At 70.5% G+C, this 57,491-nt stretch carries 50 protein-coding genes and 2 pseudogenes (2 of these 52 cut by a window edge); 23 read left to right on the forward strand and 29 right to left on the reverse strand.

Annotated elements, in window-relative coordinates:
* Positions 1-512, forward strand: partial view of an ABC transporter substrate-binding protein gene (locus ACIBVP_RS16780; RefSeq protein WP_396107027.1) — the 3' portion only. The gene continues 403 nt to the left of window position 1, outside the view; only the last 512 of its 915 coding nucleotides appear in the window; the start codon falls outside the window, past its left edge; it ends in the stop codon at positions 510-512.
* Between the two features lie 81 nt (positions 513-593).
* Here ACIBVP_RS16780 and ACIBVP_RS16785 read toward each other — a convergent pair whose 3' ends face one another.
* The gene (locus tag ACIBVP_RS16785; protein ID WP_396107028.1) at positions 594-1,799 is read right to left on the reverse strand and encodes a hypothetical protein; all 1,206 of its coding nucleotides are present in this window, start codon (positions 1,797-1,799) and stop codon (positions 594-596) included.
* A 150-nt stretch (positions 1,800-1,949) separates the two neighbouring features.
* On the opposite strand from ACIBVP_RS16785, the gene ACIBVP_RS16790 reads away from it, so the two are divergent.
* A complete protein-coding gene (locus ACIBVP_RS16790; protein ID WP_396107029.1) occupies positions 1,950-4,943 on the forward strand; it encodes a BTAD domain-containing putative transcriptional regulator in 2,994 nt (997 codons plus the stop codon).
* On the opposite strand, the gene ACIBVP_RS16795 is transcribed toward ACIBVP_RS16790, so the two are convergent.
* Positions 4,930-5,676, reverse strand: coding sequence for a Calx-beta domain-containing protein (locus ACIBVP_RS16795; RefSeq protein ID WP_396107030.1), 747 nt, complete (start codon positions 5,674-5,676; stop codon positions 4,930-4,932). The two genes, ACIBVP_RS16790 and ACIBVP_RS16795, sit on opposite strands and share 14 nt — an antisense overlap.
* A gap of 32 nt (positions 5,677-5,708) precedes the next feature.
* Positions 5,709-6,530 (reverse strand): IclR family transcriptional regulator, encoded by an 822-nt coding sequence (locus tag ACIBVP_RS16800; protein WP_396107031.1) that lies wholly within the window; start codon positions 6,528-6,530, stop codon positions 5,709-5,711.
* Positions 6,531-6,603: 73 nt separating this feature from the next.
* On the opposite strand from ACIBVP_RS16800, the gene hutH reads away from it, so the two are divergent.
* From hutH to hutI, 5 genes are read left to right on the forward strand one after another with little or no spacing between them, the layout of a single operon-like run.
* Positions 6,604-8,100 carry a histidine ammonia-lyase gene (gene hutH, locus ACIBVP_RS16805; RefSeq protein WP_396107032.1) on the forward strand — a complete coding sequence of 499 codons (1,497 nt, stop codon included), beginning with the start codon at positions 6,604-6,606 and terminating at the stop codon, positions 8,098-8,100.
* Complete coding sequence (hutU, locus tag ACIBVP_RS16810; RefSeq protein WP_396107033.1) at positions 8,097-9,749, forward strand: urocanate hydratase; 1,653 nt, start codon at positions 8,097-8,099, stop codon at positions 9,747-9,749. Before hutH ends, hutU begins: the two co-directional genes overlap by 4 nt.
* Complete coding sequence (locus ACIBVP_RS16815) at positions 9,746-10,936, forward strand: allantoate amidohydrolase (protein WP_396107034.1); 1,191 nt, start codon at positions 9,746-9,748, stop codon at positions 10,934-10,936. The genes hutU and ACIBVP_RS16815 overlap by 4 nt, the downstream gene beginning before the upstream one ends.
* Complete coding sequence (locus ACIBVP_RS16820) at positions 10,933-12,237, forward strand: formimidoylglutamate deiminase (RefSeq protein ID WP_396107035.1); 1,305 nt, start codon at positions 10,933-10,935, stop codon at positions 12,235-12,237. Before ACIBVP_RS16815 ends, ACIBVP_RS16820 begins: the two co-directional genes overlap by 4 nt.
* Complete coding sequence (hutI, locus tag ACIBVP_RS16825; protein ID WP_396107036.1) at positions 12,234-13,373, forward strand: imidazolonepropionase; 1,140 nt, start codon at positions 12,234-12,236, stop codon at positions 13,371-13,373. The genes ACIBVP_RS16820 and hutI overlap by 4 nt, the downstream gene beginning before the upstream one ends.
* Here hutI and ACIBVP_RS16830 read toward each other — a convergent pair.
* The 3 genes from ACIBVP_RS16830 to ACIBVP_RS16840 form a co-directional block, all read right to left on the reverse strand.
* The gene (locus ACIBVP_RS16830) at positions 13,370-13,555 is read right to left on the reverse strand and encodes a hypothetical protein (protein WP_396107037.1); all 186 of its coding nucleotides are present in this window, start codon (positions 13,553-13,555) and stop codon (positions 13,370-13,372) included. The two genes, hutI and ACIBVP_RS16830, sit on opposite strands and share 4 nt — an antisense overlap.
* 98 nt (positions 13,556-13,653) lie before the next feature.
* Positions 13,654-13,830 carry a hypothetical protein gene (locus ACIBVP_RS16835; protein ID WP_396107038.1) on the reverse strand — a complete coding sequence of 59 codons (177 nt, stop codon included), beginning with the start codon at positions 13,828-13,830 and terminating at the stop codon, positions 13,654-13,656.
* Between the two features lie 17 nt (positions 13,831-13,847).
* Positions 13,848-15,827 carry a glycogen debranching N-terminal domain-containing protein gene (locus ACIBVP_RS16840; protein ID WP_396107039.1) on the reverse strand — a complete coding sequence of 660 codons (1,980 nt, stop codon included), beginning with the start codon at positions 15,825-15,827 and terminating at the stop codon, positions 13,848-13,850.
* 31 nt (positions 15,828-15,858) lie between these two features.
* Between ACIBVP_RS16840 and ACIBVP_RS16845 the strand changes: the two genes are divergently transcribed.
* Entirely contained in the window at positions 15,859-16,002 is a 144-nt protein-coding gene (locus tag ACIBVP_RS16845; protein WP_396107040.1) for a hypothetical protein, read from the forward strand.
* Between the two features lie 14 nt (positions 16,003-16,016).
* Entirely contained in the window at positions 16,017-16,883 is an 867-nt protein-coding gene (locus ACIBVP_RS16850; protein ID WP_396107362.1) for an aldo/keto reductase, read from the forward strand.
* A 44-nt stretch (positions 16,884-16,927) separates the two neighbouring features.
* On the opposite strand, the gene ACIBVP_RS16855 is transcribed toward ACIBVP_RS16850, so the two are convergent.
* The 18 genes from ACIBVP_RS16855 to ACIBVP_RS16940 all read right to left on the reverse strand — a co-directional run bounded on the left by ACIBVP_RS16855 (position 16,928) and on the right by ACIBVP_RS16940 (position 37,654).
* The gene (locus tag ACIBVP_RS16855) at positions 16,928-17,893 is read right to left on the reverse strand and encodes a hypothetical protein (protein WP_396107041.1); all 966 of its coding nucleotides are present in this window, start codon (positions 17,891-17,893) and stop codon (positions 16,928-16,930) included.
* A gap of 11 nt (positions 17,894-17,904) precedes the next feature.
* Complete coding sequence (locus tag ACIBVP_RS16860) at positions 17,905-18,558, reverse strand: hypothetical protein (protein WP_396107042.1); 654 nt, start codon at positions 18,556-18,558, stop codon at positions 17,905-17,907.
* A gap of 331 nt (positions 18,559-18,889) precedes the next feature.
* Positions 18,890-19,687, reverse strand: coding sequence for an inositol monophosphatase family protein (locus ACIBVP_RS16865; protein WP_396107043.1), 798 nt, complete (start codon positions 19,685-19,687; stop codon positions 18,890-18,892).
* An 81-nt stretch (positions 19,688-19,768) separates the two neighbouring features.
* Complete coding sequence (locus tag ACIBVP_RS16870) at positions 19,769-19,945, reverse strand: DUF6104 family protein (RefSeq protein ID WP_396107044.1); 177 nt, start codon at positions 19,943-19,945, stop codon at positions 19,769-19,771.
* A gap of 4 nt (positions 19,946-19,949) precedes the next feature.
* Complete coding sequence (locus ACIBVP_RS16875; protein WP_396107045.1) at positions 19,950-23,702, reverse strand: multifunctional oxoglutarate decarboxylase/oxoglutarate dehydrogenase thiamine pyrophosphate-binding subunit/dihydrolipoyllysine-residue succinyltransferase subunit; 3,753 nt, start codon at positions 23,700-23,702, stop codon at positions 19,950-19,952.
* A 556-nt stretch (positions 23,703-24,258) separates the two neighbouring features.
* The gene (locus ACIBVP_RS16880) at positions 24,259-24,837 is read right to left on the reverse strand and encodes a dihydrofolate reductase family protein (RefSeq protein ID WP_396107046.1); all 579 of its coding nucleotides are present in this window, start codon (positions 24,835-24,837) and stop codon (positions 24,259-24,261) included.
* Between the two features lie 32 nt (positions 24,838-24,869).
* Positions 24,870-25,367, reverse strand: coding sequence for a polyketide cyclase (locus tag ACIBVP_RS16885; RefSeq protein ID WP_396107047.1), 498 nt, complete (start codon positions 25,365-25,367; stop codon positions 24,870-24,872).
* Between the two features lie 173 nt (positions 25,368-25,540).
* Positions 25,541-29,326, reverse strand: a complete 3,786-nt coding sequence (locus ACIBVP_RS16890) for an ABC transporter ATP-binding protein (RefSeq protein ID WP_396107363.1) — start codon at positions 29,324-29,326, stop codon at positions 25,541-25,543.
* Between the two features lie 95 nt (positions 29,327-29,421).
* Positions 29,422-30,324: an ABC transporter permease subunit gene (locus ACIBVP_RS16895; protein WP_396107048.1), complete on the reverse strand. Its 903-nt coding sequence runs from the start codon at positions 30,322-30,324 to the stop codon at positions 29,422-29,424.
* Positions 30,324-31,655: an ABC transporter ATP-binding protein gene (locus ACIBVP_RS16900; protein ID WP_396107049.1), complete on the reverse strand. Its 1,332-nt coding sequence runs from the start codon at positions 31,653-31,655 to the stop codon at positions 30,324-30,326. Before ACIBVP_RS16900 ends, ACIBVP_RS16895 begins: the two co-directional genes overlap by 1 nt.
* Before the next feature lie 89 nt (positions 31,656-31,744).
* On the reverse strand, positions 31,745-32,062 hold the full coding sequence (locus tag ACIBVP_RS16905) for a hypothetical protein (protein ID WP_396107050.1): 318 nt from the start codon (positions 32,060-32,062) through the stop codon (positions 31,745-31,747).
* Between the two features lie 17 nt (positions 32,063-32,079).
* On the reverse strand, positions 32,080-32,202 hold the full coding sequence (locus tag ACIBVP_RS16910) for a hypothetical protein (RefSeq protein ID WP_396107051.1): 123 nt from the start codon (positions 32,200-32,202) through the stop codon (positions 32,080-32,082).
* 646 nt (positions 32,203-32,848) lie between these two features.
* Positions 32,849-33,964, reverse strand: a complete 1,116-nt coding sequence (gene ald / locus ACIBVP_RS16915) for an alanine dehydrogenase (RefSeq protein ID WP_396107052.1) — start codon at positions 33,962-33,964, stop codon at positions 32,849-32,851.
* A gap of 125 nt (positions 33,965-34,089) precedes the next feature.
* Positions 34,090-35,625: a PucR family transcriptional regulator gene (locus ACIBVP_RS16920; protein WP_396107053.1), complete on the reverse strand. Its 1,536-nt coding sequence runs from the start codon at positions 35,623-35,625 to the stop codon at positions 34,090-34,092.
* A 22-nt stretch (positions 35,626-35,647) separates the two neighbouring features.
* Positions 35,648-35,953, reverse strand: coding sequence for a transcriptional regulator (locus tag ACIBVP_RS16925; RefSeq protein WP_396107054.1), 306 nt, complete (start codon positions 35,951-35,953; stop codon positions 35,648-35,650).
* Positions 35,950-36,819 carry a hypothetical protein gene (locus tag ACIBVP_RS16930; protein ID WP_396107055.1) on the reverse strand — a complete coding sequence of 290 codons (870 nt, stop codon included), beginning with the start codon at positions 36,817-36,819 and terminating at the stop codon, positions 35,950-35,952. The genes ACIBVP_RS16925 and ACIBVP_RS16930 overlap by 4 nt, the downstream gene beginning before the upstream one ends.
* A gap of 53 nt (positions 36,820-36,872) precedes the next feature.
* Positions 36,873-37,310 (reverse strand): VOC family protein, encoded by a 438-nt coding sequence (locus tag ACIBVP_RS16935; RefSeq protein ID WP_396107056.1) that lies wholly within the window; start codon positions 37,308-37,310, stop codon positions 36,873-36,875.
* Complete coding sequence (locus ACIBVP_RS16940; RefSeq protein WP_396107057.1) at positions 37,307-37,654, reverse strand: PadR family transcriptional regulator; 348 nt, start codon at positions 37,652-37,654, stop codon at positions 37,307-37,309. The genes ACIBVP_RS16935 and ACIBVP_RS16940 overlap by 4 nt, the downstream gene beginning before the upstream one ends.
* A 56-nt stretch (positions 37,655-37,710) precedes the next feature.
* Between ACIBVP_RS16940 and ACIBVP_RS16945 the strand changes: the two genes are divergently transcribed.
* Complete coding sequence (locus ACIBVP_RS16945; protein WP_396107058.1) at positions 37,711-38,097, forward strand: glyoxalase superfamily protein; 387 nt, start codon at positions 37,711-37,713, stop codon at positions 38,095-38,097.
* Here the strand turns inward: ACIBVP_RS16945 and ACIBVP_RS16950 are convergent.
* The 4 genes from ACIBVP_RS16950 to ACIBVP_RS16965 form a co-directional block, all read right to left on the reverse strand.
* Entirely contained in the window at positions 38,094-38,486 is a 393-nt protein-coding gene (locus ACIBVP_RS16950) for a hypothetical protein (protein ID WP_396107364.1), read from the reverse strand. The genes ACIBVP_RS16945 and ACIBVP_RS16950 overlap by 4 nt on opposite strands.
* A 40-nt stretch (positions 38,487-38,526) precedes the next feature.
* Complete coding sequence (locus tag ACIBVP_RS16955; protein WP_396107059.1) at positions 38,527-40,563, reverse strand: diguanylate cyclase domain-containing protein; 2,037 nt, start codon at positions 40,561-40,563, stop codon at positions 38,527-38,529.
* Positions 40,564-40,649: 86 nt separating this feature from the next.
* Positions 40,650-41,447, reverse strand: coding sequence for an SAM-dependent methyltransferase (locus ACIBVP_RS16960; RefSeq protein ID WP_396107060.1), 798 nt, complete (start codon positions 41,445-41,447; stop codon positions 40,650-40,652).
* A 126-nt stretch (positions 41,448-41,573) separates the two neighbouring features.
* On the reverse strand, positions 41,574-42,143 hold the full coding sequence (locus ACIBVP_RS16965) for a TetR/AcrR family transcriptional regulator (protein ID WP_396107061.1): 570 nt from the start codon (positions 42,141-42,143) through the stop codon (positions 41,574-41,576).
* A gap of 569 nt (positions 42,144-42,712) precedes the next feature.
* On the opposite strand from ACIBVP_RS16965, the gene ACIBVP_RS16970 reads away from it, so the two are divergent.
* The 9 genes from ACIBVP_RS16970 (at position 42,713) to ACIBVP_RS17010 (ending at position 54,569) form a co-directional block, all read left to right on the forward strand.
* Positions 42,713-43,510 (forward strand): SGNH/GDSL hydrolase family protein, encoded by a 798-nt coding sequence (locus tag ACIBVP_RS16970; RefSeq protein WP_396107062.1) that lies wholly within the window; start codon positions 42,713-42,715, stop codon positions 43,508-43,510.
* A gap of 188 nt (positions 43,511-43,698) precedes the next feature.
* The gene (locus ACIBVP_RS16975; RefSeq protein ID WP_396107063.1) at positions 43,699-44,310 is read left to right on the forward strand and encodes a hypothetical protein; all 612 of its coding nucleotides are present in this window, start codon (positions 43,699-43,701) and stop codon (positions 44,308-44,310) included.
* Positions 44,311-44,360: 50 nt separating this feature from the next.
* Positions 44,361-45,965: a carboxyl transferase domain-containing protein gene (locus tag ACIBVP_RS16980; protein WP_396107064.1), complete on the forward strand. Its 1,605-nt coding sequence runs from the start codon at positions 44,361-44,363 to the stop codon at positions 45,963-45,965.
* Between the two features lie 2 nt (positions 45,966-45,967).
* Positions 45,968-47,932, forward strand: a complete 1,965-nt coding sequence (locus ACIBVP_RS16985) for a biotin carboxylase N-terminal domain-containing protein (RefSeq protein ID WP_396107065.1) — start codon at positions 45,968-45,970, stop codon at positions 47,930-47,932.
* Entirely contained in the window at positions 47,929-49,083 is a 1,155-nt protein-coding gene (locus ACIBVP_RS16990) for an acyl-CoA dehydrogenase family protein (RefSeq protein WP_396107066.1), read from the forward strand. The genes ACIBVP_RS16985 and ACIBVP_RS16990 overlap by 4 nt, the downstream gene beginning before the upstream one ends.
* Before the next feature lie 73 nt (positions 49,084-49,156).
* Positions 49,157-50,995, forward strand: a complete 1,839-nt coding sequence (locus ACIBVP_RS16995) for a Xaa-Pro dipeptidyl-peptidase (RefSeq protein WP_396107067.1) — start codon at positions 49,157-49,159, stop codon at positions 50,993-50,995.
* A complete protein-coding gene (locus tag ACIBVP_RS17000; protein ID WP_396107068.1) occupies positions 50,992-51,846 on the forward strand; it encodes a hypothetical protein in 855 nt (284 codons plus the stop codon). The genes ACIBVP_RS16995 and ACIBVP_RS17000 overlap by 4 nt, the downstream gene beginning before the upstream one ends.
* A gap of 108 nt (positions 51,847-51,954) precedes the next feature.
* Positions 51,955-53,322 (forward strand): FAD-binding oxidoreductase, encoded by a 1,368-nt coding sequence (locus ACIBVP_RS17005; RefSeq protein WP_396107069.1) that lies wholly within the window; start codon positions 51,955-51,957, stop codon positions 53,320-53,322.
* A gap of 17 nt (positions 53,323-53,339) precedes the next feature.
* Positions 53,340-54,569 carry a class I SAM-dependent methyltransferase gene (locus tag ACIBVP_RS17010; RefSeq protein WP_396107070.1) on the forward strand — a complete coding sequence of 410 codons (1,230 nt, stop codon included), beginning with the start codon at positions 53,340-53,342 and terminating at the stop codon, positions 54,567-54,569.
* A 41-nt stretch (positions 54,570-54,610) separates the two neighbouring features.
* Here the strand turns inward: ACIBVP_RS17010 and ACIBVP_RS17015 are convergent, their stop codons facing one another.
* Positions 54,611-55,411 (reverse strand): SAM-dependent methyltransferase, encoded by an 801-nt coding sequence (locus tag ACIBVP_RS17015; protein WP_396107071.1) that lies wholly within the window; start codon positions 55,409-55,411, stop codon positions 54,611-54,613.
* A gap of 49 nt (positions 55,412-55,460) precedes the next feature.
* On the opposite strand from ACIBVP_RS17015, the gene ACIBVP_RS17020 reads away from it, so the two are divergent.
* The 4 genes and pseudogenes from ACIBVP_RS17020 to ACIBVP_RS17035 form a co-directional block, all read left to right on the forward strand.
* Entirely contained in the window at positions 55,461-56,510 is a 1,050-nt protein-coding gene (locus ACIBVP_RS17020; RefSeq protein WP_396107365.1) for an alpha/beta hydrolase, read from the forward strand.
* Positions 56,511-56,577: 67 nt separating this feature from the next.
* A pseudogene (locus tag ACIBVP_RS17025) lies at positions 56,578-56,808 on the forward strand (hypothetical protein); the annotation flags it as partial.
* Positions 56,809-56,863: 55 nt separating this feature from the next.
* Positions 56,864-57,121, forward strand: a pseudogene (locus tag ACIBVP_RS17030) (cell division protein FtsK); the annotation flags it as partial.
* Between the two features lie 133 nt (positions 57,122-57,254).
* On the forward strand, positions 57,255-57,491 hold the start of the coding sequence (locus tag ACIBVP_RS17035; RefSeq protein WP_396107072.1) for a hypothetical protein. Its footprint extends 645 nt past the window's final position; 237 of the gene's 882 nt are visible here — the first part of the coding sequence; the start codon lies at positions 57,255-57,257; its stop codon lies beyond the right edge, outside the window.

Genomic DNA, 57,491 nt, shown 5'->3' on the forward strand with positions numbered 1-57,491 from the left:
CCGAGGCGGAGGACAAGGACGCGATCGTCGTCACCAGGGAGACGGCGGACAAGTGGAGCCTGAAGTCCATCGACGACCTGGTGCCGCACTGCGGTGAGGTCGTCTTCGGCGGGCCGCCGGAGATCCAGGAGCGCGCGGACGGCATCCCGGGCATCAAGGAGACCTACAACTGCACGTTCAAGAGCTTCACCGCGCTGGAGCCGGGCGCCATCACCACGAAGGCGCTGCTCGACGGCACGGTGCAGGCCGCCGACATCTTCACCACGGACGCCGCCATCGAGGCGAACGACCTGGTGGTGCTGGAGGACCCGAAGAACAACTTCGCCGCGCAGAACGTCGTCCCGCTGATCAACAAGGACAAGGCGAGTGACACGGTGAAGGAGACCCTGAACGCCGTCTCGGCCAAGCTCGACACGAAGACCCTGCTGGAGCTGAACGCCGCGCTGAACGCCCCGGACAAGCCGGAGTACGCGGACGTCGCGAAGGACTGGCTGTCCAAGGCAGGCCTGTAAGAACGACCTCGGAGGGCGCCTCCCCAGGGCGCCCTCCGAGTGATCACCGCACGTGCCAGACCGTGCGGCGGCGTCGTGTCATCACGGGTTGACCTGCCAGTGGTAGTTGAGCCGGTACTGGCCGCCGAAGCCGTCGTAGGTCAGCGAGCGGGTCGGCAGGCGGTAGTCGGTCCAGCCGTAGTGCGACGCGCTCGTGTACATGAACTCGTACGGGCTGGGCAGATCCACCCGGACGGTCTTCGGCGCGAACACGTCGTCGTTGAACAGGTTGGCCAGCCACTCGAAGAACCCGCCGATCAGCCAGGCGATCGCCTCGCCGATCGCTTCGGCGAACGACGTGCCGAGCCAACCCTCCAGCACGCCGACGATCCACTCGACGATGACCTCGACGACCTTGTCGCGGACGGTGAGCCAGACGTCGCGGATCGCCTGGGCGAACCCGCCGCCGTCGTCGATCTCGGCGAGCATGATCACGCCGTAGTAGGTGCGCGGCCACTCGCCGGACGTGGTGAGGTCGTGGTGGGAGTGCAGCAGGCCGGGGGCGGGGTAGGACTTGACCGTGCCGTCGTTGAAGTGGCCGACGGTCTGCGGGCTGACGGGCCGGGTCCTGCCGCGGTGGTCGAGCGACATGCCGCCGACGTCGATCCGGTCGGCGTTGACCCACTCCCAGAAGTCCGGACCGGTCTCGTCGACGCACACCACCCGGTCGATGCGCAGGTCCAGGCTGGACAGTTGCGGGAACGGCAGCTTGACACCGATCGTCCTGGCGTAGTCGATCGCCCGCTTCTCCTCCGCTTCGTGCTGCGCCTTCATCTCGTCCGCGCGCGCCTGCAGCCGGTCCGCCAGCGCCTTGGCGTCGAACTTGACGTACTCGGACGTGAACACGTTGCCGAACCCGAGGGACGCGTACTTCTCCGGGTCGATCTCGGCGTACTGGCCGAAGTTCTCCTGCCGCGCCTTCGGGTCTTCGAGCATCTGCTTGGCGGAGGTGACCACTCGCTTCTGGTACTCCTCCGACAGGCTCAGGACGCCCTGGCGCAGGTTCTCCTCGACGCTGCCCTGTTCGTACTGCCGCGCGGGGTCGGCGGCGACCACGGCCATGGAGTACCGCAGGGCATGACCGGCCTCGGTCATGATCGAGGCGAGCTCCGGGTAGGCGATCTTGCCCACGGGGTCAGCCGGCGGGTACTCCTCGGCGGCCGCGGTCGGGGGGAGCAGGGCCGCGGTGAGCGCGGTGACCGTGGCCGCCACGATCACCGGCACGCGTAACCGTGATCGTACTGTCATGTGTTGCGGGTATCTGGCCGTACGCATGATCTTCCTTCCTCGTGAGGTGCGGCCGGCAGCCGCGCCATGGACAGGAGTACCGATCCGAGGCTGCGCACCGGTTGTCCGCGGGCTGCGGCTAGGCTGCGGCGCCTGAATGGGGTGCGGGACATGACCGATCTGCAGATCCGGGTGCTGGGCGAGGTGGAAGCCGTCGGCCCAGGTGGCAGCGCCGTGCTCACGGGCACCAGGCGGGTGATCCTCGGCGCGCTCGCGTTGCGGGCCGGCCGGGTGGTTTCCTTCGACGGTCTGGTCGACGTGGTGTGGGGGCACGACCCGCCACGGACCGCCACCAAGACGTTGCACAGCCACGTCGCGCGGATCAGGCAGGCGCTCGCCGCGGTACGTGCCGCACCGGTGGTGTCCACACGGGACCTCGGCTACGTGCTCGAGGTGCCCCGCGACCACGTCGACGCCCACCGGTTCGAGTTCCTGGTCACCGCGGCCAGGGCGAAGCTCGCGCGCGGCGACCAGGGCGGCGTCGCGGACACGCTGCGGACGGCGCTGGGGCTGTGGCGGGGCGAACCGTTCGACGGGACCGAGCTCGGCGACTGGGGCCAGCACGAACTGCACCGGCTGCGGGAGCTGTGGCTGTCGGCCACCGAGGACCTCTGGGACGTGGAGATCGACTCGGGTGGGGCCGCGGCGGCCGCGGTCGAGCTGCCCCAGCTCGTCGCGCGGCATCCGGTGCGGGAACGGCTCACCGGGTTGCTGATGCTGGCCCTGTACCGCTGCGGCAGGCACGCCGAGGCGCTCACCGCCTTCGACGGGCTGCGCAGGCTGCTGGCAGCCGAGATCGGTGCCGACCCGAGCCCGGAGCTGGCCGAGCTGCACACCGCGATCCTGCGGCACAGCGCCGAGTTGCAGGCACCCGCCGCGTCACCGGCGCCGGAACCGCCGAGGGCGCCGGCACAGTTGCCCGCGAAGGCGGGGCACTTCATCGGCAGAGGCACGGAACTGGCCGTTCTGGACGCGGTCTGCGCCGGCGACGAGCTGCTGATCGTCGTGATCTCGGGACCGGCGGGCATGGGCAAGACCGCGACCGCCGTGCAGTGGGCGAGCGACAACGCCGCCCGGTACGGCGACGGTCAGCTGTTCCTCGACCTGCGCGGCCACGACCCGGACCACGCGATGACCGCCGAGCAGGCGCTCGCGCAGCTGCTGGGCGGCCTCGGCGTGCCGGAGGACCGCATCCCGGCCGGGGTGCCGGCGCGGTCGGCGCTGTACCGGACCATGTTGTACGGCAAGCAGTGCGTCGTCGTGCTGGACAACGCGGGCTCGGTCGACCAGATCCTGCCGTTGGTGCCGGCGGCGGCGACCGTGCCACTGGTGATCACGAGCCGGGTCTCGCTGGCCTCGCTCGGCGCGCACCACGCGGTGCGGCACGTGGTGCTCGACGCGCTCGACGACGACAACGCGGTGACGCTGCTGACGCGGGTGCTCGGCGCGGACCGGGTGGGCAGGGAGCCGGTGGCGACGGCGCGGCTGGCGACGTTGTGCGCCGGAATGCCGCTCGCGCTGCGGATCACGGCGGCCCGGCTGGCGTGCCACCCGGGCCGGTCGATCGCGGAGGCGGCCGACGACCTGGCCGTCAGCCGGCTGGACGGGTTCGAGGTCGACGGTGACACGAGGACCGTCCGCAGCGTGCTGACCAGCGCGTACCGGCCGCTGAGCGACACCGCGCGGCGACTGCTCCGCTGCTCGGCCACCGTCCCGGCGCCCACGGTGAGCGGCCACCTCGGCGCCACGCTGGCCGGTCTCGACGACGAGCAGGCGCGCCGCGCGTTCGACGAGCTCTCCAGCGCCCACCTGATGCTCGGCACCGGCGGGCACCGTTTTCGCTTCCACGACCTGATCAGGGAGTTCGCCAGTGACCGGGCGGTCGCCGAGGAGACCGCGCCGGACCGGGTCCGCGACCGGTTGATCGACTGGTACGTGTTCGTCGCCGCCGAGGCGAACCGGCTGATCAACCCGCACCGTGACGCGGTCGAACCGGAGCAGGCGCTGCCCGTCCCGTCGTTGCCGTTCGCCGGCAGGCAGGCCGCGATCCGGCTGCTGGAGGCGGAGCGGCACGGCTTCCTGCCCGTCGTGCGGTACGCCACCGAACAGGGCAGGCCGGTGGCCGCCTGGCAGCTCGTCTACCTGCTCACCAGCTTCTACGAGGTGAGCGGGCACTGGACCGAGCGGGTGGAACTGTGCCAGGCCGGGGTCGCCGCGGCGGCCGCCGCTGGCAGCCAGGGCGGCGAGGCGGAGATGTTGCGCGCCCTCGGGGTGTCCTACTACATGACGCGCAGGCTGAACGAGGCCGTGGCCACGGCACTGACCGCCCTGGAGGTCGTCCGCGGTACCGGTGATCTCGCCGGGGAGGGGCACGTTCTCAACAACCTCGCCAACGCCTACGCCGACCTGCGCCGCTTCGACGAGGCGATCACGGCGTTCGAGCGGGCCATCGAGACGTCCACGGCCGCGGGCAACCGCCTCGGCGTCGCGCTCTCCCAGCGCAACCTCGGGCACGTGCTCGTCCGGATGGGCCGCGCGGCGGACAGCCTGCCGCCGTTGCGTACCGCGTTGGCGGAGTTCGACGACATCGGCAACGCCCGGTTGCGGGCCGGCACGCTGAACACGCTGGGGGAGGCGCACCGCGACCTCGGGAACTACGAGCAGGCACTGGCCGACATGGCCGAGGCGCTGGCGATCAGCCGGGATGTCGGTGACCGGTGGCTGGAGTGGGAGTTGCTGCGGGACGTCGGTGTCACGCGGCTGGCGGCCGGGGACACCGGCGCGGCGCTGACCGACTTCGAGCAGTCGCTCGCCGTGACCCGGGTGGTGGGTGACCGCAACGGGGAGGCCGTCGCGTTGTGCCTGATCGGCCGCACCCACCTCGTGTCCGGTCACCTCGACGCCGCCGCCCGGCACCTGGAGCAGGCACGCGCGGTGCGCGCCCAGGTGCCGGACGCGTACGAGGAGGCGCACGTGTACCGGGCACTGGCCGAGCTGGCCGCGGCACGCGGTGACGGCGCGGCCGAGGTGGCACACCGCGACCGCGCCGTCAGTCTCTACCGTCAGGTGAACGCCACCGAGGAGGCGGAGATCAGCACTCCTTGATCGTGACGCGCGCGACGTCCTTGACCACCACACCGGCCGACACGTCCTTGATCACGACGTCGAAGTAGAGGTCGCCGCTGGGGTTGCCGAGGACTTCGACCGGCAGCTCGGTCTTGCTCACGCCTTCGGCGAACGTAACCGTGCCGGTGGCGAGCTTGTAGTCCTTGCCGCTCGTCGCCGTGCCGTCCTTGCCGTAAACGTGCACGGTGATCGTCGCCCGCGGGGTCACGTTGGTCTGGAGCGGAACCCACAGGTACTGGTCCTTCGGCCACCAGCAGATGCCGCCGGTCGGCGTGAACGACGTCTCGATCTCGGGGATGTCCTTCTCCGGGATCGCGTCGTCGTTCAGCACCGACACGGTCGCGGTCGAACTGGTGACGACGACGTTCTCCGGCGCGTACAGCTCGACGGAGAAGCCCTCGTCGTACTCGGACTCGCTGTCCCGGTTCACCGGTACCGTCACGTCCCACGAGCCGGGCACCTGCCAGCCGAGGGTGCCGGTGGTGGCGGTGAAGTCCGACCCGGCCTCCGCGCTCCGTCCGATGGTGCGGTACCGCACCGACCCCGCGCCACCGCAGCTGTCGTAGCCCGCCGTGACCCGCACGGTGAACCTGAACGTGTTCGTGCCCCCACCGCTGCCCTCGTACTGGTCGGCGGCGGAGATCGACACGGTCGGCACCGTGCAGGCAGGCGCGGCGGCCGCCACCGTGGCCGTGCCCACGGCGCCTGTCACGAGGACGGAAGCGGCGACGACGAGCGAAGTTCCTAGTTTTCTGGCAAACATGGGGACTGTGTAGACGGGCCCGGTTGTGGCCGGGTTGTGCGAGCGCCGCCGACGCGGGCGCTCAGCTCGGCGGCGGCCCGGATCGTCGCCGCGGCCAGGTCGGGCCAGGTCTCGCCGCACTCGTCCGCGCACTCGTGGCGGAACGTGGTCGAGATGGCCGCGATCGGGTGGCCGCTGTGGTCCAGCACCGGCGCCGCCACCGACGCGAACCCCGGCGTGACGTACCCGTCCTCCACCGTCCAGCCCCGCTGCCGGGCCGCCGTGAGGTTCCGCCGCAGCGACGGCAGGTCCGCGGGCCCGCGCCCCGTCCGGTCCACGAACGCCGACCGCGCCGGGAACAACGCCCTGACCTGCGCCGCGGGCAGCGCACCCAGCATCGCCCGCCCCGAGGCGGGCAGGTGCGCGGGCAGCCGCACCCCGACGTCCGTCACGACCGTCGCGTGCAGCACGGGCTGCTCACGCAACAGGTACAGCGTCTCCCGCCCGTGCAGCACCCCCAGCTGCGCCACGTGGCCGGTCCGCCCGATCAGCCCGCGCAGCACGGGCCTGGCCAGCCGTTCGAGGGGGTCGTGCCGCAGGTACGCCGACCCCAGCTCGAACGCGGCCAGCCCGAGCCCGTACCGGCGTTCCTCCGGCAGGTGCGTCACGAACCCGGCCGCCGCCAGCTCCGCCAGCAGGTGGTACGTCGTCGAGCGGGGCAACCCCAGCTCACGGGCCACGTGACCGGCCGTCACCGGGCCCGCGCGGCCCGCCAGCAGGCGCAGTACCGCCAGGCCGCGGCGCAGGGCAGGCACATCCGTCATGTGTCTGGAATACCAGACTGGAACCCTCGGGCTCGGGTCGTGCGAACCGGCGAAGGGCGCTGAGATGGTCCCCATGGTCGTGATCGATGGCGGGCCGCTCACCCGCGAACAGGTGGTCGCCGTGGTGCGCGACCACGCGCCGGTCGAGGTCGGCGACGCCGCGCTCGCCGAGGTGACCAAGACCCGCGAGCACGTCGAACGCCTCGCCGAGGCCACCACCCCCACCTACGGCGTCTCCACCGGTTTCGGTGCGCTCGCCACCCGGCACATCCCGCTCGACCGGCGTGCCGCGCTGCAGCGGTCGCTGATCCGCTCGCACGCGGCGGGCGCCGGTGACCCGGTCGAACCCGAGGTCGTGCGCGGCCTCATGCTGCTGCGGCTGCGCACCCTCGCCACCGGCCGCACCGGCGTCCGCCCCGCGATCGTCGACACGCTGACCGGCCTGCTCAACGCGGGCATCACACCGGTCGTCCACGAGTACGGCTCGCTCGGCTGCTCCGGCGACCTCGCCCCGCTGTCGGCGGTCGCGCTCGCGTTGATGGGCGAGGGCGACGTGACCGTCGACGGCGCGGTCCACTCGGCGAAGGACGCGCTGTACGAGGCCGGGATCGCCCCGCTCGAACTGGCCGAGAAGGAAGGCCTCGCGCTCATCAACGGCACCGACGGCATGCTCGGCATGCTGGTGCTCGCCCTGCACGACCTGCACAGACTGCTCGACGTCGCGGACCTGACGGCCGCCATGTCCGTCGAGGCGCTGCTCGGCACGGACCGCGTGTTCGCGCCCGAGCTGCAGGCGCTGCGCCCGCATCCCGGCCAGGCCGTGTCGGCCGCGCGCATGACCGCGCTGCTCTCCGGGTCGGCCATCGTGGCGAGCCACCGCGGGCCGCACTGCAACCGCGTACAGGACGCCTACTCGCTGCGCTGTGCGCCGCAGGTCCACGGCGCCGCCCGCGACACCGTGGCCTACGTGGAGACCGTCGCCGACCGTGAGCTTGCCGCCGCCATCGACAACCCGGTGGTCCTGCCCGACGGCCGCGTCGAGTCGAACGGCAACTTCCACGGCGCGCCCGTCGCGTACCCGCTGGACTTCCTCGCGATCCCGGTCGCGGACGTCGCCAGCATGGCCGAACGGCGCACCGACCGGATGCTCGACGCGAACCGCAGCCACGGCCTGCCGCCGTTCCTCGCCGACGACCCCGGCGTCGACTCCGGGCACATGATCGCCCAGTACACGCAGGCCGCGATCGTCTCGGAGATGAAGCGGCTGGCGGTGCCGGCGTCGGTCGACTCGATCCCGTCGTCGGCCATGCAGGAGGACCACGTCTCGATGGGCTGGTCCGCCGCCCGCAAGCTCCGCACGTCGATCGACGGGCTCACGACCGTGCTCGCGATCGAGCTGCTCACCGCGGCCCGCGCGCTCGACCTGCGGGCCCCGCTCACCCCGGCACCCGCCACCGGCGCGGCCGTCGCCGCGTTGCGCCGTGCCGTCCCCGGGCCTGGCCCGGACCGCCACCTCGCCCCGGAGATCGCCGCCGCCGAGGCACTCATCCGATCGGGAGAACTGCCATGACCGCTGGAGCACGCCCCGTCCGCGCCGCTCGTGGGAACACGCTCTCCGCACGCAGCTGGCAGACAGAAGCCGCGCTGCGGATGTTCCACAACAACCTCGACCCCGAGGTCGCCGAACGCCCCGACGACCTCGTCGTGTACGGCGGCACCGGCAGGGCCGCCCGCAACTGGGCGTCGTTCGACGCGATCACCCGTGAGCTGACCGCGCTGCGCGAGGACGAGACGCTGCTCGTCCAGTCCGGCAAGCCGGTCGGCGTGATGCGCACGCACGAGTGGGCGCCGCGCGTGCTGATCGCGAACTCGAACCTCGTCGGCGACTGGGCGACGTGGCCGGAGTTCCGCCGCCTCGAGTCGCTCGGGCTGACCATGTACGGCCAGATGACCGCCGGGTCGTGGATCTACATCGGCACGCAGGGCATCCTGCAGGGCACGTACGAGACGTTCGCGGCCGTGGCACGCAAGCGGTTCGGCGGAACGCTGCGCGGGACGCTCACGCTGACGGCCGGTCTCGGCGGCATGGGCGGCGCGCAGCCGCTCGCCATCACGATGAACGAGGGCGTCGCGCTGTGCGTCGAGGTCGACCCGGCCCGCGCGCACCGCCGCGTCGAGACCCGTTACCTCGACGAGGTCGCCGACTCCCTCGACGACGCGATCGGCCGCGTCGAGGCCGCGAAGAAGGACGGGAGAGCGCTCTCCGTGGCCGTCATCGGCAACGCTGCCGAGGTCGTGCCCGAGCTGCTGCGCCGCGGCGTGGAGATCGACATCGTCACCGACCAGACGTCGGCCCACGACCCGCTCGCGTACCTGCCGAAGGGCGTCGCGCTCGACGACTGGTCCGACTACGCCGCCAAGAAGCCCGACGAGTTCACCGACCGCGCCCGCGACTCGATGGCCGACCACGTCGACGCCATGGTCGGGTTCATGGACGCGGGCGCCGAGGTGTTCGACTACGGCAACTCGATCCGCGGTGAGGCGAAGCTCGGCGGCAGCGACCGCGCGTTCGACTTCCCCGGGTTCGTGCCCGCCTACATCCGGCCGATGTTCTGCGAGGGCATGGGGCCGTTCCGGTGGGCCGCGCTCTCCGGCGACCCGGCCGACATCGCGGCCACCGACCGCGCGATCCTGGAACTGTTCCCGGAGAAGGAGTCCCTCGCCCGCTGGATCCGCATGGCCGGGGAAAGGGTTGCGTTCCAAGGGCTTCCGGCGCGCATCTGCTGGCTCGGCTACGGCGAGCGGCACCTCGCGGGAGAGCGCTTCAACGAGATGGTCGCGAGCGGTGAGCTGTCCGCGCCGGTCGTGATCGGCCGCGACCACCTCGACTGCGGCTCGGTCGCCTCCCCGTACCGCGAGACCGAGGCGATGGCCGACGGCTCCGACGCGATCGCCGACTGGCCGCTGCTCAACGCCATGGTCAACACGGCGTCCGGTGCGAGCTGGGTGTCGATCCACCACGGTGGCGGCGTCGGCATCGGCCGGTCGATCCACGCCGGTCAGGTAACGGTGGCCGACGGCACCCCGCTCGCCGGTGAGAAGATCGCCCGCGTGCTGACCAACGACCCGGGCATGGGCGTCATCCGCCACGTCGACGCCGGCTACGACGAGGCCCGCCACGTCGCCGTCGAGCGTGGCGTCACGGTGCCGATGCCATGACTCTCCTCGCGGCCATCGACGACGTCGGGCGCGACCGCAAGCGCGGCGGCTACTCCCGGCACGTCTTCGAACCCGCCGAGCGTCAGCTACGCGAGTGGTTCGTCGAGGAGGCGCAGCGGCGGGACATGGCCGTGCGCTGCGACCGCAACGGCAACCTGTGGGCGTGGTGGGGTGAGCCCGGCCCGGACGCGATCGTGACCGGCAGCCACCTCGACTCGGTGCCCGGCGGTGGCGCGTTCGACGGGCCGCTCGGCGTTACGTCCGCACTGGAGGCCGTGGACACGTTGCGCGCCAACGGGTTCACACCTGTCAGGCCGTTGGCGATCGTGGTGTTCGCGGAGGAGGAGGGTGGCCGGTTCGGCGTGCCGTGCCTCGGGTCGCGGCTGCTGACCGGCGCCATCGACCCGGACGCTGCCCGGCGCCTGCACGACCTGACGGGTGTCAGCTTCGCGGAGGCGGCCGTCGAGGCCGGGCTCGACCCGGCCCGCATCGGCCGCGACGACGAGGCCATCGCGAACATCGGCACGTTCGTCGAGCTGCACGTCGAGCAGGGGCGTGGCCTGATCGACCTCGGTGCGCCGGTGGGTGTGGCGTCGTCGATCCTCGCGCACGGCCGCTGGCGGTTCACGTTCACCGGCGAGGGCAACCACGCCGGTGCCACGCTGCTGGGCGACCGCCGCGACCCCATGGTGCCCGCCGCCGAGATGGTGCTGGCCGCCCGGATCGCCGCGTCCGAAGTGGACGACGCACGCGCGACCGTCGGCAGGCTGGTCCCGAACCCGGGTGGCACCAACGTCATCGCGTCCACTGTGGACGTGTGGCTGGACGCCCGTGCCGACAACGACCCTGACACCCGTCAGGTTGTCACGCGGATCCAGGAGCTGGCGACCGACGCCGCGGCGCGGGAGAACTGCGAGCTGAACGTGGTCGAGGAGTCCTACGGCGGCACGGTGGTGTTCGACGCCGGGCTGCGGGACACGGTGTCCTCGGCGCTGGGTGGCGTGCCCGCGTTGCCGACCGGCGCCGGGCACGACGCGGGCATCCTCGCCGCGCACGTGCCGACCGCGATGCTGTTCGTGCGCAACCCGACCGGGGTGTCGCACGCACCGGAGGAGCACGCCGAACCTGACGACTGTCAGGCCGGGGTGGCCGCGCTCGCGACCGTGCTCGGGCGGCTCGCCGGATGACCACGTTCTGGTGCGAGCACGCGTGGGTCGGTGGTGCGGCGCCCGGCGTGGTGGTCGAGGTCGACGACGGGCTGATCACGGCCCTGTCGCGGGCCGCGACCCCGCCCGCCGGTGCGTACGTGTTGCGGGGCATGGTGTTCCCCGGCTTCGCGAACGTCCACTCGCACGCGTTCCACCGCGCGTTGCGCGGCCGCACCCACGCCGACGGCGGCACGTTCTGGACGTGGCGACGGAGCATGTACGAGCTGGCCGCCACGCTGACACCGGACAACTACCTGAGGCTCGCCACGGCAGCCTACGCCGAGATGGTCGTCGCGGGCGTGACGGTGGTCGGCGAGTTCCACTACGTGCACCACCCGCCCGGCGGTGGCCGGTACGCGGACCCGAACGCGATGGGCGATGCGCTGGCGGAGGCCGCGCTGGCGGCCGGCCTGCGGATGACGTTGCTCGACACGTGCTACCTGACCGGCGGTATCGGCACGGCGCTGTCGCCCGAGCAGCAACGGTTCTCCGACGGCAGCGTCGACGCGTGGGCGGAACGCGCGCTGTCGCGGTCCGACCACCCCCGCACCCGTGTGGGTGCCGCGATCCACTCGGTGCGCGCGGTGCCCCGTGCGGCGATCGCCGACATCGCGTCCACCGTGGCGGGGCGGCCGCTGCACGTCCACGTCTCCGAGCAGCCCGCCGAGAACGAGGCCTGCCTGGCGGCGTACGACCTGACGCCAGTCAGGTTGCTGGCGGAGTCCGGCGCGCTGGGGCCGTCGACGACCGCCGTGCACGCCACCCACCTGACCGGGGACGACATCGCGACGCTCGGCTCGTCGCACACCGCGGTGTGCTTCTGCCCGACCACCGAGGCCGACCTCGCGGACGGCATCGGCCCGGCGCGGGAGCTGGTCGACGCTGGTGCGCCGCTCTCGCTGGGCAGCGACCAGCACGCGGTCGTCGACCCGCTGGCCGAGGCACGGGCCCTGGAACACGGGGAACGGCTGCGCACCGGCCGGCGCGGCCGGTTCACGCCCGACGAGCTGATCACCGCGCTGACGTCCGCGGGCAACGCCGCGCTGGGCTGGCCGGACGCGGGAACGATCCGCGTCGGCGCGCCCGCGGACCTGACGGCTGTCAGGCTCGACAGCGTCCGCACCGCGGGCAGCCGCCCCGAGCAGGTGCTGTACGCGGCGACGGCGGCCGACGTGCACACGGTGGTGTCGCACGGCGCGGTCGTCGCGGAGAACGGGCGCCACACGCGGCTGGGCGACGTGGGCAGGCTGCTGACCGAGACGATCGAGGAGCTGTCGTGAGTGTTCTCATCACCGGCGTCGGCGAGCTGACCACCAACGACGGGCCCGCGCTCACCGACGCCGCGCTGGTGCTCGACGGCGACCGGATCGCGTGGCTCGGCGCGGCGGCGGACGCACCCGCCGCCGACGAGCGGGTGGACGTCGAGGGGCGCGCGGTACTGCCCGGCTGGGTGGACAGCCACACGCACCTCGTGTTCGCCGGTGACCGCACGGCCGAGTTCGCCGCACGCATGTCAGGTCAGCCGTACACGGCGGGCGGGATCGCGGTGACGGTCGCGGCGACCCGCGCCGCCTCCGACGACGACCTCCGGCGGGTGCTGCGCGGGCACGTCGCCGAGGCCGTGGCCCAGGGCACCACGTGCGTGGAGACGAAGACCGGGTACGGCCTGACCGTCGCGGACGAGCTGCGTTCGGCACGCATCGCCGCCGAGGAGGCCGACGAGGTCACGTTCCTCGGCGCGCACCTCGTCCCCGCCGACATGTCCACAGAGGACTACGTCGGCCTGGTGACCGGCGAGATGCTCGACGCGGTGGCACCGCACGTGCGGTGGGCGGACGTGTTCTGCGAGACGGGCGCGTTCGACGAGGACGAGTCGCGGGCGGTGCTGACGGCGGCCAAGGCGAAGGGCCTCGGCCTGCGCGTGCACGGCAACCAGCTGGGCTACGGCCCCGGCGTGCGCCTGGCCGTCGAGTCGGGCGCGGCGAGTGTCGACCACTGCACCTACCTCACCCGGTCCGACGTGGACGCGCTGGCGCAGTCCGAGACCGTGGCGACGCTGCTGCCCGCCTGCGACCTGTCGACCCGCCAGCCGCTACCTGACGCCCGTCAGCTGGTGGACACGGGCGCGACGGTCGCGCTGGCGACGAACTGCAACCCGGGCTCGTCGTACACGTCGTCGATGGCGTTCTGCGTGGCGACGGCGGTGCTGCAGATGCGCATGTCGGTGCAGGAGGCGGTTCGCGCGGCCACGTGGGGTGGCGCGCGGGCGTTGCGGCGTGACGACGTCGGGGTGCTGCGCGTGGGGGCCCGCGCGGACGTGCAGGTGCTCGACGCGCCGTCGGTCACCCACCTGGCCTACCGGCCCGGGGTGCCGCTGACGTGGGCGGTGTGGCGGGCGGGCACGCGGGCCCGTTAGAACACGAACAGCCCGACGGCGCCGACGAGCACGACCACGAGGATCACGATCGCGACGATCATCGGCCAGTGCGCGGGCGGCCGGTAGGTCGGCACGTCCTCGTCCTCGGCGGGTGGCCGGTCGTGGGCGAACGGGTCGTCGCCGAAGATCACCGGGTCGCGTTGCGGGTCGTCGTTGGGCATGGTGTCCCTCCCCACTGGGGCGGCCTCCGGCCCCCGGTTTCCATGCTACGTCGGGGGACCGACAACGGCACGGTCCGTGGGGCCGGGTCGTCCACAGGTCAGACCAGCCAGACGACCAGGGCCACCACCAGCACGCCGATGCCGAGGCCGATGTAGATGAGCCGCCTGAACGGCAGCTCCTCACCCGTCGGGTCCAGCACGTCGCGCTTGTCGTCGGCGTGGGGGTTCTGGTCCATGGGGACCCAGTCCCGGTCTTCCTGGTCTTCTCCGGCCATGGCCGCATTCTGCACGGTCAGGACACCGTCACCGAGCCCGCCGCGTCGACCGTGACCCGCACGCGGCGGCCACCCAGGACGACGCCGTCGACGGTCAGCGGAAACCACGACGCGAACGCCGGCGAGGGCCTTACCTCACGCGCGTCAGGTGTGAGGCCGAGCGCCGCCCACACCAGCGCGAACACCGACGCCGCCGACCACGCCTGCGGCCGGCACGTCGACGGGTAGGCCACCAGCGGGCCGTCGTCGGCAGCCCAGCCGCCGTACAGCTCCGGCAGCCGGTGGTCGAAGTGGGCGCCCGCCCGCACCACGCCGGCGGCCAGCGCCGCCGCCACCTCCGGGTGGCCTTCGCGGGCCAGGCCGTCGACCGCGATCGCCGTGTCGTGCGGCCACACCGAACCCGTGTGGTAGCCGACCGGGTTGAAGTACGGGTGCGTCCCGTCGAACGTCCGCAGCCCGTACCCGCTGTCCAGCCGCCCGCTGCCCAGCCGGGACGCGACCAGCGCGGCCTCGTCACCGGTCAGCAGACCGGAGCCCAGCAGGTGCCCCATGTTCGACGCCAGGGCGTCGACCGGGCGCCCCTGTGCGTCCAGCGCCAGCGCGGGAAACGGCCCTTCCTCGTCCCGCACCCAGAACGCCTCCCGGAACCGCCCGTTCATCCGCTCCGCCCACGCCCGCGCCTCGGCCGCGCCCGGCAACCCGAACGCGTCGAGCACGGTGGCGGCGTCGAGTGCCGCGCGGTGCGCGTACGCCTGCGCCTCCGACAGTGCGACCGGCGCCTCGGCGAGGTTCCCCGCGCCGTCCTGGATGGAGTCGATCGAGTCCTTCCAGCCCTGGTTGGCGAGGCCGCGGCCCAGCTCGTCCCGGTAGGACAGGAAACCGTCGTGGGACAGCACCCAACCCAGTGCGCGGCGCAGGGGATCGAGCAGGTCCGAGACGTCGGCGCCCCACCGCCACGCGTCGTGCAGCAGCGAGATCCACAGCGGGGTCGCGTCGATGGTGCCGTAGTAGACGGGTGGCAGCCCCATGGTTTGGTCCACATCGGACGGCACGCGGCGGATCTCGTGGGCGATCTTGCCCGGCTCCTCCGCGGTCTCCGGGTCGTGTTTCGTGCCCTGCCTGCGGGCGAGCGTGCGGAGCGTGCCCATGGCGAGGTCCGTGCCGAGCGGCAGCGCGAACCGCGCCGTCCACAGCGAGTCACGGCCGAACAGCGTCAGGTACCAGGGCGCACCCGCGGCGGCGAACACGTCGTCCGGCGCGGCGGCGTCGGCCAGCAGCAGGTGGTCCAGGTCGGCGAGGCCGGTGTGGAACAGCTTCTCCAGGTCCTGGTTGACGCTGGTCAGGTTGGCCGTGGCCCGGACGTCGGCGGGCGCGGTGAACACGGCGTCGTCGCTCGCGGAGGACGCGGTCAGCGTGAGCGTCCACGTCACGCGGCTGCGCGGGGCGAGCGTGAGGCGCCAGTCGAGGCGGGCGTGCTCGTCGAGCACCACATCGTCGGGCGCGCGGTCGCTGGTCAGGCGCGTGACCCGGCTACCTGACACCCATTCGGTGAGCCCGTTCGCCCTCGTCGGGGACACCAGCGCGGGCCGCTGCCCGACGCGGAACGCCAGCACCGGCGCCAGGTCGGCGGCGAGGCGCACGCTCACGGTCGTGGTGATCTCCCGGCGCGAGTCGTTGACCAGCGCGACCGTCTCCTCGAGGGTGTCGGGCCGGGTGCGCCTGCGCCGCTCGACGCGCACCGTCGGCTCGGTGATCTCGTCGCCGAGGTGCCGGACAGCGGCGACGAACCGAAGCCCGTCCGGGCCCTCCTGCCGGTGCCCGAGCGTGACCGGCTCACGGTCGTCGACCACGACGGTCAGCTCGGCGACATGACGGACGTCAGCCACCAGCCAGCCCTGCGCGCCGTCGCGGCGGAGCTGGCCGTCCGGTGCCGACAGGACGGTGGCCGGTGCGGCCACCGCGGTGACCAGTTCGTGCAGGAAAGGCTGGTTGTGCATCTGGAGTTACTCCGGGGATAGGTTGGCTTTCATGGAGTACACACAGCTCGGCCGCAGTGGCCTCTCCGTGTCCCGGCTCGTGCTCGGCACCATGAACTTCGGTCCCGAGACGTCCGAAGAGGACGGTCACGCGATCATGGATCGCGCGCACGAGCACGGCATCATCTTCGCGTAGCTTGCGGAGCGAAAATTCGGCACAGCTTCGACACCGCCAACGTATACGGCTGGCAGAAGGGGGAGGGGATCACCGAGCAGATCATCGGCCGGTGGTTCGCCAAGGGCGGCGGCCGGCGGGAGAAGACCGTGCTGGCCACGAAGCTGTACGGCTCGATGGGGGACTGGCCCAACGAGAGGTTCCTCTCCGCGCTGAACATCCGCCGCGCGGCGGACGAGTCGCTGCGCAGGCTGCGGACCGACCACATCGACCTCTACCAGATGCACCACGTCGACCGGAACACGCCGTGGGACGAGATCTGGGAAGCGTTCTCCGTGCTGCGGCAACAGGGGAAGGCGCTGTACTTCGGGTCGTCGAACTTCGCGGGCTGGCACCTCGCGCAGGCGCAGGAGGCGGCACGCGACAGGCACTTCCTCGGCCTGGTCAGCGAGCAGTCGATCTACAACCTGATGACCCGCTGGGTGGAGCTGGAGGTGCTGCCCGCCGCGCGGCACTACGGCATCGGCGTGCTCCCGTGGTCCCCGCTGCACGGCGGCCTGCTCGGCGGTGTGCTGCGCAAGCAGCGCGAGGGCGGTGCGTCGCGGTCCGCGAGCGGCCGGTCGGCGGACGCGCTGGAGAAGTACCGCGACCGGATCGAGGCGTACGAGAAGCTGTCGGCGGACCTCGGCGCGGACCCGGCGGACCTCGGTGTGGCGTGGCTGCTGCACCAGGAGGGCGTGACGGCGCCGATCATCGGCCCGAGGACGCGGGAGCAGCTGGACGGCTCCCTGCGTGCGGTGGAGCTGAAGCTGGAGCAGGAGACGCTGGACAAGCTGGACGAGCTGTTCCCGGCCCCGGGCCCGAACGGTGCGAAGCCCGCGCCGGAGGCGTACGCCTGGTGACCGGACGACGCCCCGGGCCCGACGGACCCGGGGCGTCGCTCATCTCACGGCCCGCCGAGGTAGTTCTTCAGCCAGATGCCGTCCAGGTATTGCAGTGCCTCCATGTACACGTTGTCGTCGTTGTTGTGGGGTCGGCAGATCGGCATGATGTAGACCGAGTCCGATCCCCTCGGCATCGAGCGCGCCACCGTGCCCGTGATGATGTGGCCGCCGACGAAGGACGTGCCGCAGTTGAACCCGTTGAAGCGGTAGGACGTGCAGATGTTCGGGTACACACCGAACTGGTCGGCCCACAGGTTGATCCACGTCTTGCCGGCGATGTGCGGATCGTTCGTACTGCCGATCACGTTCGCGAAGGCCTCACGGAGGCTGAAGTGCACCGTGCCGCCCCACACGGACTCGATCGTCACCACCTCGTCCTGCGGGCCCAGTTCGGTCCCCGGCTCGTACAGGCCGTGGAAGACCCCGTCCCGGTAGACGACCAGCAACTGCCGGTAGTCGTCCGGCGAGACCTCGGGCGGTGCCGTACGGACCTGGACGACCACGCCGGGCAGGTCCTTCAGCGCGGCGATGAGGGCCTCGTTCGCGGTCCTGGCCAGCCCGCTCAGCACCTCGTCGACCCCGGTGGTCACCGGGGTACGGCAGTTCCAGTGCGGGTTCGCCATGAGATCGTCCGCCACGAACCCCGCCGACCTGGCGGCCCGGTGGTGGCAGTACTCCTCGGTGCCCGCCGGGAACGTGACGAGACGGCAGCCGTCCGCCGAGGCGAAGTCCGTACCGCAGACCGTCACGGTGTGCCGCGCCTCGTCGTAGACGTAGTCGAAGACGAGCCGTCCCACGAGCCGCCGGTTCCCGAACGCGGTGAACGTGCCGATGTCGATGTCCTCGGACTGGAACGTGTGGGCACCGTCGTCGAACGAGATCTCGACCGCCGAAGAAGTCTCGACCAGCTCGACGAACCGCGTGCGGTGACCGATGTGCGAAGCGAGCGAAATCTTGACCGAAAGCATGGGGATTCCGATCAGGACGTCGGGTCGTAGTTGTAGTTGACGACCGTGAACTTGTAGTCGTACGAGTAGTGCTCGACGCTGCCGCACGTGACGTGGGTGAACCAGTCCGCGGTCTCCGACGAGGAGTACGCGTACTGGAAGGTCGTCACCACGACGTTGAGGACCGGCATGACCGAGATGAGGCCGATGATCGTGCCGAACTCGGAGGTCACCTTGCTCTTCTTGGTCTGCACCTGGATCTTGGCCATCTCGTCGTTGAGGTAACCGAGAATGGGCGCGACATCGCCGCTCAGGCCCGCCAGGATCACGCCGAAGAACTGGGCGTTGATGCTCGCGGCGGTCCCCTCGCCGGACTCCTCGTTCTGGGCCACGGAGGTCTCGCCCATCCCCTGGATGGAGTTCATGGCGGTCGTCATCGCGGTCTGGTCCAGCAGGTAGAGGCCGTTCTCGACCTCCTGGCCGGACGTGTCGAGAACGGCCTTCTTGATCACGTTCGACATCTGGAGCGCGCTCACGAACGCCTGCGACACGGAGTCCTTCAGCGTTTGCGACCAGGAATCCTCGATGTAGGCGAACAGGAAGTCGGTGCCCGGCGCGTGGAGCCACTGACCCGAATCGGTCGTCGTCACCATGTACGTCACCTGGCGCGTCGCGACAGCAGTCATTTCTCCTCCTGGAAAGTTGTGCTCGGAATGTTTGAAGAGCTGCATCCAGGAGCATCCTCAGGAAGGTGCCCGACGCACAGGTGCAAATAGTGGGTTCAATCTTCCGGGGTGGGTGTCTCACCTGGTCAGAGCATCGGGGCGGGTGTCGTGAGAGATCGAGATAGCGGACGGTCGTCGTCGATCTTGAATCGCTGGGCCAATCAGGTGAGCGGGGTATTCAAGGGCTCGGAATACCCCGATGGCAATCATTTCTCGCCCATTGGGCTCGACTTTCGAGGTGTCCGCGACCGTCATTGTCCACGATTGTGGGGCCGCGGCCGCACGATGGGGTTCACCCCGTGAGTTTTTTGTAGTCGCGGGCGTGCGGAATTCCGTCGAGCAACGCGAGGAACTCGTCGTGGAGGACGCTGTTCGTGACCAGGACGGTGCCGTTGCCGGTCAGCAGCGGGGCGCCGGTGAGGTCGGTGACGCGCCCACCCGCCTCCGTCACGATCACCGGCAGCGGCGCCAGGTCTTCGTAGCCCATCGGGAAACCGGCCACCACCATGGCGTCCAGTTCGCCGGTGACCAGGCCGGCCATGTCGCCGACTGAGCTGAGATAGACCGTCCGGTGCAGGGTTGCCAGCAGTTCCTCCGACCAGGTGCCCGGATTGCCCATCACGGTGCGGGCACCGGTGAGCCGGGACCGGTCACCGACTCGGGCCCGGGTGACCACGTCACCGAAGGCCACCCAGCACCCGAGCCCGCGACCCGCGAAGACCGTCTTTCGCGCGATGGGCTCGTGGATGACGCCGATGGCCGGGCCCTGCTCGTCCTCGTAGGCGAGCATCGTGGCGAACAGCGGGATGCGGTGGGTGAAGTAGTAAGTACCGTCAATCGGGTCTATTACCCAGCGGCGGCCCGTCGTGCCCTTGGTTGTGCCTGCCTCCTCGCCGTAGACCTCGTCGCCGGGTGCGTGGCGGGCCAGCGCGTCGCGGATCAGTTCCTCGACCGCCAGATCCGTGGCTGTGACCTCCGTTCCGTCGGATTTGCGGGTTGCCGTCACGTCACCGGCGAAGAACCGCTGTGCGGCGAAGGCGCCCGCGCGCCGGGCGAGGTCCACCGTGAAGTCGAGGAGGCTCTGGTCCATGAACGGGGGACGTTCCCGCGGCATGGTGGGTTGCCGGGGACGAAGAAGCGCCCCGGGCGGCGGGCCCGGGGCGCTTCTACGTCACTCGTCGTCTTCGTCGTCTCTCGCCAGGTAGGTGGCCAGGCGTTCTACCGCGTTCTCGAACTCCGGGTTGGCGTCCACGAAGTCGCGCATCTTGGCGGCGAGCCAAGCGAGCGTGACCTCCTCTTCGCCCCGGCGTTCCTCCAGTTCCTCAAGGCCTCGGTCGGTGAAGTACATCGCGTCAGCTGAACGCCTTCTCGATGATCTCCCGCTGCTCGACCTCGTGCACCTTGCCCGAACCGGCGGACGGGGCGGACATCACGCGGCGCGAGACCCGCACGAGCTTCGGCAGGTCCGGGTACAGCTCGCGCAGGTGCAGGCCGTAGAACGGCCACGAACCCTGGTTCGCGGGCTCCTCCTGGCACCAGCGGACCTCGTCGACGTTCGAGTACTTCTCGAAGATGGCGCCGAGACGCTTCACCGGGACCGGGTACAGCTGCTCGAGCCGCACGATCGCGACGTCCGTGGCACCGCGGGCCTCGCGCTCGTGGGCCAGCTCGTAGTACAGCTTGCCCGACACCAGCAGCAGCTTCTGGACGTCGGCGGGGTTCGGGTTCGCCGGGTCGTCGAGGACCGCGCTGAACCTGGCCTCCTCGGTGAAGTCCTCCACCGCGGACACCGCCGCCTTGTTGCGCAGCATCGACTTCGGTGTGAACACCACCAGCGGGCGCTGCACGCCGTCGAGCGCGTGGCGGCGCAGCAGGTGGAAGTAGTTCGCCGGCGTCGACGGCACGGCCACCGTCATCGAACCCTCGGCGCACAGCTGCAGCCAGCGCTCTATACGACCCGACGTGTGGTCCGGGCCCTGGCCCTCGTGGCCGTGCGGCAGCAGCACGACGACGTCGGACCGCTGGCCCCACTTGGCCTCGGACGAGGAGATGTACTCGTCGATGACCGACTGGGCACCGTTCACGAAGTCACCGAACTGCGCCTCCCACAGCACGAGCGCGTCCGGGTTCGCCACCGAGTAGCCGTACTCGAAGCCGAGTGCCGCGTACTCCGACAGCGCCGAGTCGTACGCCAGGAATCTGCCCTGCTCCTCGGAGAGGTTCTGCAGCGGCACGTACTCCTTGCCGGTCTTGCGGTCCACGATCACCGCGTGTCGCTGCACGAACGTGCCGCGTCGCGAGTCCTGGCCCGCCAGGCGGACCATGTGGCCCTCCAGGTTCAGCGACCCGAACGCCAGCAGCTCCGCGAACGCCCAGTCGACGCCGCCCTCGCGGGCCATCTTCGCGCGGCGCTCCAGCACCGGCTTGACGCGCGGGTGCGGGGTGAAACCGTCGGGCAGCTCGATGTGCGCGTCGGCGATCCGCTCCAGCACGTCGCGGGTGATCGCGGTCGACAGCTTCGCGGGCACCTGCTGCTCGGACTCGACCGACGGGCTCGGCGCGACCGGGTGCTTCTCCAGCTCCCGGACCTCGTTGAACACGTGCTCGAGCTGCGAAGAGAAGTCCCGCAGCGCCTTCTCCGCCTCGTCGACGGAGATGTCGCCACGGCCGATCAGCGCCTCGGTGTAGGTCTTCCGGACGCTGCGCTTCGTGTCGATGATGTCGTACATCGCGGGCTGCGTCATCGAGGGGTCGTCGCCCTCGTTGTGGCCGCGGCGCCGGTAGCAGACCATGTCGATCACGACGTCCTTGTTGAACGCCTGGCGGTAGTCCATCGCCAGCTGCGCGACCCAGTAGCACGCCTCCGGGTCGTCGCCGTTCACGTGGAACACCGGCGCCTGGATCATCTTGGCCACGTCGGTCGCGTACTGCGACGACCGCGAGTGCTCCGGGGCGGTGGTGAAGCCGACCTGGTTGTTGATGATCACGTGCACGGTGCCGCCGGTGCGGTAGCCGCGCAGGAGCGCCAGGTTCAGCGTTTCGGCGACCACGCCCTGGCCTGCGAACGCCGCGTCACCGTGCAGCGCGACCGGCAGCACGGTGAAGCCGCCCTCGGAACCCTTGTCGAGCAGGTCCTGCTTGGCGCGGACGATGCCCTCCAGGACCGGGTCGACGGTCTCCAGGTGTGACGGGTTGGCGGTCAGTGTCACCTTGGTCTCGCCGTCGCCGAACATGCGGAAGTACTTGCCCTCGGCGCCGAGGTGGTACTTCACGTCGCCGGAGCCGTGCGCCTGACCGGGGTCGAGGTTGCCCTCGAACTCCTGGAAGATCTGGCTGATCGGCTTGCCGACGATGTTGGCGAGCACGTTGAGGCGGCCGCGGTGCGGCATGCCGATGACGACCTCGTCCAGCTCGTACTCGGCGGCCTTGTCGAGGATCGTGTCGAGCAGCGCGATGACCGACTCGCCGCCCTCCAGCGAGAACCGCTTCTGGCCGACGTACTTGGTCTGCAGGAACGTCTCGAACGCCTCGGCCGCGTTCAGCTTCGACAGGATGTACTTCTGCACGGCCTGCGCGGGCTTGGCGTGCGGGACCTCGACGCGCTGCTGGATCCAGCGGCGCTCGGCCGGGTCGAGGATGTAGGTGTACTCGACGCCGACGGTCCGGCAGTAGCTGTCGCGCAGCACGCCGAGCACGTCCCGCAGCTTCAGGCGCTGCTTGCCGGCGAACCCGCCGACGGGGAACTCGCGGTCCAGGTCCCACAGCGTGAGGCCGTGGGACAGGATGTCGAGGTCCTCGTGCTTGCGCTGGCGGTAGTTCAGCGGGTCGACGTCGGCCATCAGGTGGCCGCGGGTGCGGTAGGTGTCGATCAGGCCGAGCAGGCGCGCGGTCTTGTCGATCTCGCCCTCGGGGATGTCCTCGACCCAGCGCACCGGCTCGTAGGGCAGCCGCAGCGACGTGAAGATGTCGTCGTAGAAGCCGTCCTCGCCCAGCAGCAGTTGGTGCACGCGGCGCAGGAACTCGCCGGACTCGGCGCCCTGGATGATGCGGTGGTCGTAGGTCGAGGTCAGCGTGATGATCTTGCTGACGCCGAGCTCGGTCAGCGTGCGCTCGCTCGTGCCCTGGTACTGCGCCGGGTACTCCATGGCGCCGACGCCGATGATCGCGCCCTGGTTCTTGGTCAGGCGCGGCATCGAGTGGTTGGTGCCGATGGTGCCCGGGTTGGTCAGGGAGATCGTGGTGCCCGCGAAGTCCTCGGTGGTCAGCGCGCCGTTGCGGGCCTTGCGGATGATCTCCTCGTAGGCCTGCCAGAACCGCTGGAAGGTCATGCCCTCGCAGTTCTTGATGGACGCGACGACGAGCGTGCGGCCACCGTCCTTGGTGGGCAGGTCGATGGCGAGGCCGAGGTTGACGTGCTCGGGGGTGACCACGTTCGGCTTGCCGTTGACCTCGGCGTAGTGCCGGTTCATGTTCGGGTAGTCCCGCAGCGCGCGGATCAGCGCGTACCCGATGAGGTGCGTGAACGACACCTTCCCGCCGCGCGTGCGCTTCAGGTGGTTGTTGATCACGATGCGGTTGTCGAACAACAGCTTCGCGGGCACGGCGCGCACGCTGGTCGCGGTCGGGATCGTCAGCGAGACGTCCATGTTCTTCGCGATCATGGCCGCGGCGCCACGCAGCGGCTTGACCTCTTCGCCCTCGGCCTTCGCGGCGGCGGGCTTGGCCGCCGGCTTGGGCTCGGGCTTGGTCTCGGTCTTGGCGGCGGCCGGCTTCGGAGCGGGCTTGGGCTCCGGCTTCGGCTCCTGCCTCGGGGTCGCCTTCTGCTGGGCCTGCGGTTGTCCGTTCGAGGACTCGGCCTTCGTGGGGGCCGTGGGGGCAGCCTTGGGAGGTGTCGGCTTGGTGGTCTTGGCGACCGTGGCCGTCCCGGTGTTGCTCTTCGTCTCGCCCGCGGCCTTGTTCGCCACGCGCTGTGTCGGCTTGTAGTCGGCGAAGAAGTCATGCCACGCTGAGTCCACTGACGACGGGTCAGCGAGGAACTGCTCGTACATCTCTTCTACGAGCCACTCATTGGGGCCGAACTGCGACGCAGGGCTGCTGCTGGACACGGCAGGCACTCGCCTCTATCTATCTCGATCTGTTAGTGGTACGGACTGCACCCCAAGGCTAGTCCCCCGAGCGAGCCAAGTGGTGCCGACTCGGTAGAAGGACCGCAGGTCACGTCGGTGATCGAAGACCGCCCCCAGGTGCCGCCGCCGCTGATACTCGCATTGTCTCCCAGCGGGTCCGCAGCCGGTCCGCCCGCGAGAACGGCGCCGCGTTCGTCCGGTTCGGGCCGTTCGACTGTGGTGAACACCTCATGAATGACTCCTAGGAGGTGGGACAGCAGCGGCGGCGGTCACAAATGGATCGGCCGACGGTCGGTACGCAGCGCCCAGTGGTAGAGAATTTCGGTAGGTGCCAGGGCTGTATCGATCATGTGAATCGGTTGTGAGAACTGGGTTTCCGAGGTTCATGCCCCGACCGGCGGGCAGCGGGCCGCGCAGCGAGACGGGACGCTCGCCATGCAGGGCGTCGGCGCGGCCGTGGCGGGTGCCGTCGCCCAGCACACGGCCCGGTCACCGTCGCGCTGGCCCCAGGACCGCGCACGCCCGGCCGCGTGACTCAGCCGTGCCTGGTGGGCCGGTAGACGAGCTCCTGGGTGTGGCCGTCGAGCGTCCGGCTCTCGAGCAGTTCGAGGTCGAAGTCGTCGCCACCACCGAACACCGGGTCCACCCCGGTCCGCGGGCAGAGCACCGGGAACAGCGTCACGTGCACGCGGTCGACCAGCCCCGCGGCCATCAGCGCCCGGTTCAGCGACAGGCTGCCGTGCGAGCGCAGCGGCACGTCGGACTCCTCCTTGAGCCGGGTGACGATCTCGACGGGGTCGCCGCCGACGACCGTCGCGTCCGGCCAGTCGAGCGGCTCCCGCAGCGTTGACGACACGACGGTCGCCGGGAGGTCCCGCATGCGGGTGACCCACGGGTCACGGACGTCGTCCCCGTCGCTGCTCGCCGCCAGCATCGCCGCGAACGCCCGGTACGTGGTGGCCCCGAAGACCATCCGCTGCTCCTCGTCGAACAGGGCCGAGCGGCGTGCGAGCAGCTCGGGGCCCTGCTTGCCCCAGTAGCCGCCCCAGTCGCCGTCATGGGCGCCGAGGCCGTCGAGGCTGGTGAAGACGTCGAAGGTGTAGGTGGTGGCCATGCTTGCTCCTCGGGAGTGGTCGCCGGTGGCGGTCAGGCGGCGAGTTCGGCCAGGTGGTGCAGCGAGTTGACGAGGTGGTCGGGCCCGAAGGGCGGGAACTGGAGGTACTCGCGGACGGACGGCGGCACCGCGGACCAGTCGTAGGAGAGGGTGACCTCGGCCTCGGACGGGCCGAGCGGGGTCAGGTCGTACCGCCAGACCCAGCCGCCGAACTCCAGGTCGCCGTCGTCCTTCCGGTAGCCGGTCAGCCAGCCGATGGCACGCGGCCGGTCGAACACGACGACCTTGTTGACCACCTGGTAGTCACCGTTCGGGTGGTCGGCGTGGTGCATGTCCATGCGGAAGAGCTGACCCGCCCCGGTCAGCGGCGCCCGGTCGGCGGGTTCCTGCACCCAGCCGGTGCCGTCGATCGCGGCGTGGGTGGTGGGGTCCGCCAGCACGGCGAACACGGCCGAGGCGGACGCGGCGATGGTCAGGGTGGCGCTCACGGCCTCCAGGGTGGCGGCGGGCTGGGCGGTGGTGACGGACATCGTCGGCCTCCGGTGAGTGGCGACCGGCCCGTTGCCGGTCTCTCACCCTGGCTACGAACGGTCCCGACGCCGTTCGACATCACCCGCGGCAGGTTTTTTCGTTGGCGGCCACCGCCCTGCGTTGGTGGGGTCGAAGCAGGTCGTGCCGCCGAGACGGCAGGCGACCGGCGCCGCTAGCTCGCCTGTTGTGCCGGGTCCGGGGCCAGACCGTCCTCCGCGGTGCCGTGGTGCCACAGCCGTGCGTAGTGGCCGTCCAGAGCCAGCAGTTCCTCGTGTGGACCCTCCTCCACGATCCGGCCGTCGGACAGCACCAGGATCCGGTCGGCTCTGGCCGCGGTGGCCAGGCGGTGTGCGACCACGAACGTCGTGCGGGGGTGCGCCAGGCGTTCGCTCGCTGCCAGGACCACCGACTCCGTCGCCGGGTCCAGTGCCGCGGTCGCCTCGTCGAGCAGCAGGATGTCCGGGGCCACCAGTTCGGCGCGGGCCAGGGCGATCAGCTGGCGCTGCCCCGCGGACAGGCCCTGCCCGCGCTCGCCCACCTGCTGGCGGAATCCGTCCGGGAGGGTCGCCACCATCGGCAGCGCGCCGACCGACCGCACGGCCGTCTCGATGGCGGCCCGGTCACCGTTCACGCCGTCCGCCGCGCCGCCGTAGCCGACGTTGGCCGCCACGTCGCCGCTGAACAGGTGCGCCTCCTGCGGGACGACGCCCAGGTGCTGCCGGTACTCCGACGGGTCGTAGTCGCGCAGGTCCACGCCGTCCACCACGACCTGGCCCGCCGTCGGGTCGTAGAACCGGGCGATCAGCTTCACCACCGTCGACTTCCCCGCGCCCGTCGCGCCCACCAGCGCCACCGTCTCACCCGGCGCGACCGTCAGGTTCAGGTCGCTTACCGCCGGGCGGTCGGTGCCCGGGTAGCTGAACGAGACGTTCCGCAGCTCCACCGCGCCCGTCAGCTTCGGCGGGACCGGGGCCGGGCGCGCCGGGGGCTCCACCGAACTCGGGGTGCGCAGCAGGTCCGCGATCCGGCGCAGACCCACCCGTGCCTGCTGGTAGCCGTCGAACACGCTCGACAGCTGCTGCACCGGGGAGAAGAACAGGTTCAGGTACAGCATGAACGCCAGCAGCACACCCACCGACAGGTCGCCAGACGCCACCCGCCGCGCGCCCACCACCAGCACCGCCGCCTGCGCGAGGCCCGCCAGCAGCGCCACGAACGGGAAGTACGTGGCCACGTAGCGCTGGGCACGCAGCCGGGTGCGCCGGTACGTGTCGCTGCGCTGCGCGAACTCCTTCGCCGAGTGCTCCTCCCGCGTGAACGCCTGCGCCACCCGCAGCCCGGACACGTTCTCCTGCATGTCCGCGTTCACCGCGCTCACCTGCTCGCGCGCCTGCGAGTACGCGGCCGACGACAGGCGCTGGAAGATCACCGTCGCCACCACCAGGATCGGCAGCGCCGACAACGCGACCAGCGACAGCCCCGGGTCGGTGATCACCAGCGCCGCCGTGATCGTGACGATCGTCAGCAGACTCGCCAGCGCGCTCGTCAGCCCGGTCTGCAGGAACGTCGACAGCGCGTCCACGTCCGTCGTCATCCTGGTCATGATCCGGCCGGCCATCTCGCGCTCGAAGTAGTCCAGCCCGAGCCGCTGCAGGTGGGCGTAGCTGCGCACCCGCAGCAGGTACAGCAGCCGCTCACCGACCCGCGCGGTCAGCACGGTGTTGACCGCGTTGTCCGCGAAGCTCAGCACCACCAACACGGCCGCGATCGCCGTGACCACCCACAACGCGGTCGTGTTGCCGGTGACCACGCCGTTGTCGACGCCCTGCTGGATCAGCATCGGCAGCGCCATCGTCAGCACCGCGTCCGCGATCACCAGACCCGCGACCACGGCCAGCATGGTGCGCACCGGTTTCAGCAGGCGGCGTAAACGAAAGCCGGGGTCGGGGGCTCGCGGATCCTCGCCGCGCAGCACCGGCGCCTCGGTCGCGGGTGGCAGCGCGGCCACCCGCTCCAGCAGCTCCGGCGTCGGCGGGGCGCCGCTCAACGCACCCGCGATCCGGCCGCCACCGATGCCGCCCCGGCCGATCGGCGCCGTCGCCACCTCTCCCGAGCGACGGGTGCCTGCCGTCTCCTCGACCTGGTCCGGCCACAGCTGCGGCGTCCAGCCCTCCGGTCCTGGCGTCAGCGTCGCGGTGTCCCTGTTGGTCCCGTCCTCGATCTCCTCGCCGGGCCCGGCCAGCAGCGACCGGTACAGCTCGCACCGTGCGGTCAGCTCCTCGTGGGTGCCGACGTCGACGACCTTGCCCTTGTCGAGCACCGCGATCCGGTCGGCCAGCGACAGCGTCGACCTGCGGTGGGCGATCAGCAGCGTCGTGCGGTCGCGGGTGACCGAACGCAGCGTGTCGTGGATCGCGGCCTCGGTCGCCGTGTCCACCGCCGACGTCGCGTCGTCCAGCACCAGCACCCTCGGGTCGGACAGCAGCGCTCGCGCGAGCGCCACCCGCTGCCGCTGCCCGCCGGACAGCGTGAGCCCGCGTTCGCCGACCACGGTGTCGTATCCCTCCGGCAGGGCGGTGATGAACCCGTCCGCCTGCGCGGCACGCGCGGCCGCCCGCACCTCCTCGTCGGTCGCGTCCGGCCGGCCGTACCGGATGTTGGCGCGCACGGTGTCGGAGAACAGGAATGCCTCCTCGAACACCACGCCGACCGTGGACCGCAGCGACGCGAGCGTCAGCTGCCGGACGTCCACGCCCGCCACGGAGATCGAGCCCTCGTGCACGTCGTAGAAGCGGGGTAGGAGCAGCGACACCGTCGACTTCCCGGACCCGGCCGTGCCCACCAGCGCCAGCGTCTCGCCTGGCCGGACCTCCAGCGACACCCCGTCCAGCACCGGCTCGCTGCGCGTGTACCCGAAGGTGACGTCCGACAGCCGCACGTCGGCGGGACCGTCGGGTACGGCGACCGCGTCCGGCGCGTCGGTCACCGTGGGGTGCGAGTCGATCAGCTCGTACACCCGCTCGACGCCCGCCCGCGCCAGCTGCACGTTGACCAGCAGGCTCGACAGCAGCCGGGTCGGGCCGACCAGGTTCGCCACGTAGCTCGCGAACGCCAGGAACGTGCCCAGCGTGACGTCCCCGTTCAACGCCATGTACCCGCCGAGCGCCAGCACCGCGACCTGCCCCGCGGCGGGCATGGCGACGAGCGTGGCCGCGGGCCTGGACGTGAGCTTCGCCGTGCGCATCCGCTCGCCGAACAGCTGCCGCGCCGCCCTGTCGAGCCGCGCGATCTCCCTGGCCTCCTGACCGAAGCCCTTCACCACCCGCACGCCGGTGACGGTCTCCTCGACGTGCTGTGCCAGGTCGGCCGCCCTCTGCTGCGCCGACCACGACGCCGGGAACAGCACCTTCCGGCTGCGGACCGCGACCACCGCCACCACCGGCGTGACCACCAGCGCGATCAGCGTCAGGAACGGGGACAGCCACAGCATCGCGCCCAGCGCGAGCAGGGCGAACACCACCGTGCCGATCGACAGCGGCACCATCATCAGCATGCCCTGCACGACCTGCAGGTCCGTGATCGACCGGGACACCACCTGACCGGTGCGCAACGCGTCCTGCTTCGCGCCGTCGAGCCGCTGCACCGCCGCGAACACCTGCTGGCGCAGGTCGTGCTGCACGTCGAGCGCGAGCCGCCCGCCCAGGTAGCGGCGGACGAACGCGGTGCCGAACGTCGACAGTTCCATCAGCACCAGCGCGCCCACCAGCCACGCGATGCGCTCGGTGGTGCCCGCGACCGCGTCGTCGACGACGAGCTTCACCAGCACCGGCCCGGCGGCCTGGAAACCGACACCGACCACCGACGCGACGACGGAGAGCACGACGAGCCGCCGGTGCCGCCAGCAGGCGGCACTCAACCGGCGGACCCAGCCAGGGGAGGACTTCGACACGAAACCCACATTAGGCGTGACCACCGACAGTCCCGGCCGCCGAGCGACGACCGGAACGACAACGGGGCCCGCCAATGGCGGACCCCGTCGTCGGATTCACGCGATCAGGTGATGTCGCGGGTCCGGTTCCGCAGGATGCCCAGCATGAAGAAGATCGCCGTCCACACCAGGAACACCAGGCCGGACAGCCACAGCGTCAGCGCGCCAGGCGCACCGGCGATACCGCGCACGACCTGCTCGAACTCCTCGCGGCCCTCCGTGTCCACGGTGCCGCCCGCGTTCTGCACCAGGTCGATGACCTGTGCGGAGAGCACCTGGCTCGCGGTCGCGCCGGTCAGCCCGTTCGCCGAGCCGTTCGGCAGGAAGCCGGCGAGGTAGGAACCCTCCGTGAGCCCCGTCATGACGAGGTCACCGATCGGGCCGACGATCAGCGAGTAGATCAGCAGGATCACGAGCGCGCCGACCGGCGAGCCCATCAGCGCGCCGACGCCGAGACCCAGGAGCGTCCACAGCAGGCAGCCGAGGATGCCGGACAGCGCGATCATCAGCCACTGGCCCGTGTCGGGCAGGTACGAGCTCTCCGAGCCGAGCGCGGTGCCGATGCTCGCGCCCAGCGCGATCACCACGCCGTACAGCAGGCCCCAGATCACGTACGTGACGGCCTTCGCCGACAGCAGCGTGCCGCGGTTGGGCGCGGTCAGGAAGCTCGTGGTGATCGTCCGCCGTGACAGCTCGCTCGCCAGCGCCAGCGTGCCGAAGATCATCGGGAAGATCGTCGCGATGTTCATGCTGCGCGTCAGCGCGATCACCGACCAGGACAGGTCGTCGAAGGAGATGTTGAACTCCTCGATGATGTCCACGTCGGAGATGTCGCTGACGATCGACGTGATCAGCGCCGACACGCCCCACGCCCAGCCCAGCGCCAGCAGCACGGCCGGGACCATCATCGCCCACCACATCTTGGTGGTGAGGATCTTGCGGAACTCCGCCTTGATCAGGTTGCCCATCAGTTGTTGCCTCCGTCCGGGCCGCCGGAGTTCGGGTTCTGGTCATGGGTCGGTGGTGGTGGGGCGACCGGCGCCTGCACCGGCTGCGGGCCACTCGGCGGCTGCCCCCAGTCCTGCGGCGGCTGGGGCGCCTGCGGTGGTGCCGGCGGCTGGGGCGGCGCGACGGGCTGCGGCTGCTGCTGCCACCCACCCGGCGGGGTCTGCTGCGGTGGCGCGTAGCCCGGTGGCGGCTGCTGCTGGTACTGCTGCGGTGGCTGCGGCTGCTGCCAGCCACCGGGCGGCGTGCCCTGCGGCTGCTGCTGCCACCCGCCGGGCGGCGTCTGCTGCGGCGGCGCGTAGCCCTGCTGCTGGTAGCCCGGCGGCGGGCCCTGCTGGTAGCCGGGCGGGACCGGCGGCAGCTGGCCGTGGGGGACCTGGCCGGGCGCGGCGTACTGACCGCTCGTGAGCGCGAAGAAGAGCTGCTCGAGGTCGGCCCGCTCCTCCTGCATGCCGTACACGGCCACACCGGCCTGCGACGCGATGTCACCGACCTGCTGCACGGTCGCGCCGACCACGGCGAGCTTGCCGTCCGGCGTCGGCGACACCTCGGTGATCTTCATCTCCTGCAGCGCGACCGCGAGCTTCTGCGGGTCGGCCGACTGCACGAGCACCCGCGACTTCTGCGACTTCCGCAGGTCGTCGAGCATGCCGTAGTACATCGTCTGACCACGGCTGATGATCACGACCTGGTCGATCGTCTGCTCGACCTCCGCCAGCAGGTGGCTGGAGATCAGCACGGTCCTGCCGCTCTGCGCGAACGCCTTCAGGAACGTCCGCAGCCACGCGATGCCCTCGGGGTCGAGGCCGTTGGCCGGCTCGTCCAGCACCAGCACCTGCGGGTCGCCGAGCAGCGCCGTGGCCAGCGCCAGGCGCTGCTTCATGCCCAGCGAGAAGCCACCCGCCGCCCGGTTGCCCGCCTGGCCGAGACCGACCAGGTTCAGCACCTCGTCGGCGCGCTGGTCGTGCACGCCCATCGCGGCCGCGTACACGCGCAGGTGGTCCCGCGCGGTGCGGCCCGGGTGGAAGCCCTGCGCCTCGAGCACGCCGCCCACGATCCGGCCCGGGTTGCCGAGCCGGTGGAACGGCTGGCCGTTGATCGTCGCGTAGCCGGCCGTCGGCGTCACCAGGCCGAGCAGCATGCGCAGCGTGGTGGTCTTGCCTGACCCGTTCGGTCCGAGGAAGCCGGTCACCGAGCCTGGCTCCACCTGGAAACTGAGATTCTGTACCGCGGCGACCTGTCCGAAGTTCTTGCTCAGGTTCTGTACCACGATGCGGCCGCTGCCGTCCGACACGCGTCCTCCTGCCTCGCCTGCGGGTTTCGTGCGGGGGCCATCTTGCCCCATGGCGTCGGCGAGGTTGTGGCGAACGGGGGAGTTGTGGGTTAACGGCTGCTCGTGCGCGTGAACGGGTTGCGCAGGGGGTAGGCGCGCCTGCGGTGCGGCAGTCCTTCGCCGATGAGCTGCTCGTGGGCGGCCCGCCACACCGGACACGGCCATCGACGTGCGCGGACACGGGTCCGGCAGGCCGCGCAGCGACCGTCGGCGTCCATGCGGTGGGCGGTCAGCAGGCGGCGCCAGCCGTCGGCGAGCCTGCGCAGCTCCGTGCGGGCCAGCGGCAGCAGCGTCGACGGGTCGGCCTTGCCCGCCACCTCGTCGAGCGCCGCCAGCCGCGCCAGCACGGCGCGGCGGGTGTCGTCCATGCCAGGCCACACGGGGATCAGCCTGCCTGACGGTCTTGTCGGTCGTCGGTGCGGACGGCGGCCTGGTCGAGAGCCACTCCCAGCCCCCTGGCCTGCTGCGCGGACAACACCGCGGCGGCACCCGGAGGGGGGACGAGCACGACTCTCTCGTTTTCGACCAGCACCATCAACGCCCGGTCCCGACCGAACGGATCGATGCAACGTACGGACCAGCGGGGTTCAGTCACTCCTGCGACATCGGCGGCGGAAACGGCCGACCGAAGTGGTAATCGCCGAACTTCACTCCATTGCCGCCATTCTCACTCGATCGAGCGTTCCTGTCGGGTGACTAGTCGCCGTATGGGTAGTCACCAACGCTGTGCGCACCGTGAACGGCGTTCGGGGTACGCAAGGTGTCGAGTTGAGAACTAATGAAACTCACCCACCCCCAGTTGCACCGTTCTCGACCCCATGCCTTTAAGCTTGCACGTGGCGGCCCGCTCCCAGTGACCCCCAGGCTGGTTGAGCGGGCCGCCCTCGATCCGCCTGTTCGGTGGTGCCACCTTCCCCGTGACCTTGGTTGATCTGGGGGGCGACCCCCCAGACCCCCACGGTGCGGACGCTCCCGACCCAGCCCGGTCGCCTTCGCTTTGGTCGGCTCGCGTTGCTTGGTTGCTTGGATGTCTTTCGTGGCTTGTTCGTTACCGTGGGCACCCTGTCGCTTTTTGCGACAGGGTGTTCGGTTTGTGTTCGGTGGTCTGCACCTTTTTGACAGTTGTGACGTTTCTGCTTTTCGTCGTGTGTTGATTAGTTGACGATTTCGGTCAACGGGGTGTGGGGCAGGTTGTGCGCCTCCGCCACCGGGCCGTTCGTCAGTGCGCCGCCATGGGTGTTCAGGCCCAGCGCCAGCGCCTTGTCGTCCCTCAGTGCCGCCTCCCAGCCCTTGTTCGCCAGCGCCGTCGCGTACGGCAGCGTCACGTTCGTCAGCGCGTACGTCGAGGTCCTCGGCACCGCACCCGGCATGTTCGCCACGCAGTAGAAGACCGACTGGTGGACCTCGTACGTCGGGTCCGCGTGGGTCGTCGGGCGCGAGTCCGCGAAGCAACCGCCCTGGTCGATCGCGATGTCCACCAGCACGGAGCCCGGCTTCATGTCCGCCACCAGCTCGTTGCCGATCAGCTTCGGGGCGCGCGCGCCCGGCACCAGCACCGCGCCGATCACCAGGTCGGCGTCCTTCGCCGCCTGCTCCACCGCGAACCGGTTCGACGTGATCGTGCGCAGCCGGCCCTGGAACTGGGCGTCGACCTGCCGCAGCCGGTCCACGTTCGTGTCCAGGACCTGCACGTCAGCACCCATACCCACCGCGATCGTCGCGGCGTTCAGACCCGCGACACCGCCACCGATCACGACGACCTTCGCGGGGGTCACGCCCGGCACGCCACCCGGCAACACCCCCCGGCCACCCGACGGCCTCATCAACGCGTACGCGCCCACCTGCGGTGCCAGCCTGCCCGCCACCTCCGACATCGGCGCCAGCAGCGGCAGCGCGCCGTTCGCCGTCTGCACCGTCTCGTACGCGACCGCGGTCGTGCCCGCGTCCATCAGCGCCTTCGTCAGCGGCTCGTCCGCGGCCAGGTGCAGGTACGTGAACAGCACCTGGCCACGACGCAGCAGCGGGTACTCCGAGGCGATCGGCTCCTTGACCTTCATGACCATGTCGCCCTCGGCCCACACGTCCTCGGCCTTCACCAGGACCTTCGCGCCCGCGGCGAGGTACTCCTCGTCGGTGATCGCGGACCCGAGCCCGGCGCCCGCCTCGACGAACACGTCGTGCCCGTGCGCGGCCAGCTCGTGCACGCCTGCCGGGGTCAACGCGACCCGGTACTCGTGGTTCTTGATCTCCCGGGGGACGGCGATCTTCACGGCTATGGGGTCCTTCCCGACGCTGGGCCAACTGGGTGTCGTACACCACGATGAGATAACGATAAGTAAGTGTCATCGTGTCGCTGGAACCAGAATTGAGGCCTTCTGTAGTGCTGTGGGCACAGTCAGGCCCAGCGGATGGCCGCCAGTTGGACGAGGAGCGCCAGACGCGTGTCCGGGTCGTCGAGGTCGACCGTCGCCACCTCGACCAGCTTGGCCATCCGATACCGCAGCGTGTTCGGGTGGATCCGCAGCGCCTTGCTGGCCGCACGCGGGTCGCCGGGGTGGCGCAGCCACTCGTACAGCGTGTCCACGTAGGACGTCCCGGCGTGCTCGTCCTGCGCCCGCAGCACCGCGAGGGGCCCGAACTCGGTCGCGCCCGCACTCAGCGCGCCGGTCGCGGACCGGTGCAGCACGAGCACCTGCCACGCGTCCTCGTGGCTGACCACGCGACCCGTGATCAGGCCGGTCCGCAGCAGGTTCAGCATCTCCTCGGCCAGCGCCCGCGAGCCGGCCAGCTCTCCCAGCGGCACCGGCGGACCGGCCGCGACCAGTGGTTCTTCCTCGCCGCTCAGCGCCTGGCGCAGCGCGGGCCAGCCGCTGCGGTCCGGCACCACCGCGTACAGCACGTCGCGCAGCTCCGCCACGGCAGGCCGCTTGCCGACACCCGCGGTGATCCGCTCCCACAGCGCGAGCCGCATGCCCTCGGCCCCCAGCGGGTCCGGACTGCGGATGGCCATCGCGACCACCCGGTGCGGCTCGTCCGGCAGGTCCAGCTCGGCCGCCGCGAGCCGCACGCTGCCCGTGCCCTCCAGGACGGTGCGGACCAGCTCGGCGGACCGGCGGCGCTCCGCGTCCTCGCGGGCGCGGCGGCGCAGCAGGTGCAGCGCGACGACCGGGGCGGTGTCGGCGAACGCGGCCGCCCGCTCGTCGGACACCGGTCCCGCCACCACCGCCCACATGGAACCGAGCAGTTCGCCGCCCATGCGGATCGGCACGATCAGCCGGGGCAGCGTGCCGTCGGCCTGACGGGGCACGAAGATCGTCGTCCGGCCGCGTGACAGCTCCCGGAACACGCCGCGCGAGCGGAAACGGGCCAGCACGTCGTCCGGCACCCGCCGGCCCATGATCGTCGACACGCGGGCGGGGTCGGTGCGGTCCTGCCGTGCCGAGTACGCGAGCACGCGGGAGTTGGCGTCCTCGATGGTGACCGGCGCGTCGACCACCGCGGCGGCCGCGTCGGCCAGCCGGAACAGGTCGCCGAGGGCGGGCTCGCCGCCGTGCGCGCCATCGGACTCGTCCGCCGCCGCGTCCAGCACCGACCGCAAGAGCCACACGATCTGCGCCCAGGAGGCGGCCGCATGAACCTCCACCAAGGCCGTCCCGTGTGCCTGCGCGGCCGACCGGACGGCGGCGCGCACCGGCAGCGGCGGCTTGAGGAGCACCGCGGCCGCGCCCTGGCTGCCGCAGTACCGGACCAGTTCGGCCGCGTCCTTGGTGGTGTGCACGGCGACGCCGAGGACCAGGTCACCGTCCCCGACCTGGTCACGCCGCCCGGCCTCGGCGATCACGACGTCGGTGACGTGCCCGCCGCCGCCCGCGAGCCGGGTGTGCAGCAGCGTCGGCCCGACCCGGTCCACGACGCCCTGCACGGTGATCACGGCAGCAAGTATGCGCGGACCGTCACTCGGCATGCCGGTCGACGAGCGCGCGCAACGCGGCGATCTCGGCCGACAGCGCCTTCCTGCCCGCCTGCGTGATGGTCACCCAGGTCCTGGGCCGCTTGCCGTCGTAGCCCTTCTCCATCTCGAGCAGCCCGGCGTCGACCAGCACGGTCAGGTGGCGCGAGAGGTTGCCGCCGGTCAGTTCGAGCGTGTCCTTGAGGTAGCCGAACTCGACCCGCTTCGACTCCGCCGCGATGGTCAGGATGCCGAGCCGGTGCCGCTGGTGGACGACGTCGTTCAGGCCGTTCGTCGGGTGGTCGGTCATCGGCGGTACCGGACCGCCGCGACCGTGCCGCCCACCAGCAGCACGGTGGCCGGCAGGAGCAGTTGCTGCAGTGCGTAGGCCCGCGTGTCCGCCCAGTCGGCCTCCCAGCCCAGCAGTTGGAAGAGGTACCCCGGGTCGAGGACGACCGTCGGGTTGACGATCATGGCCGTCGACGGTACCGCGGCGAGCGTGAACAGCACGCTGACCACACCGAGCAGCACACTCCGCTCCAGCCAGGCCAGCGCGAGCAACCCGCCCGCGATCACGAGCAGCGCGGAGAAGCCCTTGTTGGTGTAGACGGCGATGGCCGAGAACGTCACCGCGCCGAACACCGACGCGACGAACACGCCGAGCGCCTGCCGGTTCCACCACAGCGTCAGCGCCGCGATCGCCAGCGACCCGAACATCAGCGACAGGTTCACCTGCCACGCGCCGTAGAGCGACACGGCGTAGCGCGAGAAGGCGTACGTGCCCAGGAAGAAGCCCGCGAACCCGGCCGCCGCCGCGATGAGGAACGCGCGCGTGTCGGTCTCGACGCCGACCCGGGCGGCCCGGCGCCGGTACCACCACGTGGTCGCGCCGAAGCCCGCCACCAGCACGAACAGCCAGTAGCAGGCGACGAGGGTCGGCTGGGCGGGGTCCGGGCCCGCCGTGGTGCGGAAGATCCGGACGAGCAGGTTGTCCCCAACGACCCTCGGGTCGAACGAGTCGTAGGGGTCCACCTGCGGCGCGGGTGCGTAGACCAGCGGTGCGGCCAGTATCAGCGCCCCGAACAGCACCAGCGAGAAAGCGTAGCCGTGCCGGTCCGCCCTGGCGCGGTGCCGGAGCGTCCGCAGTTCGGCGAGCAGGTCGTCGGTGCCGGTCATGATGCATCCCCCAATCAGATTGCGATGCACATAGGTTTGCATTGCAAACTCGATCAGGTCAAGCCCTGGTCCCTGGCGTTGATCTCCTCGGGGGTGAGCTGCTCGCGCCGCGTGGACAGCGCCCACCGGTGTCCGAACGGGTCGGCGACCACCCCGTACCGCTCCCCGAAGAACATCTCCTGAACCGGGATCTCCACGGAGCCGCCGGCGAAGACGGCCCTGCGGGCCAGGTCGTCGACGTCGTCGGTCTCGGCCAGCAGCAGGACCGGGCTGCCGCCGATCGTGGTCGGGGCCAGCGCGTTCAGGGTCGCGACCTCCTGGCTGACGAGCAGCCGCGCGTCGCCGACGGCCAGTTCGACGAACAGGACCGTGCCGTCGGGGAGCACGTTCCGGAACAGCTCCACCGCGCCGAACACCGTGCGGTAGAAGGAGATCGCGGCGTCGACGTCCGCGACGAACAGGTGCGGGGTGAGCGCGTGGACGCGGCTCACGCCGTACGCCGTTCCGTGTCCGGCAGGAGTCCGGCCTCCGCCGCGACGGTCACCAGCCGTGCGAGCAGCGCCGACTCCCGGCGCGCGGTGGCGTGGCCGAGCCTGGTCAGCCGGTAGTTGCGCCTGCGTGCGTCGGCCTCCTCGGCGCCCGTCTCCTCCAGCAGGCCGTCCGCCGCCAGCCGTGCGATGGTTCGGTACAGGGTGCCGGGGCCGAGCCGTACCTCGCCGCCGGTGGCCTCGTCGACGAAGCGCATGATCGCGTAGCCGTGCGTCGTCCCGCTGGCGAGTGCGAGCAGTACCTGGTAGCCGGCCGGGGTGAGCGGCGGGAGGTTGCCGTCTGCCATGTCGGCACAATACAGTCCACCCTGGTTATATCCACTCTGGTTATAGGGAGGTGGTCGTGATCCGAGGCGTCAACCAGGTCGTGCTCTACGTCGAGGACCAGGAGGTCGCGAAGCGGTTCTGGGTGGACACGCTCGGCTTCACCCTCGACCAGGACGAGCCGTACGGGGAGGAGCGCTGGCTGTCCGTCGTCTCGCCGGACGGGGCGACGAAACTCGTGCTCAGCAAGCGGGCGCCGGGCTGGACGATGCCCGACGTCCGCGACGGCATCCCCCACTCGAACGTCTTCTTCTACACCGACGACGTCGAGAAGACCTACCAGGAGCTGACCGCGAAGGGTGTCGACTTCCCGGAGCCGCCGTCGAAGCAGTTCTTCGGCTGGTGGTCGATGTTCTCCGACCCGGACGGCACGCGCTACGCGCTCGGCCAACGCTGGGGCGTCTAGGACAGCGCGGCGGTGATCCAGGCCGCCACCGGGAGGCCGCGGCTGTGGCACTCGTCCGACAGCCGCATGGTCCACCGCAGGGCCTGGACCATCAGCGTGTCCATCTCCTCCGGCGCCGCGTTGGCGAGCGCGATCTCGATGTGCGTGCGCGCCGCCTCGCTGTCGCCGTGCACCTCCGCGAGCAGCACCCGCACGGCCGTGCGGACCGGCGGGTCGGCCTCGTCGATCGGCACCTCGTTGCCCGCGTTGTCGAAGACCTGCATCTTCACCGGGGCCGTGCCGCCGCTGCCGAGCGCCGAGACCATCGCGCTGCACTCGTGGAACAGCAACGACATCACGTCCCTGGCGTGCTGCTCGGGCACGGTGGGCTCCGCCACCCCGTCCTGCATCGCGGTGAGCGCGGCACTCGCCGCCGCGACCACCCGTGACTCAGCCTCCACTGAACACACCACCCTGGGCGGTGGCTACCCCGATCGACGACCACCAATCCGCCGCCTCGAGCGTACGCACGTCGAGCACCGAACAGGTCGCGCCGAGCGAACCGAACATGCGCACCGTCCTCGCGGTCTCCTCGGCCAGCACCTCGCTGCCCGCGCCGAGCGCACCGGACAGCGTCACCGACCGCACTCCGGTGGCGCTGACCAGGTCGAAGTCCAGCGGTCCGCCGGTGACCCCGCACAACCCGACGTGCACGCCGATGTCGCCGAGCACCTCCAGGTTGTCCCGTGCGTCCCCGACGTCGTCGAGCAGCGCGCCGACGTCGAGCGACAGCTCCAGCCGGTCGGCGGTCAGGCCGCTCTCCTCGATCGCCCTGCGCACCGCACGCACGAGGTCCGCGTCGGCGGACTGGTTGCGGGTCAGCTGGACCCGCAGCACCCCGGGTGAGCCCGCGAACCGCTTGCACGCCTCCAGCAACAGCATCGGTCCCAGGTGGACAGACCAGCCCGTGCGTTCGGCGAGCCGCACGCACGTCGCGTGGTCGGCCGCCACCCACGACAGAACCGCCCGCGCACCAACGGGTTCCCGGTCCGCGAGCCGTACGACCGGGGTGAAGTCCACGGCCAGTTCACCGACCTCCCACGCCGCGGGCAGCGACGCGGCGAGCCGGTCGAGCTCGCCGGCCGCGCGGTCGTCGTCGGCGTGGAACTCGGCCCACTGCCGCCGCCCGGTCGCCCTCGCCTTGCGCAGCGCGGTGTCCGCGGCACGGAACAGCTCGGTCGCGTCGCCGTCACCGGCACGCCTGCGCACGGCGCCGACGCTCGCGCCGACCGCGACCCCGGTGTCGTCGATGTACTCCGGGTCCGCGAGCTCCGCGGCGAGCACGCCGATCAGGTCGCCGAGATCCGGTGTCGTCGCCGAGTCCTCGATGAGCACGGCGAACTCGTCACCGGCGATGCGGGCCACGAGCGCGTTCTCGTCCGACACCGCCTGCTCGAGCCGACGGCCGACCGCCTGCAGCAGCCGGTCGCCGACCGCGTGGCCGAAGCTGTTGTTCACCAGCGAGAACGCATCCAGGTTGAGACAGCACAACGTGATCGTGGCACGTGGCTCGGCGCGTTCGAGCGTGCTCTCCAGCTTGGTGTGGAAGCACTGCCGGTTCGGCAGCCCGGTCAGCGCGTCGTACAGCAGCTGGTGGCCGAGCCGGTCCTGCAACAGGTGCAGCTCGGTCACGTCCTGCACCATCGTGACGAAGTAGGCGGGATCGCCCGCGCCGTCTCTCAGAAGCGAGATCGCGAGCAGGACCCAGGCGATCTCACCGTCCTCCTTGCGGAGTCTGCGGTGCTCGTGCACCCGGGCCTGCTCGCCGTCCAGGATGCGGCGGTACGCGGCCATGACGTCGCCCGCGCCGTCGTCGCGGAAGATGTCGGTGAGCATCCGGCCGGGCAGCCGTTCCGCCTCGGTGGACAGGATGGCCGCGAGCGCCGGGTTGACCTCGATGCACATGCCGCCGAGGTCGGTGATCACGATGCCGGTCGCGGAGGTGGCGAACACCTCGCGGAAGCGGTTCTCGGTGCCGCGCAGGTTGTGCTCGGCACGCAGGACCGCGTTGAACAGCGCCTGTTTGACCTGTTCCTGCTGGGTGAGCGTGTACTCCCGCAGGCCGTCGGCGAAACCGGCGGACATCGCGCCGAGCAACGTGACCGTGCGCCGCGCCAGCTCGTTGTCCGGCGTCGAGTCGAGGTCGCCGAGCAGCTCGCGGGACAGCACGCTGATCGACGCCGCCAGCGCGGAGGGGTCGATGAAGCCCTCGGCGACGAGGCGTTCGCCGATGCGCGTGCCCGCGGCCGAGGTGAACTCGTCGGCGGCGAGGCTCGTCATGACCTCGTCGACCAGTTCGAGCAGGACGCGCTCGAGGTCGTCGACCGAGCGCGGGACGTACGACGCCGAGGTCGCCGAGCGTGTCCAGGCACGCGCCAGCTGCTCCCGGCGGTGCACCGGCGGAGCGGTCACGCGTGGGTCGGGCATCGCTGGTTGTCCATGGTCGTGTCGTCGGTGCTCATGCGATGGTGCAGGCGGCGGGTCGCTGCCGCCACCCGGCCATCCCGACAGTGTTACTTCTTCCGGGCGATCCCGGCATACAGACCGTCGTTATCGTCGTCCGTGTCCCGTTCCGGCCGCCACTGCGACGTGCCGACCAGACCCGGCTCCACCAGCTCGAAGTCGCCGAAGAACGAGAGGATCTCCGCCTTGGTGCGCGACAGGACCGTGTTCTGCGACTTCTTCAGCTTCTCGATGATCTCGTCGCTGGTGTCCTCGGCGAAGTCGTCGGTCAGGTGCGTGAGTGCGAGGTAGCTGCCGGGGACGAGCGCGTCGCGGTACGCGGCGAAGACCCCGTCCGGGTCATGCTCGGGGAGGATGTAGTGACCGATCGTGATCCCCAGCAGGCCGATCGGCTGGTCGAAGTCGAGGAGCCGTCGCGTCGTCGCGTCGTTGAGGACGAGGTTCGGCTTGGCGATGTCGGCGTGCACCATCGCCGCGTTCGGGTTGTTCTCCAGCAGGAGCTGGCTGTGCGCGACGGCGACGTGCTCGTTGTCGACGTACACGACTCTGGCCGTGGGGTCGACCGCCTGGGCGATCTCGTGCACGTTGCCGACGGTGGGGATGCCCGAGCCGAGGTCGAGGAACTGGCGGATGCCCTGCTCGGCCAGGAACAGCACCGCGCGCCGCATGAACGCCCTGTTCTGGATCACGAACCGCTTGACCTCGGGCTGTGCCTTGAGCAACTCCTCGGCCAGCGCCCGGTCGACGGCGAAGTTGTGGTTGCCGCCGAGCACGTAGTCGTACATCCTTGCGGCGCTGGCCTTTTCGAGGTCAACCGAGGTCGGAACCCAGTTGGTCTGCTGTGACAACGTCCACCTCTTGGTCTGAATTGATCGGTAAGCGAAACACTACCGAGACGTGGACATGCTGTGACGGGCGGTCACCCGGATGGACCACGGCGAGAAAACGTTTGCCGAGGTAGGCGCTCCGACCACTCAGCGCCGGCCGTCGCCGGCCGCGCCGGTCAGTGCGGCGGCCGCCATCTCCCGCAGCATCGTGGCCATCCCGTCGCGGCCGAGGTGGCGGCTGTGCGGGGTCGAGTTGATCAGGCCGAACACGGCGTGGGCGGCGGCGCGGGCGGTCGGCTCGTCGAGGCCCGGCGCGGTCTCCAGGAGGGCCTGCACCCACACCTCCACGTACCGGCGCTGCAACGCCCGCACCCGGCGGCGGTCGGGGTCGGTGAGGTTGCCGAGGTTCCGTTCCTGCACGGTGATCAACGCGGGGTTGTCGAGCGCGAAGTCGACCTGGAAGGCGATCAGCTCACCGAGCAGTTTCGCCGGGTCCGCCGTGCGCTCCCGCCGTTCGAGCCCACCGCCGAGCAGCACCTCGCTGATCGAGGTCAACATCTCGCCCAGCATCGCGTCCTTGCTGCGGAAGTGCCGGTAGAGCGCGGGCCCGGAGACCCCGACCGCCGCCCCGATCTCGTCGATGCCCACCCCGTGGAACCCGTGCCGCGCGAACAACTCGGCTGCGGCGGCGAGTATCTGCTCACGACGGCTCGACATCACGCCATGCTACCGACCCAACGTAAACGCCCACTAACAACCACCGCGAGTCACGCCCCAGAACACCGCGAGTCGCGCCGTAGGACATACCGAGTTGTGCGTTTCGTGCACATGCTGCCCGCCGGGCGCATCGGCACGAACCGCACAACTCGCCCTGCGTGAGAGCGCGACTCGCGGTGACCGGAACCGCGAGTCGCGTTCCAGGGCACCGCGAGTCGCGTTGTCGAACATGCCGAGTTGTGTGTTTCGTGCAGATGTCCGCCGGGCGCATCGGCACGAACCGCACAACTCGTCATGCGTGAGAGCGTGACTCGCGGTGTTCGGGGGCGTGACTCGCGTTGCAGGTCGTCGCGAGTCGCGTTGTCGGACATGTCGAGTTGTGTGGTTTGTGCATGTGTCCTGTGGGGTGCTTCGGCACGAGACGTACAACTCGCCATGTCTGGGGGCGCGACTCGCGGGGTTTGCTGGTGCATCTATTGGTAACCGTTACCTACTAACGGCCTGGTTTGGTGTCTTGTTAGTTACTGGTGGGATGGGGGTGTCGGGAATCCCTCCACCGGAGGTTAAAGATGCGTCTCCGTTCCATTGCCATCTCTCTCTTCGCGGCCGTGGTCGCGACCGGTGTGGCGCTGGCTCCAGCGTCCGCCGATCCCGTTGCGGCGGCGGGGAAATACGTCGCGCTCGGTGACTCGTACGCGTCCGGCACCGGTGCCGGCGACTACGGCGACAGCGGCGGCTGCAAACGCAGCGCCAACGCCTACGCACAGCTGTGGGCGAACGCCAACGCCCCGTCCGCGTTCGCGTTCGTCGCCTGTTCCGGCGCGGTCACCTCGGACGTGCTCGCCGAGCAGGTCGGCGCGCTCACCGCGGACACCGAACTGGTCACGATCTCCATCGGCGGCAACGACGCCGGTTTCGCGGACGTCATGACCGACTGCAACCTCGGCTCGGACGACAGCTGTGTGGCACGGAACCAGGAGGCGCAGGTCTTCGCCCGCAACGAGCTGCCCGCACGGTTGGACAGCGTGTACACCGAGATCAGCGGCCGGGCGCCGAACGCGCGCGTGGTCGTCCTCGGGTACCCGCACATCTACCAGTTGGACGGGGACTGCAACGTCGGTCTCTCGGAGACCAAGCGCGCGGCGATCAACGGCTCGTCGGACGTGCTCGCCGAGGTCATCGCCGGACGCGCGGGCGCGTACGGCTTCACCTTCGTGGACGGTCGCTCGGCGTTCGCCGGCCACGAGATCTGCTCGTCCGGTGACTGGTGGCTCAACAGCGTCACCTTCCCGATCGACGAGTCGTATCACCCGAACGCGGCCGGTCACAGCGGCGGCTACTACGCGGCGTTGTCCGCGGTCGCCTAGACGACCACACCGAGACGGGGCCCGGCGGCGCGTTCGCCGGGCCCCGTCCGTGCGCGGACCTCGTGCGCATCGGGCGGGGCGGGCCGTACTTTCGGGCAGCAACCCGTTATTCGTTTTGCCTGGTCGGACGCGGTGGCGAAACTGGATGTCACCCAAACAGAAATCGCCGATCGGATGGAGTGCATCCGATGGATTCCCTCGACCAGATCCTGAGCATCCTCGCGTCCCTGGCAGCCGTCTTCGGGACCGTCATCTCCTATCTCCAGTACCGCGTCAAGCACCAACCCGGCGGCACCTCACCGCCACCTCCGACACCGGGTGGGGGACCCCCGACCGTGGTGCGGGTGGTCGCGTTCTGGGTCGTCGCGGACGCGGTGATCACCGTGCTCCTGTTCTACGCCGTGTTCTCGACCGGGATGGCTGAGCTGCACAGCTTCAGCTTCCCGGTCCCTGACCTGCCGGAACCGGTCGTCGCGCTGGCGCCGATCGGGCTCGCGGCGCTGATCGGCATGGTGAGTGTGCCGGTCGCGATCCAGCGCGCGGGCGGCCTGCGGGACGGCGACGCGGCCGCACGCGGCAAGCTGATCGGTGTCGCCGCCCGTGACCTGTTCGTCGGCGTCGCGCTCGCGGTCGGCGCCCAGGTGTTCGCCGACGACATGCCCGAGTCGGTGTTCAGCGTGCTCACGCTCTACCTGGCCTACTGCATCGCCTCCGCGTTCGTGCACATCGGCCTGCTGTTGCACGCCCACACCAGAGCCTGGGTCGAGGCCAACCGGGCGCCCGCTGGACGCGTGCGGTAGGCGGCGATAACATCGCTCATGTTAACGATGGCTAACCTGAGCGGAGTGAGATGGACGCGCCCGTGCTGGGGAGCGGAGCCGACCCGGGTGACCCCGCGTACCAGCGGTACGTGAAGGAGCACGCCGCACTCGTCGACGACCTGCGTGCCCGTACCGCCACCGCCGCCCGCGGTGGCGGTGAGCGGGCCAGGCAGCGGCACCTCGACCGCGGCAAGCTGCTGCCGCGGGACCGGGTCGAGTCGCTGGTCGACCCCGGCTCGCCGTTCCTCGAACTGTCGCCGCTGGCCGCGGCCGGGATGTACGACGACGAGGCGCCCGCCGCCGGCATCATCACCGGCGTCGGCCGCGTGTCCGGCCGCGAATGCGTGATCGTCGCCAACGACGCCACGGTCAAGGGCGGCACGTACTACCCGATGACCGTCAAGAAGCACCTCCGTGCGCAGGAGGTGGCGCTGCACAACAACCTGCCGTGCGTCTACCTGGTGGACTCCGGCGGCGCGTTCCTGCCGCGACAGGACGAGGTGTTCCCCGACCGCGAGCACTTCGGGCGGATCTTCTTCAACCAGGCCACCATGTCCGCGCGCGGCATCCCGCAGATCGCGGCCGTGCTCGGCTCGTGCACCGCGGGCGGCGCGTACGTGCCCGCCATGAGCGACGAGGCCGTGATCGTCCGCAACCAGGGCACGATCTTCCTCGGCGGCCCGCCGCTGGTGAAGGCCGCCACCGGTGAGGTCGTCACCGCCGAGGAGCTCGGCGGCGGCGACGTCCACTCGCGACAGTCCGGCGTGACCGACCACCTCGCCGAGGACGACGGCCACGCGCTGCGGATCGTCCGCTCGATCGTGTCCACCCTCGGCCCGCGCGCACCGCGCCCGTGGGAGGTCGCGCCGGTCGAGGAACCCACCGTCGACCCGGCCGGGCTGTACGGCGTCGTGCCGACCGACTCGCGCACCCCGTACGACGTGCGCGAGGTGATCGCGCGGGTGGTCGACGGCAGCCGGTTCCGCGAGTTCAAGAAGGAGTACGGCAGCACGCTCGTCACCGGGTTCGCCCGCATCCACGGCCACCCGGTCGGGATCATCGCGAACAACGGCGTGCTGTTCGGCGAGTCCGCGGTCAAGGGCGCGCACTTCATCGAGCTGTGCGACCAGAGGTCGATCCCGTTGGTGTTCCTGCAGAACATCACCGGGTTCATGGTCGGCCGCGACTACGAGACGTCCGGCATCGCCAAGCACGGCGCGAAGATGGTGACCGCCGTGGCGTGCGCGCGGGTGCCGAAGTTCACCGTGATCATCGGCGGCTCGTTCGGCGCGGGCAACTACTCGATGTGCGGCCGGGCTTACGAGCCGCGGTTCCTGTGGATGTGGCCCAACGCGCGGATCTCCGTGATGGGCGGCGAGCAGGCGGCGTCCGTGCTCGCGACCGTGCGCCGGGACCAGCTCGGTGACGAGTGGTCCACGTCGGACGAGGAAGCGTTCAAGGAGCCGATCCGGGCGCAGTACGAGGACCAGGGCCACCCGTACTACTCGACCGCACGCCTCTGGGACGACGGCGTGATCGACCCGGCCGACACGCGGATGGTGCTCGGGCTTGGCCTGTCCGCCGCGGCGAACAAGCCCCTGGAACCCGTCCGCTACGGCGTCTTCAGGATGTGACCATGTTCCACACAGTACTGATCGCCAACCGCGGCGAGATCGCCATCCGTGTGACGAACACGTTGTCCCGTATGGGAATCCGGTCGGTCGCCGTCTACACCGACGCGGACGCGGACGGGCCGCACGTCGCCGAGGCCGACGAGGCGGTGCGGATCAGCAGCTACCTGTCCATCGAGGACATCGTGGCCGCCGCACACGCGTCAGGTGCGCAGGCGGTACACCCCGGCTACGGCTTCCTGGCGGAGAACGCGGCGTTCGCCCGGGCCTGCGCGGAGGCGGACATCGTGTTCGTCGGCCCGCTGGCCGAGGCCATCGACGCCATGGGTGACAAGATCCGTGCGAAGCAGACCGTGGGCGCGGCCGGGGTGCCGGTCGTGCCGGGCCGGACCGAGCTGGGCATGTCCGATGCGGACCTGGTCGCGGCGGCCGACGAGGTCGGCTACCCGGTGCTGGTCAAGCCGTCGGCCGGTGGCGGCGGCAAGGGCATGCGGCGCGTCGAGAACCCCGCCGACCTGCCCGCCGCGCTGGAGTCCGCGCGGCGCGAGGCCCGCGGCGCGTTCGGCGACGACACCCTGTTGATCGAACGCTTCGTCGGCAACCCCAGGCACATCGAGATCCAGGTGCTCGCCGACCGCCAGGGCAACGTGATCCACCTCGGCGAGCGCGAGTGCAGCCTGCAGCGGCGGCACCAGAAGATCATCGAGGAGGCGCCGTCACCGCTGCTCACCCCCGAGCAGCGGGAGCGGATGGGGGCGTCCGCCGTGGACGCGGCGCGGTCGGTCGGCTACACCGGCGCGGGCACCGTCGAGTTCATCGTGTCGACCGACCGGCCGGACGAGTTCTTCTTCATGGAGATGAACACACGCCTGCAGGTCGAGCACCCGGTGACCGAGATGGTGACCGGGGTCGACCTGGTGGAGCAGCAGATCCTCGTCGCGTCCGGTCAGTCGCTGACCGTCGCGCAGTCCGATGTGGACTTCGACGGGCACGCGGTCGAGGCGCGCGTCTACGCCGAGGATCCCGCCCGCGGCTTCCTGCCTACCGGTGGTCAGGTACTTGGGATCGGGGAACCGCTCGGGGACCACGTGCGCGTGGATTCCGCGCTGCGCGAGGGAACCGTGGTCGGTTCGAGCTACGACCCGATGCTCGCCAAGGTGATCGCCTGGGGCGCGGACCGTGCGGCGGCGCTGCGGAACCTGCACGCCGCACTCGGCGAGACCGCTGTGCTCGGTATCGGCACGAACGTGGCGTTCCTGCGTGCCCTGCTGTCCGACGAGGACGTGGTGGCCGGGCGGCTCGACACCGGGCTGGTGGAGCGCAAGCTCGACGCGCTCGTCGCGGCCGACGTACCTGACGTGGTGTTCGCGGCCGCCGCGCTCGACGAGCTGATCGACCTGCAGCCCACCGGAGCCCTGGTCGACCCGTGGGACCGTGCCAACGGCTGGCGGCTGGGTGGCCCGGCGGCGATCCCGTTCCGGCTGGTCAGCGGCGACCGCGCGGAGACCGTGCGCGTCACCGGCACTCCGGACGCGGCGTCGGTCGTGGTCGGCGAGGCGGAGCCCGTACGGGCGTCCGCGCGCCGGGACCACGGCAGGCTCGTCGTCACGTTCGGCGGCCGCCGCGCCACGTTCCGGCGTGCGCAGGACGGCGACACGCTGTGGCTCGCCGCCGACGGGCGCACCTGGTCGGTCGACGAGCACTCGCTGCTGGAGAGCAGCGCGGTGTCCGCCGCCGGTGGCGGGCCGGTGACCAGCCCGATGCCCGGCACCGTGCTGGTCGTGAAGGCCGCCGAGGGCGACGTCGTGGCGGCCGGGGCGCCGCTGGTCGTCGTCGAGGCGATGAAGATGGAGCACACCGTGACGGCGCCGGTCGACGGCGTGGTCACCGAACTGCACGTCCGCGCGGGCCAACAGGTCGCGCTGAACCAACCCCTTGCCGTGGTGACCCCACAAGAGGAGCAGTCATGATCGACTTCCGGCTCACCGAGGAGCACGAGGCCCTCCGCAAGACCGTCGAGGAGTTCGCGCGCGAGGAGGTCGCGCCGGTCATCGGCGAGTTGTACGAGAAGAACGAGTTCCCGTACGAGATCGTGGCGAAGATGGGCCGCATGGGCCTGTTCGGCCTGCCGTTCCCCGAGGAGTACGGCGGCATGGGCGGTGACTTCCTCGCCGTGTGCGTCGCGTTGGAGGAGCTCGCGCGGGTCGACTCGTCGGTCGCGATCACCCTGGAGGCCGGGGTGTCGCTCGGCGCCATGCCGATCTTCCGGTTCGGCACCGAGGAGCAGAAGCAGGAGTGGCTGCCGAAGCTGTGCTCCGGCGAGATGCTCGGCGCGTTCGGGCTCACCGAACCGGGCGGCGGCTCCGACGCGGGCGCGACGCTGACCACGGCCGCCGAGCGGGACGGCACGTGGGTCATCAACGGCTCCAAGGCGTTCATCACCAACTCCGGCACCAGGATCACCGGCCTGGTCACCGCCACCGCGGTCACCGGGAAGTCACCTGAGGGCCGTAAGGAGATCTCGGCGATCATCGTGCCGTCCGGCACGCCAGGCTTCACGGTGTCCAAGAGCTACTCGAAGGTCGGCTGGAACGCCTCCGACACCCACGAACTGTCCTTCGTGGACTGTGCGGTGCCCACCGAGAACCTGCTCGGGCGGCGCGGCCGCGGGTACGCCCAGTTCCTGTCCATTCTGGACGAAGGACGGGTCGCGATCGCCGCGCTGTCCGTGGGTCTCGCGCAGGGCTGCGTCGACGAAAGCGTCCGGTACGCCCACGAGCGGACCGCGTTCGGGCACGCGATCGGCGAGTACCAGGCCATCCAGTTCACGATCGCCAACATGGAGGCGCGTGCGCACACCGCCCGGCTCGCCTACTACGCGGCGGCGTCGAAGATGCTGCGCGGCGAGCCGTTCAAGAAGGAGGCGGCGATCGCCAAGCTCGTCAGCTCCAACGCGGCGATGGACAACGCGCGGGACGCGACGCAGGTCTTCGGCGGGTACGGCTTCATGAACGAGTACCCGGTCGGGCGGTTCTACCGGGACGCGAAGATCCTCGAGATCGGCGAGGGCACCAGCGAGGTGCAGCGGATGCTGATCGCGCGGGAGCTCGGTCTGCGCTGATCAGCGGTGACGTGTTCACCGGTTCTGGCCTTAGTATGACGGGGCGTTTTCCCTGCTCAGCTTCGGAGGACCGATGCGTACGTCCCGTCGGCTCGCCCTGCTGGTGCTCACGGCGGCCCTGCCGCTCGCCGTGGTCACCCCGGCGGTGGCGGCCCCCGCGAAGTCAGACCGCCCGACGCCGCCACCCTGGCTGAAGGTCGAGAACGGGGTCAGCGTGCCCCAGTTCGACCTGGCCGACGCGGTCGAGGAGACGCTGTTCGTGCAGACGGAGGTCGACAGCGACCTCGACGGGGTGCGCGACCGGGTGCGCGTCAGGTTGTCCCGGCCCGGGGAGACGGAGACCCAGGGCATCAAGGTGCCGGTGATCTTCGAGCACAGCCCGTACCGGTACAACACCGGCGGCGGCCAGAACCACAACGTCGACTTCCCGGTGCTGCCGCAGGAGGGCGTCCAGCCCTCGGCCGCGCGTGCCGGTGGTGCCGCGGCCGCCCCGCGCCCCGACCTGCCCGGGTCGCTCGACAAGTACTGGGTGCCGCGCGGGTACGCGGTCGTGCTGGGCGAGTCCATCGGCACCGGCTTCTCGGATGGGTGTCCCACGGTCGGTGACATGAACGAGACGCTCGGTACGAAGGCCGTGATCGACTGGCTGAACGGCCGGGCGACGGCGTACGACGAGGCCGGTGAGCCGGTGTCGGCGGACTGGACGACCGGCGACGTCGGCATGACCGGGGTGTCCTACAACGGCACGCTCCCCAACCAGGTGGCCACGACCGGTGTGGAGGGCCTGCGCACGATCGTGCCGGTGTCGGCGATCTCGAGCTGGTACGACTACTACCGCGCGAACGGCCTGGTCCGGGCGCCGCACTCGAACACGTCGGGGCGGGGCATGAACGCCTTCCAGGGCGAGGACCTGGACGTGCTGGCCTACTACGTCGAGGGCCCCGGCCGCGTGGAGAAGTGCGCGCACATCACCGATCAGCTGCTGCAGTACGCCGATCGGACGACCGGCGACTACAACGCGTACTGGCACGAGCGGGACTACCTGCACCGCGCCAGCGGGATCGAGGCGAGCGTGTTCGTGGTGCACGGCCTCGAGGACTACAACGTCATGCCGAGGGCGTTCGCGTCGTGGTGGTCGCGGCTCGAGCGGTACGACGTGCCGAGGAAGATCTGGCTGCACAACGCGGGCCACGGCGGCCCGAGGGGGACCTCGGACTACCAGCGGACCCTCAACCGGTGGATGGACCACTGGCTGTTCGGCGTGCGCAACGGGATCATGGCGGAGCCGCGCGCGGACGTGCAGCGCCCGGACGGCACGTACGAGAAGCACGCGGACTGGCCCGTGCCGGGCGCCCGCGACACGACGCTGCGCCTGTCGTCGACCTCGGCGACGGACCCGGGCGCGCTCGGGCGCAAGGGCGGTGGCCCGGCGCAGTCGTTCGTGGACTCCGGCCGCACCCTCGACACGGACGTCGACCTGCTCCCGAGCCCGGACGCGGCGAACCCGAACCGGCTGGTCTACCTGACCGAGCCGCTGGCCGGCGACACGCACCTGAGCGGCACGCCGACGGTGTCGTTGCGGGCGTCGGTGGACAACCGGTACGCGGCCAATCTGACCGCCGTTCTGGTCGACTACGGCCCGGACGGCCAGACGATGGTGACCCGCGGGTGGACGGACGTGCAGAACCGCAAGGCGCTCGACCGGAGCACGCCGATCGAGAAGGGCAGGGCGTACACGTTCGACTGGCCGCTGGAACCGGACGACTACGTGTTCCCCGCCGGGCACCGCATCGGCCTGGTGATCGTGTCGACGGACATGCACTTCACCCTGCGCCCACTGCCCGGCACGCACCTGACCGTGCGACCTGACAAGAGTTCGGTAACGCTGCCGCTGGTGGGAGGCCGCCTGTGAAACGCCTACTGGTCGCCATGTCGGCGGCGGCGATGCTGACGGGTGTGTCCCCGGCCGTGGCGGTCGCCGAGGCGCCGCCCTGCACGTCCACACTGGACTGCACGGTGGACGAGATCAACGCGATGTCGATGGCGGACCGCCTGGAGTTCGTGCGGGACATGCAGTCCGGCCCGGCGGCGTCCCTGGGCGCGTCGGACCGGTGGCGCAACATCGAGGGCGTGATCACATTCTTCCGCGACCGCGGCCTGGGCGCGCCCGGCACCTGGGTGTCCTATGTGGATGCCGGGATCGTGGAGGGGATCCAGCGGGGGATAGCCATCGCGCTCGGCTGGTCGGCGGAGACCGGGGGCAACCCCGGCTCGGCGAAGTGGGCGAGCTACCTGACGAGGCTGTCGAGCGGTGCGCTGACCACGCGGTCAGCCCACGACAGGGCCTGGAGCGAAGCCGAACAGGCGTCAACCGAGTACGGGAACGCCCTGGCGGTGTCGCGCGGCGTCCCGCCGACGGTGGTGGAGTGGCGTTTCTACCAGTTCTCGGAAATGTACCGGTGGGCCCTGCGGAACCGGCCGTTCGCGCTGGACCTGCTGGCGATCTACGGCCCACTGATCCACCCCGAGCTGGCGGCCGTGCGCGTGCCGTTCTACGACTGGTTCACCGACGTCAGCGAGTCGGCCCCGTCGAACCGGAGCTGCGAGATGGCGTACGGCTTCGCGGAACTGAACCCGATCACGGGCGTGACGGGCATGGCGGGCCTGTTCCTGGCCTACGTGGAAGAGCTGTTCGAGGAGTACCAGGGCGGCCTCCGGCCCCCGCGAACCACACTACCGGCGGCCACCGACACGACCCGCTGACGAAGCCCGGGTTGTCCACAACCCGGAGCGTTGTGGACAACCCGGGTCGGCGTGATCCGGCCCGAAAGCCATCCGGTCCACCGGCCGAATCCGGGCTAGCATCGAAACGTGAGCCGCTCACCTGCACGGATCTCCCACGACCGCGCCGTGGACGCCCTCCGCGCGCAACTCGTCGCCCGCCCGTCCGGGGCGCCGATCCGCCTGGCGAAACCCACTTCGAACCTCTTCCGTTTCCGGGAGCCACCCGGAGAGGGCGCTCTCGACGTCAGCGCCTTCTCCGGGGTCATCGACGTCGACGGCGCCATCGCGGACGTCGGCGGCATGACCACCTACGAGGACCTGGTCGACGCCACCCTCCGGCACCACGCCATCCCGCACGTCGTGCCCCAGCTGAAGACGATCACGCTCGGCGGTGCGGTCGCGGGCCTCGGCATCGAGTCGACGTCCTTCCGGAACGGGATGCCGCACGAGTCGGTCCTGGAGATGGACATCCTGACCCCGGACGGCGACGTCGTCACCGCACGCCCGGACAACGAGCACGCCGCGCTCTTCCGCGGGTTCCCCAACTCCTACGGCACCCTCGGCTACGCGCTGCGCCTGCGCATCGAGCTCGAACAGGTGAAGCCGTTCGTGCGCCTGCGGCATGTCAGGTTCACCGACGCCGCCGACTGCGCCCGCGCCATCGAGGACATCTGCGCGGGCGGGACCTACCGGGACGAGCGCGTCGACTTCCTCGACGGGGTCATGTTCGACAGCAGCGAGCTGTACCTGACGCTTGGTAGCTACACCGACTCGGCGCCGCCCCTGTCCGACTACACCGGTCAGCGGATCTTCTACAAGTCCATCCGCGACCGCGTCGTCGACCACCTCACGATCCGCGACTACCTGTGGCGCTGGGACACCGACTGGTTCTGGTGCTCCAAGGCCCTCGGCGCGCAGCACCCGCTCGTCCGCCGCCTCTGGCCGCGCCGCTACCTGCGGTCCGACGTCTACCGCAGGATCGTCGCGTTCGACCGGCGGTACGACCTCTCCGGCCGGGTCTACAAGCTGCTCGGCAAACCCGCGCGCGAACCGGTCATCCAGGACGTCGAGATCCCCGTCGAACGGCTCGCCGACTTCCTCCGCTTCTTCGCCGACAGGATCCGGATCAGCCCCGTCTGGCTGTGCCCGCTGGCGTTGCGCGAACCCACCGGCTGGCCGCTGTACCCGATGAAACCCGGCCGCCTGTACGTGAACGCCGGGTTCTGGGCGACTGTCCCTTTGGGACCTGACGAGCGTGAGGGCACCTACAACCGGCTCATCGAGAACAAGGTCACCGAACTGGGCGGGCACAAGTCGCTGTACTCCACTTCCTACTTCGATGAGGATGAGTTCTGGTTGGCCTACGACGGGGAGACGTACCGGCAGCTCAAGGACACCTACGACCCGAACGGTCGGCTTCCCGACCTGTACTCGAAGGTCGTGCGGAACCAGTGACGGGGAGGAGCGGCAACATGCGGCTGGCGGAGATCATCGAGCGTGCGGTGGGACGGGACGCGCCCCTGGAGTTCACCGCGTACGACGGCAGCCGGGCGGGGGACCGGTCCGCGCCGGTGCGCATCGAGGTGAAGTCACCGCTCGCGTTGTCCCACATCGCGTCCGCGCCGGGAGAGCTGGGGCTCGCCAGGGCCTACGTGAGCGGCGCCCTCGACATCCACGGCGACATGTACACGGCGCTGCAGAACATGGCGGCGCTCGAGCTGGGTTCGGTCCCCCCGAAGGTCCGGGCCGAACTGCTGGTGCGGCTCGGCTGGTCACGCCTGTGGTGGCCGGTGCCGCACCCGGCGGCGGAGTCGCGGCTGCACGGCAGACGGCACTCGAAGAAACGGGACCAGGACGCCATTTCCTACCACTACGACGTGTCCAACCGCTTCTACGAGTGGGTACTCGGCCCGTCGATGACGTACACGTGCGCCGTGTACCCGGACGCCGACTCCTCGCTGGAGGAGGCGCAGTGGACCAAACACGACCTCGTGGCGCGCAAACTCGGCCTGCGGGAAGGGATGCGGCTGCTGGACGTCGGCTGCGGCTGGGGCGGCATGGTGATGCACGCCGCGAAGCACCACGGCGTGCGCGCGCTCGGGGTGACGCTGTCCCGCAAGCAGGCCGAGTGGGGGCAGAAGAAGATCGCCGAGGCGGGGCTGACCGACCTCGCGGAGATCCGGCACATGGACTACCGCGACGTCAACGAGTCCGGCTTCGACGCGATCAGCTCCATCGGACTGACCGAGCACGTCGGCGAGGCGGAGCTGCCCGCGTACGTGCGTTCGCTGTACGACAGGCTGCGCCCCGGCGGGCGGCTGCTGAACCACTGCATCACCCGATACGACAACAAGCGTCAGGCACGCGTCGTCGGGTTCTTCAACCGGTACGTGTTCCCCGACGGCGAGCTGCTCGGGCCCGGCCACATCATCTCGGCCATCCACGACAACGGGTTCGAGGTCCGGCACGAGGAGAACTTCCGCGAGCACTACGCGAAGACGCTGACCGCGTGGTGCGCGAACCTCGACGCGCACTGGGACGAGGCCGTGCGCGAGGTCGGCGAGGAACGCGCCAGGGTGTGGCGGCTCTACATGGCGGGCTCGCGGCTGGGCTTCGAGGAGAACAACATCCAGCTCCACCAGGTGCTCGCGGTGAAGCTGGACGGCGTGCGCGCACACATGCCGCTGCGTCCCGACTGGTGACCCACGGGCCCGGCGAGTACCTGACGCCCGTCAGGTACCCGTCAGGGCTTGCGCGCCACGCCGGCGAAGACCAGCGACGCCTCCGGGTGCTCGCCGACGTCCTCCGGTGAGTCCGGCCGCCATTCGGGCGTCCACACGAGGCCCGGCTCGACGAACTCCAGCCCCTCGAAGAACCGGGCGATGTCGTCCGGCGTCCGGCTCACGCCCGGGTTGCTCGACTTCTGGTACAGCCGGCCCACCTCCTCGCGACCCTCGAGCGTCGGGTTCTCCACGCCGTGCGACAGCACGAGGAAGCTGCCCGGCGCCATCGCCGAGACGTACCGGGCCACGGCCTCGTGCGGGTGCGCCGTGTCCGGGATGAAGTGCAGCACCGCGACCATCAGCACGGCCACCGGCTGCGAGAAGTCGATCAGCGGGGCGGCCAGCACCGGCTCCGGGTCGGTCAGGTCACCGCGCACGGCCCTGGCGTTCGGGTTGTCCTTCAGCAGCAGCTCACTGTGCGTCACGGCCACCGGTTCGTTGTCCACGTACAGCACCCGCGCCGACGGATCGACCTCCTGCGCGATCTCGTGCACGTTCCCGGCGGTCGGGATCCCCGACCCGACGTCGACGAACTGGCGGATGCCCGAGTCGAGGCAGAACCGCACGGCCCGCCGCAGGAACGCCCGGTTCAGCCGGGCCGCGGCCCGCGCGAGCGGCATGACCTCCAGGAGCTTCTCCGCGAACACCCGGTCCTGCTCGAAGTTCGCGGCGCCGCCCAGCAGGTAGTCGTAGATCCGCGCGGCGTTGGGACGGTCAAGGTCGATCGACTCCGGGGCCCAACTCGGGCGGTCACCTGTCATGTACCCGATGTTATGCGACAAAGGCGGCGTGACGAGGCAGGATGTCGGCATGATGTCGCTGTCGGCCGCCTCGAACAACGTCATGGACATGGTGCTGCGTGGGGGTGTGGCCGACCTGCGGCCCATGCCCAGGGTGCTCATCGACAAGGGGCCCAACCGGTCGGTGTACCGCTTCGTGGCGAACGACCGTCAGCTCGGCGGCGAACCGGTGCTGCTGGTGCCGCCGCTGGCTGTGCCCGCGTTCTGCTTCGACCTGCGCCGCGGCTGCAGCCTCGCCGAGCACTTCGTCGACGCGGGCAGGCGGCCCTACCTGGTCGACTACGGTCAGGTGCGGTTCTCCGACCGCGGCCTCGGGCTGGAGCACTGGATCAACGAGGTGCTGCCCAGGACCGTCCGCGCGGTCAGCAAGGACGCGGGCGGCGCACCGGTGCACGTGGTCGCGTGGTGTCTGGGCGGCATCCTGTCGCTGCTGACGCACGCCGACCAGCCGGACCTCCCGATCGGCTCGATCTCGACGATCGCCGCGCCGATCGACATGACCGCGATCCCGCTCGTGGCCCCGATCAAGCCGCTGGTCGACGTGACGAACGGCTGGATACTGACGCCGGTGTACCGCGTTCTCGGCAGCGCTCCGCGCGCGGTGGTGAAGCGCGTCTTTCAGCTGTCGGCGATCGACAAGGTCGTCACCAAGCCGTACGCGATCCTGTCCCACCTCGACGACCGCGAGTTCCTGGCCCAGATCGAGGCCGTCGACCGGTTCACCGACAACATGATCGCCTACCCGGGGCGCACCTTCGGGCAGATGTACCACCGGTTCTTCCGGTCCAACGACCTGTCGAACGGCGAGGTCGACTTCGGCGGGCGGCGCATCTCGCTGCACGAGGTGAAGTCGCCGGTCCTGGTGGTGGCGGGCAAGGGCGACAGCATCGCCCCGGAACGAGCGGTCCGGCGGCTGGTGGACGTGCTCGACAACGCGGCCGAGGTCCGCTTCGAGACGGCACCGGGCGGACACCTGGGCGTACTGGCGGGCCGCGGCGCACGCGCGACGACGTGGGCCTACCTGGACGAGTTCCTCGGCAAGCACGCCCCGCTCGCGTAGGGCGGCGGCCTCCGGCCCCCGGTTTCCAGCGTAGGCGAACTCCCATTTGCCGACATACAGTCGATGCATGGGGACACGGAAGAACGTTAGCGCAGGTCAGGCGGCCGGTGTGCCGGTGTTCGACTCGTATGCTCGGTTGTCGAAGAACCCCAACACTGGTGAGTTCGAGAAGATCGAGACGCAGTGGGCGGACAACCGGAGGGTGATCGAGCGGTTGGGCGGCACGCTGGGTCAGGAGTTGGACGACGGTCTGTCGGCGTGGAAGAAGGACGTGCGCCGTCCGGGGTGGGTGAAGCTGCTGGAGCGGGTGGCGTCGGGTGCGTCGGATGGGATCGTGGTGTGGCACACCGACCGCTGGCCTGGTGGCGCACCGGTTCCTGTCCAGCGACGAGTCCGCGCACACGCTGGCGCTTATCGGGTGGCTCGTCGAGCTGGTCGCCGAGGTGCAGGGCCGCTACCGGAGGATGCGGGACCTGGACGACGTGACGTGCCCCGAGTCGAAGGTGACCCCGGCGATGTCTTGGGACCGGGAGTTGAACATGCCGATCACGGCCGTGTTCATCGACGAGGTACAGGTGCCCTTGGAAGACCGCACCCCGTACACGGTGGAGGACACGTTGCCGGTCGACTCAGGCAGCCCGGATGAAGCGACTCGTGACGTTGCGACGACCTAACTGACATGAGATCTATGCACAAGGTCGTCGCAGTTCGACTGGGTGACGCTCTGTGTTCTTGGCGTCGCCCATGACCGACAGGCGTTTGAGTGAGGCGACGGTCAACGCGATCACCGACCTCGGGATGAGCAGCAGTGTTCGATACGACGACGATGTGTCGCCCGCGCTAGCTGCCGCCGGGATTCCTGAGGTTCCGTTCTCGGAGGTCATGGAGTGGGCAGGCGCTGGCTTTATGCCGGGCGCGCGGGAGCAGATCACCTTGAGTCTTCGTGCTCTTGATCTGGCCGACGCGCAGATTGTGGACAGG

Source organism: Actinophytocola sp. NPDC049390 (assembly GCF_044466355.1).
Taxonomy (GTDB): Bacteria; Actinomycetota; Actinomycetes; order Mycobacteriales; family Pseudonocardiaceae; genus Actinophytocola.

Coding starts and splice junctions, on each gene's coding strand:
- ACIBVP_RS16995 (WP_396107067.1), top strand. CDS start 49,157: ATGCGTACGTCCCGTCGGCTCGCCCTGCTGGTGCTCACGGCGGCCCTG.
- ACIBVP_RS17010 (WP_396107070.1), top strand. CDS start 53,340: ATGCGGCTGGCGGAGATCATCGAGCGTGCGGTGGGACGGGACGCGCCC.
- ACIBVP_RS16925 (WP_396107054.1), bottom strand. CDS start 35,953: ATGACCGACCACCCGACGAACGGCCTGAACGACGTCGTCCACCAGCGG.
- ACIBVP_RS16820 (WP_396107035.1), top strand. CDS start 10,933: ATGACCACGTTCTGGTGCGAGCACGCGTGGGTCGGTGGTGCGGCGCCC.
- ACIBVP_RS16980 (WP_396107064.1), top strand. CDS start 44,361: ATGGACGCGCCCGTGCTGGGGAGCGGAGCCGACCCGGGTGACCCCGCG.
- ACIBVP_RS16835 (WP_396107038.1), bottom strand. CDS start 13,830: ATGGCCGGAGAAGACCAGGAAGACCGGGACTGGGTCCCCATGGACCAG.
- ACIBVP_RS16800 (WP_396107031.1), bottom strand. CDS start 6,530: ATGACGGATGTGCCTGCCCTGCGCCGCGGCCTGGCGGTACTGCGCCTG.
- ACIBVP_RS16940 (WP_396107057.1), bottom strand. CDS start 37,654: ATGGCAGACGGCAACCTCCCGCCGCTCACCCCGGCCGGCTACCAGGTA.
- ACIBVP_RS16975 (WP_396107063.1), top strand. CDS start 43,699: ATGGATTCCCTCGACCAGATCCTGAGCATCCTCGCGTCCCTGGCAGCC.
- ACIBVP_RS16885 (WP_396107047.1), bottom strand. CDS start 25,367: ATGTCCGTCACCACCGCCCAGCCCGCCGCCACCCTGGAGGCCGTGAGC.
- ACIBVP_RS16855 (WP_396107041.1), bottom strand. CDS start 17,893: ATGCTTTCGGTCAAGATTTCGCTCGCTTCGCACATCGGTCACCGCACG.
- ACIBVP_RS16845 (WP_396107040.1), top strand. CDS start 15,859: ATGGAGTACACACAGCTCGGCCGCAGTGGCCTCTCCGTGTCCCGGCTC.
- ACIBVP_RS16895 (WP_396107048.1), bottom strand. CDS start 30,324: ATGGGCAACCTGATCAAGGCGGAGTTCCGCAAGATCCTCACCACCAAG.
- ACIBVP_RS16990 (WP_396107066.1), top strand. CDS start 47,929: ATGATCGACTTCCGGCTCACCGAGGAGCACGAGGCCCTCCGCAAGACC.
- ACIBVP_RS16965 (WP_396107061.1), bottom strand. CDS start 42,143: ATGTCGAGCCGTCGTGAGCAGATACTCGCCGCCGCAGCCGAGTTGTTC.
- ACIBVP_RS16985 (WP_396107065.1), top strand. CDS start 45,968: ATGTTCCACACAGTACTGATCGCCAACCGCGGCGAGATCGCCATCCGT.
- hutH (WP_396107032.1), top strand. CDS start 6,604: ATGGTCGTGATCGATGGCGGGCCGCTCACCCGCGAACAGGTGGTCGCC.
- ACIBVP_RS16830 (WP_396107037.1), bottom strand. CDS start 13,555: ATGCCCAACGACGACCCGCAACGCGACCCGGTGATCTTCGGCGACGAC.
- ACIBVP_RS16970 (WP_396107062.1), top strand. CDS start 42,713: ATGCGTCTCCGTTCCATTGCCATCTCTCTCTTCGCGGCCGTGGTCGCG.
- ACIBVP_RS17020 (WP_396107365.1), top strand. CDS start 55,461: ATGATGTCGCTGTCGGCCGCCTCGAACAACGTCATGGACATGGTGCTG.
- ACIBVP_RS16785 (WP_396107028.1), bottom strand. CDS start 1,799: ATGACAGTACGATCACGGTTACGCGTGCCGGTGATCGTGGCGGCCACG.
- ACIBVP_RS17015 (WP_396107071.1), bottom strand. CDS start 55,411: ATGACAGGTGACCGCCCGAGTTGGGCCCCGGAGTCGATCGACCTTGAC.
- ACIBVP_RS16865 (WP_396107043.1), bottom strand. CDS start 19,687: ATGGACCAGAGCCTCCTCGACTTCACGGTGGACCTCGCCCGGCGCGCG.
- hutU (WP_396107033.1), top strand. CDS start 8,097: ATGACCGCTGGAGCACGCCCCGTCCGCGCCGCTCGTGGGAACACGCTC.
- ACIBVP_RS16870 (WP_396107044.1), bottom strand. CDS start 19,945: ATGTACTTCACCGACCGAGGCCTTGAGGAACTGGAGGAACGCCGGGGC.
- ACIBVP_RS16880 (WP_396107046.1), bottom strand. CDS start 24,837: ATGGCCACCACCTACACCTTCGACGTCTTCACCAGCCTCGACGGCCTC.
- ACIBVP_RS16930 (WP_396107055.1), bottom strand. CDS start 36,819: ATGACCGGCACCGACGACCTGCTCGCCGAACTGCGGACGCTCCGGCAC.
- ACIBVP_RS16950 (WP_396107364.1), bottom strand. CDS start 38,486: ATGCAGGACGGGGTGGCGGAGCCCACCGTGCCCGAGCAGCACGCCAGG.
- ACIBVP_RS16955 (WP_396107059.1), bottom strand. CDS start 40,563: ATGCCCGACCCACGCGTGACCGCTCCGCCGGTGCACCGCCGGGAGCAG.
- ACIBVP_RS16790 (WP_396107029.1), top strand. CDS start 1,950: ATGACCGATCTGCAGATCCGGGTGCTGGGCGAGGTGGAAGCCGTCGGC.
- ACIBVP_RS16815 (WP_396107034.1), top strand. CDS start 9,746: ATGACTCTCCTCGCGGCCATCGACGACGTCGGGCGCGACCGCAAGCGC.
- ACIBVP_RS16860 (WP_396107042.1), bottom strand. CDS start 18,558: ATGACTGCTGTCGCGACGCGCCAGGTGACGTACATGGTGACGACGACC.
- ACIBVP_RS16905 (WP_396107050.1), bottom strand. CDS start 32,062: ATGGACGACACCCGCCGCGCCGTGCTGGCGCGGCTGGCGGCGCTCGAC.
- ACIBVP_RS16840 (WP_396107039.1), bottom strand. CDS start 15,827: ATGCACAACCAGCCTTTCCTGCACGAACTGGTCACCGCGGTGGCCGCA.